Origin of the sequence: Stutzerimonas azotifigens DSM 17556, assembly GCF_000425625.1 — a bacterium.
Lineage (GTDB): Bacteria > Pseudomonadota > Gammaproteobacteria > Pseudomonadales > Pseudomonadaceae > Stutzerimonas > Stutzerimonas azotifigens.
This window is the reverse complement of sequence record NZ_KE384408.1, coordinates 54522-110688: the sequence shown is the minus strand read 5'-3', so window position 1 is coordinate 110688 and position 56167 is coordinate 54522. Positions and strand designations below refer to the sequence as shown.

Below are 56167 nucleotides of genomic sequence, written 5' to 3'. Positions count from 1 at the left end.
CCTGCAGTACGACATCTACCACATGCAGATCATGGAAGGTGACCTGGCGCGGACCATGGAGAGCCACCTGCCGCTGATCAACCACGTGCAGCTGGCCGACAACCCCGGCCGCAACGAGCCCGGCACCGGCGAGATCAACTACCGTTTCCTGTTCCAGCACCTCGACCGTATCGGCTACCAGGGCTGGGTCGGCTGCGAGTACAAGCCGGCGACCACCACCGCCGCCGGGCTCGGCTGGATGAAAGCCCACAACGCCGTCTGAACTGACCCCACGCACCGGATCGAAAGGAGAATTCCCATGGCAAAAATCGGATTCATCGGCACCGGCATCATGGGCAAGCCCATGGCCCTCAACCTGATCGCCGCCGGCCACGGCCTGTTCCTGTCCACGCACCACGACGCGGCGCCGGCCGAGCTGCTGGACAAGGGCGCGGTCGCCCTGGACAACCCGCGCGAAGTGGCGCAGGAAGCCGAATTCATCATCGTCATGGTCCCCGACACGCCGCAGGTCGAGGACGTGCTGTTCCGCGAGGACGGCATCGCCGCCGGCGTCGGCAGCGGCAAGGTGGTGATCGACATGAGCTCCATCTCGCCGACTGCGACCAAGCAGTTCGCCGAGAGGATCAAGGCCAGCGGCGCGCAGTACCTGGACGCCCCGGTGTCCGGCGGCGAGGTCGGCGCCAAGGCCGCGACCCTGTCGATCATGGTCGGCGGCGACGAAGCGACCTTCGCCCGCGCCCTGCCGCTGTTCCAGGCGATGGGCAAGAACATCACCCTGGTCGGCGACAGCGGCGCCGGCCAGACCGCCAAGGTGGCCAACCAGATCATCGTCGCGCTGAACATCCAGGCGGTGGCCGAGGCGCTGCTGTTCGCCGCGAAGAACGGCGCCGACCCGGCCCGCGTGCGCGAGGCGCTGATGGGCGGGTTCGCCGGTTCGAAGATTCTCGAGGTGCACGGCGAGCGCATGATCAAGGGCACCTTCGACCCGGGCTTCCGCATCGCCCTGCACCAGAAGGACCTCAACCTGGCGCTCTCCGGCGCCCGCGAACTGGGCCTGAACCTGCCCAACACCGCCAGCGCCCAGCAGGTGTTCAGCACCTGCGCCGCGCTGGGCGGCAGCGGCTGGGACCACTCGGCGCTGATCAAGGGCCTGGAGCACATGGCCAACTTCAATATCCGCGGCGAGTAGGCCGCGACAAGATGCGGGCGGCGGGCCCTGCCGGCTTCGACTTCTACCGTCGGCCGAACCGGCAGTACCCGTCACCCGCGGCTCGATGGGCGCGCCCTTCCCGCAACTTCCGGCAGACAGACGCGGGAAGGGCGGCGGCCCGCCAGCCACGAGTTCCCCTTTCCTTCATGGAGAGGACGGGGCGCGGAACCACGCAGAGCCGGCTTCGCCGCTGCGCCGCGCCCCACCCCCTTTCGACCGCCCGGCAGGAGGAGTCACGGCCCGACTGCCGGGTTGGTCGATCCAATACCCGGTGTCTGCGCGGAACGCGTGCGAGTTTCTGCCGCGCAGGTGCCTTAACGCTTGCATTGCCGAGCGTTGCCGTCTGCAATCGGCCTATCCCAGAGACCGTTCAGGAGCTTCACCATCATGTCCATCGATCCCAAGAGCCTGCTGCGCGAGCTGTTCGACACCGCCATCGCGGCGGCTCATCCGCGCCAGGTGCTGGCCGATCAGTTACCCGCCGACCGCAGCGGCCGGGCCATCGTCATCGGTGCCGGCAAGGCCGCCGCGGCCATGGCGCAGGCCATCGAGGAAGCCTGGGAGGGCGAGCTGTCGGGGCTGGTGGTGACCCGCTACGAGCACGGCGCCGACTGCGGGCGCATCGAGGTGGTCGAGGCCGCGCACCCGGTCCCGGACGACGCCGGCGAGCGCGTCGCCCGGCGCGTGCTGGAGCTGGTCAGCGACCTCGAGGAAAGCGACCGGGTGATCTTCCTGCTTTCCGGCGGCGGCTCCTCGCTGCTGGCGCTGCCGGCCGACGGCATCAGCCTGGCCGACAAGCAGGCGATCAACAAGGCGCTGCTCAGGTCCGGGGCGCACATCGGCGAGATGAACTGCGTGCGCAAGCACCTCTCGGCGATCAAGGGCGGGCGCCTGGCCAAGGCCTGCTGGCCGGCCACCGTCTACACCTACGCCATTTCCGACGTGCCGGGCGACCAGGCCACGGTGATTGCCTCCGGCCCCACGGTGGCCGACCCGACCACCTCGGCACAGGCGCTGGAGATCCTCACCCGCTACGGCATCGAGGTGCCGGAGAACGTCCGCGCCTGGCTCGACGACCCGCGCTCGGAAACCGTCAAGCCGGGCGACCCCTGCCTGTCGCGCAGCCACTTCCAGCTCATCGCCCGCCCGCAGCAGTCGCTCGACGCGGCGGCCGAGAAGGTCCGCGCCGCCGGGCTGACGCCGCTGATCCTCGGTGACCTGGAAGGCGAGGCGCGCGAGGTGGCCAAGGTGCACGCCGGCATTGCCCGGCAGATCGCCCTGCACGGCCAGCCGGTGGAGCCGCCCTGCGTGATCCTCTCCGGCGGCGAAACCACCGTCACCGTGCGCGGCAACGGCCGCGGCGGACGCAACGCCGAGTTCCTCCTCGGGCTGACCGCCGCGCTCGACGGCCTGCCGGGCGTCTACGCGCTGGCCGGCGACACCGACGGCATCGACGGCTCGGAAGACAACGCCGGCGCGCTCATGACCCCGTATTCCCTCGCCCGCGCTGCCGAGCAGGGCATCGACGCCGCCGAGCGCCTGGCTAACAACGACGGCTACGGCTTCTTCGCCGCCCTCGACGACCTGATCGTCACCGGGCCGACGCGCACCAACGTCAACGACTTCCGCGCCATTCTCGTTCTCGACAGGCATACCGATGACCAATGACAAGAAAGTCAAGATTCTCGCCACCCTCGGCCCGGCCATCACCGGTCCCGAGGACATCCGCCGGCTGGTGGACGCCGGGGCCGACCTGTTCCGCCTGAACTTCAGCCACGGCGATCACGCCGACCATGCCGAGCGCCACGGCTGGGTACGCCAGGTCGAAGCGGAACTCGGCCGCCCGATCGGCGTGCTGATGGACCTGCAGGGGCCGAAGCTGCGGGTCGGCCGCTTCGCCGAAGGCAGGGTACAGCTGGTTCGCGACCAGGCGCTGCGCCTGGACCTGGACCCGACGCCCGGCGATGCCCGCCGGGTCAACCTGCCGCATCCGGAGATCATCGCCGCGCTGCGTCCGGGCATGAGCCTGCTGCTCGACGACGGCAAGCTGCGCCTGGAAGTGGCGGCCAACCACGCCGAGGCCATCGACACCCGCGTGCTGGTCGGCGGCGAGCTGTCCGACCGCAAGGGCGTCAACGTGCCCGAGGCGGTGCTGGAACTCAGCCCGCTGACCGACAAGGATCGCCGCGACCTGTCCTTCGGCCTCGAACTCGGGGTCGACTGGGTGGCGCTGTCGTTCGTCCAGCGCCCGCAGGACATCGCCGAGGCGCGCGAACTGATCGGCGACCGCGCCAGCCTGATGGCGAAGATCGAGAAGCCCTCGGCGGTGCGCGAACTGGAAGCCATCGCGCGCCTCTGCGACGCCATCATGGTGGCGCGCGGCGACCTCGGCGTGGAGGTACCGGCCGAGAACGTGCCGCGCATCCAGAAGCAGATCGTGCGCGCCTGCCGCCAGCTCGGCCGGCCGGTGGTGGTGGCCACGCAGATGCTCGAGTCGATGCGCTTCTCGCCGTCGCCGACCCGCGCCGAGGTCACCGACGTGGCCAATGCGGTGGCCGAGGGTGCCGACGCGGTGATGCTTTCGGCCGAGACCGCCTCGGGCGAATACCCGTTCGAGGCGGTAAGTATCATGAGCAAGATAATCCGCCAGGTCGAAAGCGGCCCGGACTACCAGGCCCAGCTCGACGTCGCCCGCCCGCAGGCCGAAGCCACGGTGGCCGATGCGATCAGCTGCGCGGTGCGCCGGGTCAGCGGCATCCTGCCGGTGGCGGCGCTGGTCAACTACACCGAATCCGGCAGCTCCAGCCTGCGCGCCTCCCGCGAGCGGCCGAGCGCGCCGATCCTCAGCCTGACGCCGGACCTGGCCACGGCGCGCAGGCTGACCCTCGCCTGGGGCGTCTACTCGGTGGTCAACCCGCGCCTGCAGGACATGGAAGCCATCTGCCGCAACGCCTTGGAACTGGCCCGTGCGCAACGCATGGCGAGAACCGGCGACACCGTGGTCATCACCGCCGGCGTACCGCTCGGGCAACCCGGCACCACCAACAGCCTGCGCATCGAAACCCTCGACTGACCCACCCGCGTCCCTCATCCGGCCCTGCGGGCCCCCTTGTCCCTAGGGAGAAGGGAAAGGCTCCGGCGCCGGCCGGCGGCCCGGCAATAAACCGCAGGGGTCTCCGAGGTCTTGCTCCGAATGCGGCCGCACGATGTCGCGATCCAACGCCGGATAGCCCCCTCTCCCACCGGGAGAGGGCTGGGGTGAGGGAGCTGTGCCACCTGGCCTGACTGATCCAGTGCGCGACGGCGCCGACCAGCGGATCCTCAACCCTTGCTTGCCCGCGGGTCCTGGTCGCGCGGGTAGGTCCGCTCGTCCTGAATGGTGCCGTCGCGCCCGTGGATCTTCACCGAGCCGACCCGCAGCTTCATGTAGTCGCGGGTCTCGCGAACGATCTCGTCCTGGGTGTCGGCCTCGATCAGTGCGCGGTTGTCGCCCTCCTCCCTGAGTACCCAGCGATTGCCGTCGTGAACGATGTGATAGTTCTGCATGGCTGCCTCTCCACGGTGTGTCCCTTTCATTAGAGAGCGGCAGCCGGACGGCGTTCTCGCAGGCACGAAGGGTGCACTGCAAACATGCCCAAAGTTGCTCTTGACCGATACGGCAACCATTCGTCAGGCGTTTCGCCAACTGCCTGAACTCCAATGAAGACGTGGCGCTCTGTAATCATGAAGGCTGGCGATATATAGCCGGCCTCGACTCTCTATCAAACGAGGAGAACAGACATGGCTAACAACAACCCCGGCAACTTCGCCAACGATCGCGAGAAGGCCTCCGAAGCGGGTCGCAAGGGAGGCCACAACAGCGGAGGCAACTTCGCCAACGACCGCGAAAAAGCGTCTGAAGCCGGCCGCAAGGGCGGCCAACACAGCCATGGCGGCGGCCGCAAGAGCTGACGTCTGGCATAAAGAAAAGGCAGGGATAGGTAGTTCCCTGCCTTTTTTATTGCCTGTCATCCAGGCTAACTAAGCGAAGCGGCATAGTTAAACTTGCACGCACCCTCCGCTTGAATAGTTAATATTCGATCAACCTTTCTTCATATAACCGGCCGTTGCATATGAGCGATAACGATAGCAACGAAATGAATCCCGGCGACCAGGCGCCCGCAGGCACTCCTGGCACCGGCGAGAATATCTGCCCCGACTGCGCCGGCAGTGGCCGCGCCGAGGGCGGCCGGCCGTGCGCGACCTGCGGTGGCAGCGGCAAGGTGATCCAGGGCATCGGCGGTGCCTGAGCCCAGCCCATGAACGGAACGCCCATGCGCGGCAGCGCCTTCGGCGACGCCATCGTCGCCAGCCTGCTGGACACCGATTTCTACAAGCTGACGATGATGCAGGCGGTGCTGCATCACTACCCCAACGCGGAGGTCGAGTGGGCGTTCCGCAGCCGCACCGGCGAAGACCTCAGCACACACCTGGAGGCCATCCGCGAGCAGCTCGACGCTCTCGCCGGGCTGCGCCTGAGCGCCGAGGAACAGGCCTTCCTCGAGCGCATTCCCTACATGCAGCCAGACTTCATCCGCTTCCTCCGGCTGTTCCGCTTCGACCTGAGCTACCTGCACCTGGCGGTCGAGGACGGCGAACTGGCCATCCGCCTGAAGGGCCCCTGGCTGCACGTGATCCTGTTCGAGGTGCCGCTGCTGGCGATCATCAGCGAGGTGCGCAACCGCGCCCGTTACCCGCAGGCGCGGCTCGAGCAGGCCCGCGAGCGCTTCGACGAGAAATGCCGGTGGCTGCGCCAGCAGGCCACGGCGCAGGAACTGAAGACTTTCCGGCTCGCCGACTTCGGCACCCGCCGGCGCTTCTCCTCGGCCGTGCAGGCGGCGGTGGTGGACTGGCTGAAGCGCGACTTTCCCGGCTGCTTCATCGGCACCAGCAACGTGCACCTGGCGCGTACCCACGGGGTCAAGCCGATGGGCACCATGGCCCACGAGTGGCTGATGGCGCACCAGCAGCTGGGGCCGCGGCTGATCGACAGCCAGAGCGCCGCGCTGGACTGCTGGGTCCGCGAGTACCGGGGAGCGCTCGGCGTGGCGCTGACCGACTGCATCACCATGGATGCCTTCCTGCGCGACTTCGACCTGTTCTTCGCCAAGCTCTTCGACGGGCTGCGCCACGACTCCGGGGACCCGGTCGAATGGGCGGAAAAGGCCATCGCCCACTACCGCCGGCTGAACATCGACCCCGCCTCGCGGCGCCTGGTATTCTCCGACGCGCTGGATTTCGAGAAGGCGCTCGGCATCCACCGGGCGCTGGAAGGCCGTATCCAGACCAGCTTCGGCATCGGCACCTACCTGACCTGCGACCTGCCGGGCGTCGAGCCGACCAACATGGTGATCAAGATGACCGCCTGCAACGGCCAGCCGGTGGCGAAGATCTCCGACTCGCCGGGCAAGACCATGTGCCGCGACCCGGCCTTCGTCAGCTACCTCAAGCACGTATTCGGCGTGGTCTGATCAGGCCTCGTCCTCCAGGAGGAACTCGGTCGCCGGCGAGCCGTCGGCGTTGAGCTGGCGGATGCGCCTGGGCGCGCCTTCCTCGTCCAGCTCGAGCAGGCCGATGCCCGCGCCGTTCCACAGCCGCTCGCCGTGCTGGCGACGGTCCGGCACGCGCGGCACAACCTCCCAGCGACGCCGGGTGGTCAGCCAGTTGAGCGGCGACCAGGGCGCGTAGAGCCAGCGGTTGAGCCTGTCCAGCCAGTCCAGCAGGCGCTGCGGGAATTCGTTCTTCACCCCGCTGCTGGTCACCTGCCAGATCTGCGGGCCGCCGTCCCGGCCGCGGATGCTCACCTGGTAGACGAACGAGTAGTGCACGTCGCCGGACAGCACCACGTAGCGCCCGGGCGTGCGCGAATGGCGGAAGATGTTGAGCATCACCCGCGCCGCGCCGCGGTGCGCCATCCAGTTCTCCGCATCCACCAGCAAGGGGTGGCCGGCCCAGGTGAACACCCGCTGGATCGCTTCGATCAGCTTGACCCCGAACATCGGCGCCGGCGACACGATCAGCGCCGCCCGGCGGTCGAGCAGCGCCTGCTGCAGCTCGCTCAGCGCCTCCCAGTCCATCAGGCCGGACGGCCGACCGAGATTGCGCTCGCTGCGCCAGCGCCGCGTACGGGTGTCGAGCACCAGCAGCGGCGGCTGGGTGTCCAGCGTATAGCCCCAGCCGTCATGGGCCAGCACCCGGTCGATCAGGACGTCCTGGGCGGCGCAGTCCAGGTGGCCGGCGGCGTCCGGCCGGGCGGTGAGCGCCTGCACCTCGTCGAGCAGCGCCTCGAACCGCTCGGGCTCGTTGCCCCAGCCCTGGCACAGCAGGTAGGCCACCAGCGCGTTGCCGATGATGCGGCGGGAGAACGGATGGCCGTAGGCGGTCTGCTCCCAGCGCGCCGACAGGTTCCAGTCGTCGGTGATGTCGTGGTCGTCGAAGATCATCAGCGACGGCATCTGCGCCAGCGCCCGCGCCACCCGTGGCAGGCCCGTGCGGAACGCCGTCAGGCACTCGGTCTCGCGGGCGAAGCGGGCCTCCAGCTCCGGCTCCAGCGGCGGCATCGGCATCTCCACCAGCGCCCAGGGCGTCGGCGACCAGACCAGCAGGTACATGGCCATCACCTCGGCCAGGGTGACCAGGTGGTTCTGCCCGTGGGCGGTGGTGAACACCGGCTTTTCCACGCCGCCGAAGATCCGCTCGCGCACCAGCCCGCCGGTGCCGCTGGCCGGCAGCAGCTCCTCGCGCCGGTAATAGCAGGCCGGGTGGCGCAGCAGCGCTTCGCTGTCCTCCACCAGCGCTTCGCGCAGGCATTCGCCGAACAGCCCGAGGCGCCTCATCAGCACGTGGATGGCCACCAGCATCGGCCCGGCGACGTCGTCGGCGTAGACCTGGTCGCCACTCATCAGCAGCAGCGCCGGCCGCTCCTCGACCCGTTCGCCGAGCTCGCCCAGCAGGCGGTCGACGCACAGCAGGCCGTCGGCGGTCGGGTGGTGGGGCTTGCGGCAGGAGCCGTGCAGCACGCGGTCGAGCCGCGAGCGGATGGCGAAGGCCGGCAGGCGGCCGTCGTCATTCAGCAGGTGCGGGGCCCAGGCGGCGATCCCCTGACGCGCGCCGGGCTCGCCGAGCTGCAGGTCGTATTCGATCAGGCGGTCGGTGGGCAGCGGCTCGTCCAGCCGCAGGTCGACCAGCTGCAGCCAGCAATGCCGACCCAGCGCGATGGCTCGGCAGCTTCCGTCCAACGGCAGCTCGCGCACGGCTCCGTCCGGCCGCGACCGCAGCCGCAGGGTCAGCTCGAATTCGCCCGTGGTCGCCAGCCAGAACACCAGCCGCCCGGGCTCGACGCGGCGCAGCAGGGGGCCGGCGAGTACGGCGGGCAGCGCATCAGGGATGTCGGGCTGGGTGCAGGGCATGGCGCTCGGTCATCGGCTCGGCGGGGCGCAGGACGCCCCGCCGCGGGCAGGGACTGGGCGGACGTCGCCGTCCGCCACCGGACTCAACGTGCGTTGAGCTGTCCCTGGAGGTTGGCGATCTGGCTCTGCAGGGTGCTAATGTTGCGCGTCATCTGCGCGCGGAAGGCATCGAACTCGGCGGTGTTCACGCCGGGTGCCGACGCAGGCGCCGGCGTCGGTGCCGGGCGGTTGTCCACCTCGCTGCGCAGCACCAGCAGGTCCTGCTCCAGGCGCGCGATGGCCTGACTCGGGTTGCCCTGCTTCTGCAGCGCGGCGATGCGTTCCTCCAGCGTCTCGATGCGCGCCCCCAGCTTGGCCTGAGCCTGCAGCGAGGACTCCAACTGCGCCTGCTGGCTGCCCAGCGTCTTCACCGCTTCGGCGAGCTTGGCCAGCGCCGCCTGCTGCTCGCCGAGGTCGCCGGCGAACGCCTGCAGGCGCGCATCCTGGCCCTCGATCTGCTTGTCGTGGTTGCCCTGGCGGCCGGTCAGGCTTTCCTGCTGGGTGCTAACCGCGCGCTGCTGGCGGGTCAGTTCGGCCACCTGACCTTCGAGCTGCTTGATGCGCAGCTTCACCGCCTCGCTCTCGGTGGTCACGTTCGACTCGGCGGCCACCACCTTGCCGGAGATGTCCTGCAGACGCCCGTTGGCGTCCTCGCTGATGCGTGCGAAGGCATCCTGGGTGGCCACCAGTTGCATCTCCAGCAGGGAAATCTGCTGGAAGCTCCACCAGCCCAGCCCGCCGAGGGCCACCAGCAGGGCGATCACCATGGCCCACAGCGGGGCGGTGCCGAACGAGCGCCGGCCCTGGCCGCTGCGGCTCGACTGGCGATAGGCGCGGCTCACCTGCGGCTGCACCGTTTCCAGATTGGGAGCCGGATAGGGTTCGTCTCGATCGCGACCGGCGCTAAGGCTGGGCACGTTTTCCAGTTCGTCATCGGTGTCGTTGCGCATAGCGTTATCCCGGGCCAAATGGCAGGCAGTATACCGGTCCTCTCCGACCCGGCTACAGGCCCGCCGTTCCTGCACCTGGCCGAGGCGCCACAGCGGGCCGACGGACCGTTGCGGTGCATCTTGCCGGCGCCGGACCCGCCCCTGGCGATGAGCGCGCGGCAGCGAGGCCAGGGTTTGCGGGGGCCGCCGCCCGCGCGAGCCGGAAAAGTGTGAACTGGTATACGAATTGCTGCCAACTTCCCCGGATGGACACCTCGCGGCGGCAACGACCGCCGCATGGCCGCCTCGGGAGACACGACATGGAACTGAACAAGGCCGTTCTCGATTGCATGCAGCAATTGCGTCGCAGACTGCGTGACGAACAGCAGCTGGACATCCGCCTGAGCCAGCCGGACGCGGTCAGCGCCATGCTGGCCGCCTGCCTCGACTCCTCCGACGAGCACACCCGCAGCCTGGGGCGCCAACTCGCCGGATACAGCGACCTCCACAACGATTTCGCGCAGCCGGCCCGGGCCAGCGAACCGGAGTTCCCGCCGGGCGCCCCGGTGCTGATCTATCGCGGCCGCCGGGTCGTCGCCTGAACTCAGGGCGTCGTCACCAGCCACTGCGGTGCCTGCCGGATCAGGTGCTCGGTCAAGGCGCCGAGCAGCTGGCCGCCGTTGCGCCAGTGGTGCCAGTACAGCGGCACGTCCACCGCCCGTCCGGGTAGGACCTCGACCAGCTCGCCGCGCGCCAGCTCGCCGCTGACCTGCAGCTCCGGCACCATGCCCCAGCCGAGACCGCTGGCCAGCAGCCGCACGAAGCCCTCGGACGACGGGCACAGATGGTGGATGAAGCTGGCCGAGGCCCCTGCCGCCGCCATGAAGCGGTGCTGCAGCTGGTCGTCAGGCCCGTAGACCACCGCCGGTGCCCGTGCCAGCGAATCGATCGAGGGCCCCTCGGCGAAATGCCTGGCCATGAACGCCGGGCTGGCCAGCGCCCGGTAGCGCATGCTGCCCAGGTACTCGCTGCGCGCCCCGGCCAGCGGGCGCTCGGCGGCGCAGACGCAGGCTGCCACCTCGCCGGCGCGCATGCGCCTGAGCCCGACCTCCTGATCCTCCACCACGTGGTCGAGCAGCAGCCCGTGCCGGGCGCAGAACGGCGCCAGCACCCGCGCCCACCAGGTCGCCAGGCTGTCGGCATTGAGCGCGATGCGCAGGCGCTCCGGCAGGTGGCGGTCGTCCAGCTCCGGCACCTGGTGCTGCAGGTCGCGCTCGAGCAGGCGCACCTGTTGCACGTGGTTGAGCAGCCGCCGGCCGAGCTCGGTCGGCTGTGGCGGCGCCTGGCGCAGCAGCACCGGCTGGCCGACCCGCGCCTCGAGCAGCTTGATCCGCTGCGACACCGCCGATTGCGACAACCCCAGGCTGTGCGCGGCCCGCTCGAAGCCGCCCTGCTCCACCACCGCGGCGAGCGCCGCCAGCAGCTTGTAGTCGAACATCGCTTTTCCTAATGAGGGATGAATAATATTCGTTTCTCTTATAAACCGGCAGGCCCGAGACTCGCCAGCATCATTCACAGGAGATGCGCCCATGGCCGCCGAAACCGCTCTCGACCGCCTGCTCGCCGGGATGTCGCCCTGCCTGCAGCCGGGTACCTACGTGTTCTGCACGGTCCCCGAATCCCAGCCGTTCGAGCCGCGCGCGATCGTCGCCTCGATCCGCGAGCGGGAAGGCCTCAGCCTTGTCCTCGGCCAGGCGGATGCCGATCGCCTGGGCCTGGACTACGACTACCTGGCCTGCTGGATCACCCTGCAGGTGCACTCCTCGCTCGCCGCGGTGGGGCTGACCGCGGCGGTCTCGGGCGCCCTGGCCGAGGCCGGGATCAGCTGCAACCTGGTCGCCGGCTACCATCACGACCACCTGTTCGTGCCGCAGGCCGAGGGCGAGCGCGCGCTCGCCGTCCTGCGCCAGCTGGCGGGCACGCCATGAACGGCCTCTGGCAGAGCTACCTCAACGGCCTGGTGGTGACCGGCGGGCTGATCGTCGCGATCGGCGCGCAGAACGCCTTCGTCCTCGCCCAGAGCCTGCGCCGCGAACACCACCTCGCGGTGGCCGCGCTGTGCATCCTCTGCGACATCCTGCTGGTCTGCGCCGGGGTATTCGGCCTCGCCTCACTGCTCACCCAGAGCCCGGCATTGCTCGCGGTGGCGCGCTGGGGCGGGGCCGGCTTCCTCGTCTGGTACGGGGTGCTGGCGCTGCGCCGGGCGGCACGCCCGCAGGCGCTGGTGCAGGCCGGCAACGAGAGGCCGCGGCCGCGCCGGGCGGTGCTCGCCGCGACCCTGGCGGTGACCCTGCTCAATCCGCACGTCTACCTGGACACCGTGCTGCTGATCGGCTCGCTCGGCGCCCAGCAGCCGACGCCCGAGGCCTACGCGGCGGGCGCGGCCAGCGCCTCCACGCTCTGGTTCCTGATCCTGGCCCTCGGCGGCAGCTGGCTCGCCCCCTGGCTGGCGCGGCCGCTGACCTGGCGGCTGCTCGACCTCGGCGTGGCGGCCATGATGTTCGCGGTCGCCGCACAACTGATGCGCGGGCTCTGACGGGAACCCCGGTGGGCCACCGCGGTCCACGCTGGACGCGGTTTCCCGGACTCGCAGAGCAGTCGTGGCCACACCGTGGCAGCGTCTTTCCCACACGCTTGCCGCGTGTTAATGCCGCAGGTCGGATGCTATGATCGGGAGCTCGCGAGCATGGGACCTAGAGCCCCAGCCCGCCTGTTGGGCCGACCGTGAACGGCCAAGACTGCGCAAGCAGGTAGCACGCTAAGGATGAACGCGAAACGGGCGCAAGCGACGTACTCCCGCCCGATCGTCCGGTCCCCCGGCCTTGGCATGCCAGCCGCTAATCCTCGACACCTGAGCAGGAGATACACCATGGCTTTCGAATTGCCGCCGCTGCCTTACGAAAAGAACGCACTGGAACCGCACATCTCGGCAGAGACCCTGGAATTCCACCACGGCAAGCACCACCAGACCTACGTCACCAACCTGAACAACTTGGTTCCCGGCACCGAGTTCGAAGGCAAGGACCTGGAAACCATCATCAAGACCTCCACCGGCGGCATCTTCAACAATGCGGCCCAGGTCTGGAACCACACCTTCTTCTGGAACTGCATGGCGCCGAACGCCGGCGGCCAGCCCACCGGTGAACTGGCTTCGGCCATCGACAGCGCCTTCGGCTCCTTCGACAAGTTCAAGGAAGAATTCAGCAAGACCGCCATCACCACCTTCGGTTCGGGCTGGGCCTGGCTGGTCAAGAAGTCCGACGGCAGCCTCGGCATCGTCAGCACCGGCAACGCCGGCAACCCCATGACCGACGGCGCCAAGCCGCTGCTGACCTGCGACGTCTGGGAACATGCCTACTACATCGACTACCGCAATGCCCGTCCGAAGTTCGTCGAGGCCTTCTGGAACGTCGTGAACTGGGACTTCGTGGCGAAGAACTTCGCAGCCTGATCCTATCGATCGGTGCGTCCCCCAAAGCCCGGCTTCTTGCCGGGCTTTGTCGTTTTATGGCATGACCTGTGCTATCGGTCATTCGTCGGGTCGATCAAAAGAAGCCCAAGGTCCTGTCGATAAAGGAAAAGCACCCATCGACGCCTGCAGCGAGCGCCATGATATTGACGGCAGCATCATGGCGCTTTGATGTTAACCTTACGTAGCCCGTGGCCGCGGACCCGCGCCACAGTCCAGGTGCGAGCAATAAGAAGGACGTCCTCTTGAAGCTTGAACTGCGCAACAGCCTGTCGCGAAAGCTCCTGCGCGCCGTACTGCTCTCGGCAGTCGCGGTGGGGCTCGTACTCAGCTGCGCGCAGATCGTCTATGACGCGTTCAAGACCAAGCAGCTCATTTCGTCCGATGCCCAGCGCATCCTGCGCATGGCTCGCGACCCTTCGACCCAGGCCATCTACAGCCTCGACCGCGAGATGGGCGCGCAGGTGATGGAGGGCCTGTTCCAGCACGAGTCGATCAGCCGCGCCTCCATCGGCCATCCGGACGACGGCATGCTGGCCTCCAAGAACCGCCCGAAGATAGCCCTGCCGACACGCTGGATCACCGACCCCATCCTCGGCGCCGAGCAGACCTTCTCCGTGCCGCTCATCGGCCGCGAGCCCTACAGCGAATACTACGGCGACCTCAGCATCACCCTGGACACCGGGCAGTACGGACAGGAATTCGTGGTCGACTCGATCATCATCTTCGTCGTCGGCATCCTGCGCGCGCTGGCGATGGGCTTCGTGCTCTTCGCGCTCTACCAGTGGCTGCTGACCCGGCCGCTGATGAACCTCGTCCAGCACCTGGTGAGGATCAACCCCGACCGCCCCGGCGAGCACAAGCTGCCGATGCCCGACGGGCACGAAAAGAACGAGCTCGGCCTCTGGGTCGAGACCGCCAACGGCCTGCTCGCCTCAATCGAACGCAACATGCACCTGCGCCACGAGGCGGAGAACAGCCTGCAGCGCATGACCCAGTACGATTTCCTCACCGGCCTGCCGAACCGCCAGCAACTGCAGCTGCAGCTCGGGCAGATCCTCGAGGACGCCGAGCGGCAGCAGCGCCGCGTGGCGGTCCTGTGCCTCGGCCTGGACGACTTCAAGAGCGTCAACGAGCAGTTCAGCTACCAGACCGGCGACCGCCTGCTGATCGCCCTGGCCGAGCGCCTGCGCGGCCTGCCGGGCGTGCGCGCGCGGCTGGGCGGCGACCAGTTCGCCATCATCCAGCCCGACATCGACGAGCCCTACGAGGCCGCCGAACTGGCCCAGCACGTGCTCGACGCCCTGGAAGCGCCGATCCTGCTCGACGAGCAACCGGTCCGGCTGAAGGCCACCATCGGCATCACCCTGTTCCCAGAAGACGGCGACAGCACGGAAAAGCTGCTGCAGAAAGCCGAACAGACCATGACCCTGGCCAAGTCGCGCTCGCGCAGCCGCTACCAGTTCTACGTCGCCAGCATCGACAGCGAGATGCGTCAGCGACGCGAGCTGGAGAAGGACCTCGCCCAGGCCCTGGAGATGGAGCAGTTCCACCTGGTCTACCAGCCCCAGTTCGACTACCACCAGCGCCGCGTCACCGGCGTCGAGGCGCTGATCCGCTGGCACCATCCGGTCCGCGGCATCGTGCCCCCGGACCGCTTCATCCCGCTGGCCGAACAGAACGGCAGCATCATCGGCATCGGCGACTGGGTCCTGCAGCGCGCCTGCCAGCAACTGCGCGAATGGCACGACCAGGGCCTCACCGACCTGCGCATGGCGGTCAATCTGTCCACCGTGCAGCTGCACCACAACGAGCTGCCGCGGGTGATCAGCAACCTGATCCAGATCTACCGGCTGCCGCCGGAGAGCCTCGAAGTGGAGGTGACCGAGACCGGCCTGATGGAGGACATCGCCAAGGCCACCCAGAACCTGCATAGCATCCGCCGTTCCGGCGCGCTGATCGCGATCGACGACTTCGGCACCGGCTATTCGTCGCTGAGCTACCTCAAGAGCCTGCCGCTGGACAAGATCAAGATCGACAAGAGCTTCGTGCAGGACGTGCGCCAGGACGACGGCGACGCCACCATCGTTCGCGCCATCATCCAGATGGGCAAGAGCCTCGGCATGCAGGTGATCGCCGAGGGCGTGGAGACCGCCGAACAGGAGTCCTACCTGATCGCCCAGGGTTGCCACGAGGGCCAGGGCTACTATTACAGCCGCCCGTTGCCGGCCCGCGAGCTGATCGCCCTGCTGCGCCGCGACGGCCTGCTGGAAACCACCCGCTCCATGGTCCTCTGAGCGCAGGGCGCTCGCCTTCCCCTCTCCACGGGCGCGCTCGCCGCCTCGAACTGCACCTTCCGCCTGCCCGTCGCCGGCCAAACGGGCGCGCCCGCAACTGGCCCTTTGCAAAAATGAAAATCTTTCGCATTATGTTCCGCCACCGGAGCGGGGCCGCCGCTCCTCGAGACCTGCATGCCAGGCGCCACGCAAACGAACGCAAGGAACACGTCATGCTACGCACCCCTTCCTGGGCCACCGCCAGCCTGCTGGCCGTTGCAATCTCCCTCGCTGGCTGCGGTGAAGACAAGGAGTCGACCGCGCCCCAGCAAGCCGCCGCACCGCAGACCGCGACCCAGCCCGAGTCGGCGCCCGCACAGCCGGCCGGCATCAACGAAGAAGCCGCCGCGGCGGTGGTCAACCACTACGCCGACCTGGCCCTGGCCGTGTTCAGCGATGCCCACGCGGCCGGCGTGAAACTCCAGGAGGCGGTCGATGCCCTGCTCGCCAACCCGACCGAGGAAACCCTCGTGGCCGCCCGCGAAGCCTGGCTGGCCTCCCGCGTGCCTTACATGCAGACCGAAGTGTTCCGTTTCGGCAACCCGGTGGTCGACGACTGGGAAGGCCAGCTCAACGCCTGGCCGCTGGACGAGGGCCTGATCGACTACGTCGCCGAGGACTACCAGCACGGCCTGGGCAACCCGGGTGCGACCGCCAACATCATCGCCAACGAGAAGATCCAGGTCGGCGAGGACGTCATCGACGTCACCGAGATCACCGGCGAGAAGCTCGCCAGCCTGAACGAACTGGCCGGATCCGAGGCCAACGTCGCCACCGGCTACCACGCCATCGAATTCCTGCTCTGGGGCCAGGACCTGAACGGTACCGGCCCCGGCGCCGGCGAACGCCCGGCGACCGACTACGTCGAGGGCGACGGCTGCACCGGCGGCCACTGCGACCGTCGTCGCGCCTACCTCAAGGCGGTCACCGACCTGCTGGTCAGCGACCTGCACGAAATGGTCGGGCAGTGGCAGCCCGACCAGCCCGAGAACTACCGCGCCAGCCTGGTGGCCGAATCCGCCGAGAACGGCCTGCGCAAGATGCTCTTCGGCATGGGCAGCCTGTCGCTCGGCGAACTGGCCGGCGAGCGCATGAAGGTCGCGCTGGAGGCCAACTCCACCGAAGACGAGCACGACTGCTTCAGTGACAACACCCACAACTCGCACTTCTACAATGCCAAGGGCATCCGCAATGTCTATCTGGGCGAGTACCAGCGCATCGACGGCACCACTCTGACCGGCCCGAGCCTTTCCTCGCTGGTGCAGGAGCAGAAGCCGGACGTGGACACCGTCCTGCGCGAGCGCCTGCAGGCCACCGAGGCGAGCATGCAGGTGCTGGTCGACAGCGCCAACAACGGCCAGGCGTTCGACCAACTGATCGCCGCCGACAATGCCGAAGGCCAGGAGAAGGTCCGTGCCGCCATCGGCGCGCTGGTGGAACAGACCGCGGCGATCGAGCAGGCCGCCGCCGCCCTGGGCATCGCCAACCTCAACCCCGACACCGCCGACCACGAATTCTGATCGGCATGCGGGTGCGGCCTCAGGCCGCGCCCGCTCGGGCAGAACCCCGTTCCGCTTGGGCCCGACGCCAGCGAGGCCGTTCCGGGCCGAATGCGCGAATGCAAATCCCTCTTATTAAGCTCCGACAACGCTGCTAAGCTGCACGCCTTTCTCGTTCAGGTCAGCCGATGCACCCGCCGCTCCGCCTTCTCTCCCCCGCCCTGCTGGCCCTCGTCCTGAGCGCCTGCGGCCCGGCGCCGTTGCCCTCGGCGGCGGTCGAACCCGGCGAGACCCTGTCCGGCGGCGGCACCACCGTGATGCAGAGCGACCACAACGCCTTTTCGCTGCCTTCGGCCAACCTCAGCCCCCTGCGCCGGCTGGATTTCAGCGTCGGCAACAGCTTCTTCCGCAACCCCTGGGTGATCGCCCCGACCACCACCACCGCCCGCGACGGCCTAGGGCCGCTGATGAACACCAACGCCTGCCAGAACTGCCATATAAAGGACGGCCGCGGGCACCCGCCGGGACCGGACGCGACCTCGTCCGTCTCCATGCTGGTACGGCTGTCGCAGCCGGCAGGCGCGCAACAGGCCGCGCTCATCGAGCGCCTCGGCAGCCTTCCCGATCCGGTGTACGGCGCGCAGCTTCAGGACATGGCGATTCCCGGCGTCCAGCCGGAAGCGCGCATTCGTGTGCACTACAGTCCGCGCCTGGTCACCCTGGCCGACGGCACCGAGATCGAGTTGCGCGCGCCGCGGCTGCAGATCGACCGCCTCGGCTACGGAGCGCTGGCCGACAGCACGCAGTTCTCCGCCCGGGTGGCTCCGCCGATGATCGGCCTGGGCCTGCTCGAAGCCATCCCCGAGGAGGCCATCCTCGCCAACGCCGATCCGGACGATGCCGACGGCGACGGCATTTCCGGGCGGCCCAATCTGGTCTGGGACCACGAGCGCCAGGCGACCGTGCTCGGCCGCTTCGGCTGGAAGGCCGGCCTGCCGAGCCTGCGCCAGCAGAACGCGCAGGCCTTCGCCATCGACATGGGTTTGACCAATGTCCTGTTCGAGCGGGACGACTGCACCGAACACCAGACCGCCTGCCTCGCCGCGGTCAACGGCGGCGAGCCGGAGGTCAGCGACAAACTGCTCGACGCCGTGACCTTCTATTCCCGCCACCTCGGCGTGCCGGCCCGGCGCCAGGTCGACGACCCGCAGGTGCTGCAGGGCAAGGCGCTGTTCCACCAGGCCGGCTGTGCCGGCTGCCATACGCCGAGCTTCACCACCGCCGCCGATGCGGTGGATCCGGAGCTGGCCAACCAGGTCATCCGCCCCTACAGCGACCTGCTGCTGCACGACATGGGCGAGGGCCTGGCCGACAATCGACCCGAGTTCCAGGCCAGCGGCCGCGAATGGCGCACCCCGCCGCTGTGGGGCATCGGCCTGACCCAGGTCGTCAGCGGCCACACCCAGTTCCTGCATGACGGCCGCGCCCGCAACCTGCTCGAGGCCATCCTCTGGCATGGCGGCGAAGCCGAGCGCGCGCGCCAGCAGGTCGTCGGCTTCGACGCCGAGCAGCGCGCTGCCCTGCTCGCCTTCCTGGAATCGCTCTAGCCATGCTGCCGCGCAGCCCTGCTCAAGGAGTCACACGCATGCCCCGCTCCCGTCTGGCGCACACCGCCTGGATCCCCCTGCTGACCGCCCTGGCCCTGGCCGGCTGTGGCGACGACAGCGATCCGTTCCAGCAGGCCAGCAGCGCCCTGGCCGACCACGTGCTGCTGCCGAGCTACCAGAGCTGGGCCGAGACCGACCGGCGCCTGGCCGACAGCGCGCGGGCCTACTGCGCCGGCGAACAGAACCTGGAGCAGGCGCGCGAGGTCCTGCTCGACGCGCAGACGGCCTGGGCCGCCCTGCAGCCGATGCTGGTCGGCCCGATGGGCGAAGGCAATCGCGCCTGGCAGGTGCAGTTCTGGCCGGACAAGAAGAACCTGGTCGGGCGCCAGGTCACCAACCTGCTCAAGGCCCATCCGCAGCTGACGCGTGCCGACATCGAGAACGGCAGCGTGGTGGTGCAGGGACTGACCGCCTACGAATACGTGCTCTACGACGAGGCCGTCGATCTCGCCGCCCCGCAGGTCAAGGCCAGCTACTGCCCTCTGCTGGTCGCCATCGGCGAGCACCAGCAGGCGCTGGCGGCCGACATCGTCGCCCAATGGCAGGCCAAGGACGGCATGGTCGCGCAGCTGCGCGACTTTCCCAACGACCGCTACGCCGAGCCCAGCGAGGCGATCGCCGACATCCTGCGGCTGCAGGTCACGGCGCTGGACGGCCTGAAGAAGAAGCTCGGCACGCCGCTCGGCCGGCAGAGCAAGGGTCATCCCCAGCCCTACCAGGCCGAGGCCTGGCGCAGCGAGGCCTCGCTGGCAATGCTCGGCGCGGCGCTGGAAGGGGCCGAACGACTCTGGAACGGCGGCGGCCAGCCGGGCCTGCGCAGCCTGCTCGGCGACGACCAGCAGGCGCTGGCCAAGCGCATCGACGAGGCCTATGCCCGGGCACGCGAGGCGCTGGTCGCGCTCGACAGCCCGCTCGGCACGCTACTTGCCGACGAAGCGGGACGTGCCCGTGTGAACGAGTTCTACCAGCGCCTGGATGACGTGCACCGGTTGCACCAGGGCGAGCTGGCCAAGACGCTCGGCATCCAGATCGGTTTCAACGCCCACGACGGAGATTGAGAGATGAAACGCCGTGCTTTCCTCGGCCTGGGAACGGCGCTGGTCGCCGCCAGCGCCGTCGGTGGCTGGACCCTGACCCACCATGCACCACAACCGCTGCTGCTCTCCGCCCGCGACGACGGCGACGGCCAGCACTACGCCGTGGGTTACCGCCTCGACGGCAGCCAGGCCTTCGCCACCCCGGTGCGCGAGCGCTGCCACGACGTCTATGCCCACCCGCACCTGCCGCTGGCGGTGTTCGTCGGCCGCCGGCCAAGCCGCGAGAGCTACGTGCTGGACACGCGCGACGGGCGCCTGCTGCAGGTACTGGCGTCGCCGCCGGACCGGCATTTCTACGGCCACGGCATCTTCGACGCGGCAGGCGAATGGTTCTACAGCACCGAGAACGACACCCGCGATCCGGGCCGCGGCGTGCTCGGCGTCTACCGCCTGGAAGGCGAGCGCCTGGTGCGCCATGGCGAGCATTCCACCCACGGCATCGGCCCGCACCAGCTGCTGTGGATGCCCGACGGCGAAACCCTGGTGATCGCCAACGGCGGCATCCGCACCGAGGCCGACAGCCGCGAGAAGATGAACCTCGACGCCATGGAGCCGAGCCTGGTGCTGCTGCACCGCGACGGCCGGCTGCTCAGCAAGGAGCAGTTGCCCGAGCAGATGAACAGCGTCCGCCACCTGGCCGTGGCCCGCGACGGGACCGTGGTATCGGGCCAGCAGTACGAGGGCGACCCGCTGGAAAAGGTGCCGCTGCTGGCGATCAAGCGGCCGGGCGAGGCCTTCCAGCCCTTCCCGCTCGGCGAGGCCCAGCGCCAGGTGATGAACCAGTACACCGCCAGCGTGGCGATCCACGACGACCTGCGCCTGCTGGCCGTTACCGCACCGCGCGGCAACCGCGTGTTCATCTGGGACCTGGACAGCGCCGAACTGCGCCTGGATGCCCACCTGCCGGACTGCGCCGGGGTCGGCGCCGTGAAGGAGGGTTTCCTGGTCAGTTCCGGGCAGAGCCGCTGCCGCCTCTACGACTGCCGCCGCAGCGAGATCGCCATGCAGCCGCTGACGTTGCCGGCCGGCCTGTGGGACAACCACCTGCGCCTGGCCTGATCCGGCCCGCCGTTATCCACCTCGGCGGCCGGACACCGGCCGCTCAGCGCTCCCGCCCCATCCCTTGGGACAGGCTGTACATGAACAGCAGGAGATCCTCGTCGGGCCGTACCTGCGCCTGCTGCTGCAGGCGCGCCTTCGGCGGCAGCGGGCAGTAGCCGAGCCCGTTGGCGCTCCTGACGATGCCGGCGTCCGGCTGGTGCCAGGCGGCCGCGCACAGCGATGCGACACCGAGCAGGGCGATGAAAAACAAACCTCTGGCAATGTCGAGCTTCATGGCGCAACCCTTTGATTTGGCGGGGCGGTCAGCTAACCCTAGAGCAGCTTGATGGACTTTGCGTCGACAGCTGATGAACGGTACGTGAACTTTTCGGTCCTGGCTGCGCCGATCGTCGCGAAAAGGGCACGACCTTGGTCACGCAAATGGCCTTCACCGCGCTGAAGCAGACTTGTAACGAGCTCGTTCCCCAGGCTTTCAGGTGCGCATGGCACCCTCTTACGGGTGATCCATCAACAGGGGAAGTGAGCCCCTACAAGGCGCGAAGCCTGTAGCCTGGCCAAGAAAGCGGCATGGGCTCCCTCGCCAGCGCCCGTGGGTGCGCCGTGCGCAGCGCTGACGGACGCGGCATCAGAGTCTTCACCAATTTCTACGCAAAAAAAGACCCCGCCGATTGGCGGGGTCCTTTACTGACGCGGGGAGCCGGTCGGCTTACATCATGCCACCCATGCCACCCATGCCGCCCATGTCCGGCATGGCCGGGGCCGGCTTGTCTTCCACGATCTCGGCGACCATGGCTTCGGTGGTGATCATCAGACCGCCGATCGAGGCCGCGGCCTGCAGAGCGGAACGGGTCACCTTGGCCGGATCGAGGATACCCATCTCGATCATGTCGCCGTACTCGTCGGTCGCCGCGTTGAAGCCGAAGTTGCCCGAACCCTGCTTGACCTTGTCGACCACCACGCTCGGCTCGCCGCCGGCGTTGGCGACGATCTGGCGCAGCGGGGACTCGACCGCACGACGCAGCAGCGCGATGCCGACGTCCTGGTCTTCGTTGGCGCCCTTGAGGTCGGCGATGGCCTGCAGCGCACGCACCAGGGCCACACCGCCGCCGGGCACCACGCCTTCTTCGACGGCTGCACGGGTGGCGTGCAGGGCGTCTTCGACGCGGGCCTTCTTCTCTTTCATCTCGACTTCGGTGCCGGCACCGACCTTGATCACCGCAACACCTCCAGCCAGCTTGGCCAGGCGCTCCTGCAGCTTCTCCTTGTCGTAGTCCGAGGTGGTTTCCTCGATCTGCTTGCGGATCTGCGCCACGCGAGCCTCGATGTCACCCTGCTGGCCGGCACCGTCGATGATGGTGGTGTTTTCCTTGTTCAGCACCACGCGCTTGGCGTTGCCCAGGTGCTCCAGGGTGGTGGTTTCCAGGCTCAGGCCGACTTCCTCGGAAATCACGGTACCGCCGGTGAGGATGGCGATGTCCTGCAGCATGGCCTTGCGACGGTCGCCGAAGCCCGGCGCCTTCACGGCGGCGACCTTGACGATGCCGCGCATGTTGTTGACCACCAGGGTGGCCAGCGCTTCGCCTTCGACGTCCTCGGCCACGATCAGCAGCGGACGGCCGGCCTTGGCGACGGACTCCAGCACCGGCAGCATTTCACGGATGTTGGAAATCTTCTTGTCGACCAGCAGCAGCAGCGGGTTGTCCAGCTCGGCCGCCATGGTGTCCGGCTTGTTGATGAAGTAGGGCGACAGGTAGCCGCGGTCGAACTGCATGCCTTCGACGACCGACAGTTCGTTCTCCAGGCCCGAGCCTTCCTCGACGGTGATCACGCCTTCCTTGCCGACCTTCTCCATCGCCTCGGCGATGATCTGGCCGATGGAATCGTCGGCGTTGGCCGAGATGGTGCCGACCTGGGCGATCGCCTTGTAGTCAGCGCAGGGCTTGGACAGGCTCTTCAGCTCGGCGACGATGGCGGTGGTGGCCTTGTCGATGCCGCGCTTGAGGTCCATCGGGTTCATGCCCGCGGCGACGGCTTTCAGGCCTTCGTTGACGATCGCCTGGGCCAGCACGGTGGCGGTGGTGGTGCCGTCACCGGCGGCGTCGTTGGCCTTGGACGCGACGTCCTTGACCAGCTGCGCGCCCATGTTCTCGAAGCGGTCCTTCAGCTCGATTTCCTTGGCGACGGAAACGCCGTCCTTGGTGATGGTCGGCGCGCCGAAGCTCTTTTCCAGCACCACGTTGCGGCCTTTCGGGCCGAGGGTGGCCTTCACCGCGTCGGCCAGCACGTTCACACCAACCAGCATCTTCTTGCGAGCGGAGTCGCCAAACTTGACTTCTTTAGCAGCCATTTCGATCGTTCCTCAATCGTGAATTATTGAATGCAGATGCGTCGGGCTCAGGCCTCGACGACCGCCAGAATCTCGTTCTCGCCCATCACCAGCAGTTCTTCGCCGTCGACCTTCACGGTGTTGCTGCCCGAGTAGGGCCCGAACACCACCTGGTCACCGACCTTGACGGCCAGCGGACGCACTTCGCCGTTGTCGAGCACACGACCGGTGCCGACGGCAACGATTTCACCGCGATTCGGCTTTTCGGCAGCGGAGCCCGGCAGCACGATGCCGCCAGCGGTCTTGGTTTCTTCTTCGCTGCGACGGATGACGACGCGGTCATGCAGAGGACGAAGCTTCATTGTCGATCTCTCCCAATTGAGTGGTTCCAGTCCGATGCATCGTGCATCGGCAGGTTGGCAAAGCCGGCGGGTGCCGGGTGCGGCCCGCACGAGCGAACCGCAGAAATGACGGACTGCCCGGAGGCAGCGACCTTTCGGTGTCCGCTACATGCGGGCTGCCAGAGCCATTTCAAGGGGCCGGGCAAAAAAATTTTGCCGAAAAACGAAAACGGCAGGCCCTAAGCCTGCCGTTTCGCTCGAAGCGCCGCTCAACGATCGCGACGCTCCCACTCGCCCTCTATGACGTTCGGCCGCTGGCCGTCCGGTGACCGCCCTGGGGCCGGACCGACACCAGGACCGGGGCCGAACGGCCCCGTACGGGTCATGTGCAGCTCGATGCGCCGCTGCAGCTGCCCCAGCAGCAGCTTGCGGCTCGGCGGGAACAGCAGCACCAGCGCCAGCACGTCGCTGATGAACCCGGGCAGGATCAGCAGGCCGCCGGCGACCGCCAGCAGCAGGCCCTGGAGCATCTCGCGCTCGGGAAGCTCGCCGCGGGCCAGGCGCTCGCGGGCGCGCCAGGCGGTGGCGAAGCCCGCCAGGCGCATCAGCAGCACGCCGCCCAGCCCGCCCAGCACGAGCAGGAACAGCGTCGCCAGGACCCCGATGGCACTGCCGACCTTGATCAGCACCACCAGCTCGAGGACCGGAAAAAGCAAAAACAGGAAGAGGAAAATTCGCATTCGGGACCTTTGGCGGAAGAACGGCTTCCGGAACTTGCAAGTTGAAGGCGCCCCCGCCCGTTTTCAACTGCGGGCGACGACAAAGCTGTAACGGAATGGTTCCCAGGTCAGCCCGCCGGCCAGGCCTCGGCGCGCGCCAGCCCGACCAGCGCCTGGCGCACCGCGCCGGGGTTGGTGCAGGGTTCGCCGAACGGCAGCCAGTACAGCCGCGCGCCGATGCGCAGGTGGAAGCCTTCGCCGTCGATGCCGACCATGCGCGCGGCCGGTTCCTCGGGCAGCCCGGCGAGCCGCACGTAGTGCGCGATCGCATTGGCGTGATCGGCGTTCATATGCTCGATCATGCCCGCCTCCGCCGCCCCGGCGAAGGGATTGGCCAGCGCAACCCGATCGAGCCAGCGGATCTGCCCGAAGCCGCCGATGTAGCGCCAGCGCACCGGCTCGAGCGTCCAGAAGTCGAAGTCGTGCACGCGGTGATAGTCCTGCGACTCGGGGAAGTAGCGGTAGTAGCGCGCTGCCGCCTGCTCGATGGCGTCGGGCTCGTCCAGCCGCCGCGCCTCGGCCAGCAGCGTCAGGCGCCCGGCCGCCTGCACGTCGTCCGCGTCGCGCTCGCCCACCAGCAGCGAGCAGCGGGCGTCGGCCTGCAGGTTGTGGGTGTGCTGGGCGATCCGGCTGATAAGCAGCAGCGGCACGCCATCGGCGTTCAGGCAATAGGGCACCACCGAACCGAACGGGAAGCCCGGCATGGCCTTGGACTGGGTGGACAGCACCGCGCGGTATTCCTTGAGCAGCAATACTCGGGCATGCTTGGCGGCCTCTTCGCTCACCTGTGGCTCCTCGTGGTTGGTGGATGTTGCACGGCCCCGCGGGTCGCGGGTGCCCATTCGCTTCGACATGAGGACACGAGATGCAATTACAAGACAAGGTCATCATCATCACCGGCGGCGGCCAGGGCCTGGGACGAGCCATGGCCGAGCACCTGGCGGCCAGGGGGGCCCGCCTCGCGCTGGTCGATCTGAACCAGGAGCGTCTGGACGAAGCCGTGGCCGCCTGCATGGCCGCCGGCAGCGAGGTGCGGGCCTACCTGTGCAACGTGGCCCAGGAAGACCAGGTGGTCGACATGGTGACCCGCGTCGCCGACGACTTCGGCGCCATCCACGGGCTGGTGAACAACGCCGGCATCCTGCGTGACGGCCTGCTGCTGAAGGTGCGCGACGGCGAGATCAGCAAGCTCAGCCTGGCACAGTGGCAGTCGGTGATCGACGTCAACCTGACCGGCGTCTTCCTCTGCACCCGCGAGGTCGCCGCGAAGATGGTCGAGCGCAAGAACGAGGGCGTGATCGTCAACATCTCTTCGATCTCCCGCGCCGGCAACATCGGCCAGACCAATTATTCCGCCGCCAAGGCCGGCGTCGCCGCGGCCACCGTGGTATGGGCCAGGGAGCTGGCGCGCTACGGCATCCGCGTGGCCGGCGTCGCGCCGGGCTTCATCGAAACCGAAATGACCGCCAGCATGAAACCCGAAGCGCTGGAAAAGATGACCGCCGGCATCCCGCTCAAGCGCATGGGCCGCCCGCAGGAGATCGCCCACTCGGTGGCCTACCTGTTCGAGAACGACTACTACACCGGACGCATCCTCGAGCTCGACGGCGGCCTGAGGGTCTAAAGGTAGCGGCAAGCCTCGAGCTGCAAGAAAAGGCGGATTGGCGCCCCTTGCAGCTTCAGGCTCTTACCAGCCCACTCCGAAGCCGAGGGTATAGCGCGTCTCGTCCAGGTCGCTGTCCGAGCCGCTGATCAGGTCCTTCTCGGCCTTCATGTTGAGCGAAGCCCAGTCGGTGACGCGATAGCGCAGCCCGACCGCCGCATCGAGGGAATAGTCGGCGACGTCTTCCAGCGGCTTGCCGATCTCGCCGTTGCTGAACAGCTCGAAGGTCTTGCCGACCAGATAGCGCTTGTAGTCCCACTTCATGGCCAGGGCGTAGAAGTTGTCCTTGCTGCCGTCGGCATACTCGTAGTCCCGGCGGTTGATCAGCGAGGCCAGCGAGAAGGCGCCGAGCTCGTTGTCCCAGAACTGGTAGCCGGGGCCGGTACCGATGGTGCGCTGGCGACGGACATCCTCGACCTGGTCGCGCTTGTAGTCCAGACGCCCCTGCCAGAACCACTGCTCGTCGATGAAGCGATCCAGCGCGTACTCGGTCTCCCAGTTGTCGGTGACGGTCAGGCCGTCGCGGTACTCGCGGTGGTATTCGGCGCTCGCATTGTGCCGCCAGAGCCCATGCTTGGCCTTGGTGTCGAAGGAGACGTGGTAGTCATCGGTGTCGGTCTCGGCGCGCTTGTAGTCGAGCGCCACGTCGACGTCGCCTTCCCAGTGGAAGTCCTGCACCAGCGGCTTTGGATGGATGATCTGGGAGATGCTCGCCAGCGGCACGGAGCGTGGCCCGGTGCCGTTGTTGAGGATGACCTGGCCCTCGTCGCCGGCTTCGAGCTTGCGCGCCAGCTCGTCCTCGCTGCCGTGCATCTCCACCAGCAGCAGCTGGTCGGCCTCGAGCGTCCTGACCTTGTTCCAGTCGACCGGGATGGAGCCGCCGTAGTCGGTTTCGACGAGCAGCTTGCCGCCGTCGAGCACCGAGATCTTGCCGGTCAGGCGGTCGCCGTTCTTCAACCAGACGGTGTCGGCGAGGGTTGGAAGCGCGAGCGAGGTAAGCGTCAACAGGAGCAGGTTTCTGGCATGCATGCGTGGCGGGTCCGATGAAAAGGGCGGCATTATCCGTATGCTCATGGGTACGGCAAGCACTGACCGCCGGATGGAGGTCAAGTTCGCCACTACAAGGTTTCCGGGAGCAACCGATGGCAAGACAGCAACCGCCCGAGGATGAGGCGCAGGCCCGTCGCGCGGCCCTGTACGCGGTACTGGCGCAGGTCCCCGAAGGCAAGGTGATCAGCTACGGCGAACTCGCCCGCCAGGCCGGCCTCGGTCGCGCGGCACGCTGGGTCGGCCGCGTGCTGTCGCAGTTGCCGGACGACACCCGCCTGCCCTGGCACCGGGTGATCGCCGCCGGCGGACGCCTCAGCCTGCCCGCCGGCAGCGTCTCCGGGGAGGAGCAGCGCATGCGCCTGCGCACCGAGGGCGTGACGGTGACCGACGGCCGGGTGGACATGCGTCGGCACGGCTGGCAATGCATGGAGCACAGCGGTTAGAGTGCGGCCTTTGCAATTCACCATTCGCAGATCCGAGCCGTATGTCCCGTGAAACCTGGCGCGACGCTCTCGCGGCCTATGCCAGCCCTGCCTCGCTGGCCCTGCTCCTGCTCGGATTCGCCGCGGGCCTGCCCGCCGTCCTGGTGTTCTCGACCCTCTCGGTCTGGCTTCGCGAGGCCGGGGTCTCGCGCGAGACCATCGGTTTCGCCAGCTGGATCAGCCTGGCCTACGCCTTCAAGTGGGTGTGGTCGCCGATGCTCGACCAGTGGCGCCTGCCATGGATCGGCTCGCTCGGGCGCCGGCGCTCCTGGCTGGTGCTCTCGCAGGCGCTGATCGCCATCGGCCTGGTGGGCATGGCGCTGTGCAACCCGCAGTACAACCTGACGATGCTCATTGCCCTGGCGGTGGTGGTGGCCTTCTCCTCGGCCACGCAGGACATCGCCATCGACGCCTATCGCCTGGAGATCGCCGAGGACCGCCTGCAGGCGACCCTCGCCGCCAGCTACATGACCGGCTACCGCGTGGCCATGCTGCTGGCCAGTGCCGGCGCGCTGTTCCTCGCCGAATGGGCGGGCTCGAGCGACCTCGAGTACGACCAGAGCGCCTGGGCCCTGACCTACCTGACCTTCGCCCTGCTGATCTTGCCCGGGCTGATCACCAGCCTGGTGATCCGCGAGCCGGAAGTCGCCGCGCCGCTGCCCAACGCGCCCTCGGCCTTCACCTTCAACCACCAGTTGGCGGCGGTCGGGCTGCTGCTGGTGCTGCTGGTCTCGGTGCCGGCGATGATCAACGCGCTGATCGCCCAGGCCTGGCCGCGGGCGACGCTCTACGCGCTGTTCATCGCCGGCTCGCTGTCCTCGGCCGGCCGCGCCCTGCTGATCCCGGTGCGCACCATCTTCCGCCAGGCGCGCGAGCGCCGGCGTCCGGCGCACTTCGACTTCGCCCACCAGGCGGTGTCGGTGATCGTGCTGATCATCCTGATGGTCTCGACCACCGGCATGTTCCAGTCCTACTGGGGCGGCTACTGGCCGCGCGGCACCATGTACCTGCTGATCATGGCCGGCTGCCTGTCCGGGCCGGGGCGCATCCTGATCGGGCCGGTGCTGACGCCGATCACCGACTTCATCCTGCGCTACCGCTGGCAAGCGCTGCTGCTGCTCGGGCTGATCGCCACCTACCGGATGTCGGACACGGTGATGGGCGTGATGGCCAACGTCTTCTACATCGACCAGGGCTTTTCCAAGGACGAGATCGCCAGCGTCAGCAAGCTGTTCGGGCTGGTCATGACGCTGCTCGGCGCCGCGTTCGGCGGCCTGCTGATCGTGCGCTTCAGCATCCTGCCGATCCTGTTCATCGGCGGTCTGGCGTCGGCGGCCACCAACCTGATGTTCATGCTGCTGGTGGAAATGGGCGCGAACCTGCAGATGCTGGTGGTCACCATTTCCTGCGACAACTTCAGCGCCGGGCTCGCCTCGACGGCCTTCGTCGCCTACCTTTCGAGCCTGACCAACCTGAAGTTCTCGGCGACCCAGTACGCCATGCTCAGCTCGCTGATGATGCTGCTGCCGCGCCTGCTCGGCGGCTACTCCGGCGTCGCGGTGGAGAAGCTCGGCTACAGCCAGTTCTTCCTTCTCACCGCCCTGCTCGGCGTGCCGACCCTAATCCTCATCGCCTGGCAGTGGGGCCGAGGGCTCAAGCCAGCCGGGGCGCCCGACGAGGAGCCCCGCGCAGGCACCGGCGACGCGGCGCCCAAGCCGGAAAAGAGCTGAAAAAAACCGCCGGTACCGGCGGTTTTTTCGTTCAGGCCTGCGGCTGCACCAGATGCACGACCCGCTGCGGGAAGGGAATCTGCACGCCGGCGGCGGTCAGGCGCTCCTTGGCTTCCTCGATGAAGTGGAAGGTCACCGGCCAGAGGTCGGCATTGGCCACCCACACCCGCAGGGCCAGGTTGACCGAGCTATCGGCGAGCGAGGTCACCACCACCACCGGCTCCGGATCGCTTCGCACGCGCGGGTCCTGCGCCAGTTCCAGCAGCACGCGCCGCGCCAGCTTGATGTCGCTGTCGTAGCTGATGCCCACCAGGACCTCCGCGCGACGGAACGGCTCGCGCGAGAAGTTGACGATGTTGCCGTTGGACAGGCTGCCATTGGGCATCACCACGCTCTTGCCGTCGCCCGTCTTCAGCGTGGTATGGAAGATCTGGATACCGGTGACCGTGCCGCTGATGCCCTGCGCCTCGATGAACTCGCCCACCCGGTAGGGGCGGAAGGTGAGGATCAGCACGCCGCCGGCGAAGTTCGCCAGGCTGCCCTGCAAGGCCAGGCCGATCGCCAGGCCCGCGGCGCCGATCATGGCGATGAACGAGGTGGTCTCCACGCCGATCATGGAGGCCACGCTGATCAGCAGCAGCACCTTTAGCACGACGCCGGCGACGCTGCCGAGGAAGCCGTGCAGGCTGGGATCGACCTGCCGGCGGGTCAGCAGCGCGCCGACCCTGTCGATCAGCATGTTGATCAGCCACCAGCCCAGCGCCAGGGTCAGCAGCGCCAGCAGCAGCTGGGCGCCGTATTGCATCACGATCGGCAGCCAGGTGTTGGAGAGGCTGACCAGGTAGTTGATATCCAAGTCCATGTAGAAAGCGTCCTAGGTGACGAAAACGCCATCCGGGTTGCGCCGTTGGCCCCGGATGGGACGGAAGCGACCGAGCGGGGCTCAGTCGCGGAAGTTGTTGAACTGCAGCGGCATGCCGAACTCGTGCGCACGCAGTGCGGCGATGGCCTCCTGCAGGTCGTCGCGCTTCTTGCCGGTCACGCGCACCTGCTCGCCCTGGATCGCCGCCTGCACCTTGAGCTTGGTGTCCTTGATGTGGGCGACGATCTTCTTCGCCAGCTCCTTGTCGATGCCTTCGCGCAGCACCACTTCCTGCTTGACGGTCTTGCCGGAAGCATAGGGCTCCTTGATCTCCAGGCACTGGATGTCGATCTTGCGCTTGACCATCGCGAGCTTGAGAATCTCGAGCATCTGCTCGAGCTGGAAATCCGCCTCCGCGGTCATCAGGACGGTGAGCTCCTTGAGTTCGAAGCTGCCCTTTCCGCGCAGGTCGTAGCGGCGGTCGAGCTCCTTGACGGCATTGTCGACGGCATTGGTGACTTCGTGCTTGTCCAGTTCGGACACCACGTCGAACGAGGGCATGCATACCTCCTGAGTGAGGGCGCGACCGGCAGCACAGCTGGGCAGCGCCTGGCTTGACGTTTGAAATGCGCGGTCATTATAACTGGCCGACATGACAGCGCCCGGCTACACAGCGCGGCCGCGTCGATCTCCCTTCTTCCGAGCGCCCCCATGCCGAACCCCCAACTGAGCATCCTGGTGGTCGACGACGCCAAATTCTCCAGCGCCATCATCGGCCGAGCCCTGACCCAGGCCGGGTATCTCGACATCCGCTTCGCCAGCAGCGCCGCCGAAGCGCTGGCCCAGCTCGAGCAGCGGCCCGCCAGCGTGCTGCTGGCCGACTGGCTGATGCCGGAAATGGACGGCCTGCAGCTGACCACCCGCGTGCGCCAGCTGGACGAGATGACCGACCACTACACCTACATCGTGCTGCTCACCGGTCGCGAGGGCGACAACATCCTCGGCGAGGCCTTCGACCATGGCGTCGACGATTTCATCAGCAAGTCGGTGATGAACGAACAGCTGGTGCCGCGCGTGTACGCCGGCGATCGCCTGTGCGGCACCCTGCAGCGCCTGCTGCAGGAGAAGCGAATGCTCACCGAGAGCATCGCCAGCCTCGAACAGCGCAACCTGGTCGACCCGGTCACCGGGCTCGGCAACGCCCGCTACCTGGTGCGCAAGCTGTCGGACAGCCTGCGCCAGATCGAATTCCGCGGCAGCGCGGTGTGCTACCTGCAGATCGGCCTGCCCGACGCCGCGGCGCTGCGCAAGCGCCATGGCGACGCCTGCTACGAGGAGCTGCTGCACGGTATCGCCCGGCGCCTGCAGCAGCTGGTGCGACCGCTCGACGTGGTGGCCCGGCTCGACGACAACCATTTCGGCCTGCTGACGTTGCTCGACGACCTGCAGGAGTGCGCGCCGAGCAGCTTCAAGCGCCTGCACGAGGGGCTCAACCTCAAGGCCTTCAAGACCAGCGAAGGCTTCATCACGCTGAAGGCCGGCATCAGCATGATCGGCCTGGACGCCAAGGCCCTGCCGATCACCCCGGAGGACATCATGCAACGGGCCGCGGCCCTGCTGCCGGACGCCTACGTGACCGGACGGATCGTCCCGCAGCGTCTGCTGCAGCCGGCCTGATGAGCTGGCACATCCTCGGCGCCGGCGCGCTGGGCTGCCTCTGGGCGGCGCGGCTGGCCGGCGCCGGCGAGCCGGTCGGGCTGATCCTGCGTGACCAGGCACGCCTGGCCGCCTACCGCACGCGCGGCCAGGTCGCCCTGCGGCAGGGCGACCAGCAGCGCCACTTCGCCCTGCCGGCGCAGTTGCCGGACGCCCGCGAACCCATCGAGCGCCTGCTGGTCGCCTGCAAGGCCTACGACGCGCAAGCCGCGGTCGCCGGAGTGGCGCACCGCCTGGCGCCGGGCGCCACGCTGCTGCTGCTGCAGAACGGCCTGGGCAGCCAGCAGGCGGTCGCCGCCCGCTGCCCAGGCGCCCGCTGCCTGTTCGTTTCCAGCACCGAGGGCGCCTACCTGTCCGGCGACTACCAGGTGGTGCACGCCGGCCAGGGCGGCAACTGGATCGGCGATCCGCAGGGTGGCCCGCCGCCGGCCTGGCTCGCCGTCCTCGCCGTCGCCGGCATACCGCATGCATGGAGCGACGACATCCTCATGCGCCTGTGGCGCAAGCTGGCGCTGAACTGCGCGATCAATCCGCTGACCGTGCTGCACGACTGCCGCAACGGCGGCCTGCTGGCGCAGGCGCAGGACGTCGAGACGCTGTGCCGCGAGCTCGGCACCCTGCTGCGCGCCTGCGGCCAGCCGGACGCCGCGCAGGGCCTGCAGGACGAGGTCTGGCGCGTGATCCAGGCCACCGCGCACAACTACTCATCCATGCACCAGGACGCCGCCCGCGGGCGGCGCACCGAGATCGCCTACCTGCTCGGCTACGCCCTCGCCCGCGCAGCTGAAACCGGCCTCGAGCTGCCGGCCCTGCGCGACCTGCAGCAACGCCTCGCCGACCTGCTGCGGGCACGCGGATTGCCGAGCGACTGAGCAGCCCGCTACCCTGCCCGAACCGGCGCGACGGCATCACCGCCGCCGGCTGCTGTCGAACCTGTGCCATCTCCGTGAAGAGCCCGTCGATGCCCCTGCGCAAGCGCCTGGAAAACCTGTCGGTCGGCCACAAGCTGCTGGTCGCCCTGCTCGTGCTGCTGGCGGCGGTGCTGCTGGTCGCCAACCTGGCCTTCATCAGCGCCGCCTACTGGATTTCACGCCAGAGCGTCGCCCCGCAGGCGCTGCACACGCTGGGCGAACTGTTTGCCACGCCGGAACTGAGCCACACCGCGCTCGACTCGCCGGAAACGGCCAATGCCCTGCTGCAGCGCCTTGACGGCTATGCCCCGCTGCGGGCGGCGCGCATCTACGACGCCCAGGGCCTGCCGCTGGCGGAACTGCAGCACGGCGAGCCGCTGAAGCTGCCCGCACGCATCGGCGACTACCGGCGCTGGCAGCTCGGCGAGCTGCGCGCCAATGCGCTGGTGGCGCTGCCGCAGCCCGAGGGCCCGCCCGGGCACCTGCTGCTGGTGGCCACCAGCGAACTGCCCGGCGCCTTCTATACCGGCACCCTGACCGCCAGCGCGGCGATTCTGGTGGTCAGCCTGCTACTCTGGCTGGCGGTCGCGCGGCAGATCCGCAACTTCATCACCAAGCCGATTCGCGACCTGGAAGCGCTGTCGCGCCAGGTCACCCGCGACGAGGATTACTCGCTGCGGGCCAGGCCGAAGAACCACGACGAGATCGGCCGCCTGGCCGACGCCTTCAACACCATGCTGTCGCGCATGCAGGCCCGCGAGAGCCAGCTCAAGCGCGCCCGCGACGATGCCCAGGCGGCCTTCGACCACGCCCGCGGCCTGGCCGAGGAAACCCGCGACTCCAACCGCAAGCTGGAACTGGAAGTGCAGGTGCGCAGCAAGATCGAGAAGAAGCTCACCGGCTTCCAGAACTACTTAAACAGCATCATCGACTCGATGCCCTCGGCGCTGATCGCGCTCGACGACCAGCTCTACGTCACCCAGTGGAACCAGGAAGCCAGCGTGCTTTCCGGCACGCGCCTGGACGAAGCGCTGAACCAGCCGGTGTTCCTCGCCTTCGAACCGCTCAAGCCGTTCCTCACGCAGATCCGCCGCACCGCCGAGCGGCACACGGTGGAGAAGATCGAACGGGTCACCTGGATGCGCGACGAGGAGCCGCACCACTACGCCCTGACCTTCTACCCGCTGACCGGCAGCGCTGGCCGCGGGGTGGTGATCCGCATCGACGACGTGACCGAGCGCATCCGCCTGGAAGAGATCATGGTGCAGTCGGAGAAGATGCTGTCGGTCGGCAGCCTTGCCGCCGGCATGGCCCACGAGATCAACAACCCGCTGGGCGCCATCCTGCACAACGCGCAGAACATCCGCCGGCGGCTGTCGCCGGACCTGCAGCGCAACCGGCAGACCGCCGAGGAGACCGGCGTGCGCCTGGATGCGGTCAACGAATACCTGCAGCAACGTCAGGTGCCGCAGCTGCTAGACGGCATCCAGCAGGCCGGTGCGCGGGCCGCCAAGATCGTCAGCCACATGCTCAGCTTCAGCCGCCTGAGCAACCGCCAGCTCGCCGAGTGCCAGCTGACCTCGATCATCGACCAGGCGGTGGAAATCGCCGGCAACGACTTCGACCTGGCCGAGGGCTTCGACTTCCGCGCCATCGCCATCGAACGGCAGTTCTCTCCCGACGTGGGGCGCGTGCCCTGCATCGGCAACGAACTGGAACAGGTGCTGCTCAACCTGCTGAAGAACGCCGCCCAGGCCATCCACCACCGCCCGGACAAGGCCGCCGGGCGCATCCTGCTGCGCACCCGGCTGGCACCGCCCTGGGCGGAGATCGAGGTCGAGGACAACGGTGGCGGCATGCCCGAGCACGTGCGCAAGCGCATCTTCGAGCCCTTCTACACCACCAAGGAGGTCGGCCAGGGAACCGGCCTGGGGCTTTCCGTCTCGTATTTCATCATCACCAACAACCACAAGGGGCAGATGGAGGTGCAGTCGCGCCCGGGCCAGGGAACGACCTTCACCATCCGGCTGCCGCTGCACTCGCCGGCCGAAGAAGAGCCGGCGGACACCACGGGGCACTGACATGGGCTATCGACTCTCGAAGATCTACACGCGCACCGGCGATCAGGGCCAGACCGGCCTGGCCGACGGCCGGCGGGTCCCCAAGGACCATCCCCGAGTCGAGGCCATGGGCGAGGTCGACAGCCTCAACAGCCAGCTCGGCCTGCTGCTCGCCGAGCTCAGCGAGGCCCAGGCACGCTGGCCCTCGCTGGCCGAGGTGATCGAGGTGCTCGGCCCCTGCCAGCATCGCCTGTTCGACCTCGGCGGCGAACTGGCGATGCCCGATTACCAGGCCCTGGATGCCGCCGAGATCGCACGCCTGGAGCGGGCCATCGATCACTGGAACCTGGAACTCGGGCCACTGGAGGACTTCATCCTGCCCGGCGGCTCGCGGCTGATCGCGCTGACCCACCTGTGCCGCAGCGCGACGCGCACGGCCGAGCGCCGCTGCCAGCAGCTCAATGCCGTCGAACCGCTGCGCGAGGCCCTGCCGGCCTACCTCAACCGGCTGTCCGACCTGCTGTTCGTCGCCGCCCGGCTGATCGCCCGCCGCCAGGGCCAGCCGGAGATTCTCTGGCGCGCCGCGGACAAGGCCGATGCCTGAGCAGCCGGCCGGCGTGCGTCGCCAAGAGGGCCTGCATGCCGCCTGGGAAGGCTTCATCGTCGCCGTGGTGCTCGTCAACCTGTGGCTGATCCTGTTCGACAGCCTGTTCGGCGTCGGCCCGTTGAACGACCTGCTGGCCCGCGGGCTGCCGGCCTTCCATGGCTGGTACGGGCGCACCGTGCATGCGCACTTCGCATTGATCGATCTCGGCTTCGTCGCTTTCTTCTTCTTCGACGTGCTGCTCGGCTGGGCCATCGCCCTGTTCGAGCGGCGCTACGCCCGCTGGTACTACTACCCCTTCGCACACTGGTACGACGTGCTCGGCTGCATCCCGCTGGCCGTCCTGCGCTGGCTTCGGGTGCTGCGCGTGGGAGTGCTGGCGCTGCGCCTGCAGCGGCTCGGGCTGATCGACATGCGCCAGTGGGCGCTGTACGGCTTCGTCAACCGCTACTACCAGCTGCTGCTCGAGGAGCTGTCCGACCGGGTGATGGTCAAGCTGTTCACCCGTGCGCAGCAGGAGATCGGCGCCAGCGACGCCCTCGCCCGGCGCCTGATCGAGGAGGTGGCGCGGCCACGCAAGGCGCGCGTGATCAAGGACGTCTCGCGGCGCCTGCAGGCGATGATCGAGGGCGGTTACCGCGACAACCGCGGCGCCATCGAAGGCTACGTCAGCGGGCTGGTCCAGCAGGCGCTGCGGGAAAACCGGGAGCTCGGCAACCTCAGGCGCCTGCCGCTCGGCGACCGGGTCGCGCACAGCCTGGAAGACGCCCTGAGCGACGTCGCCCGACGCCTGATCCAGGCGTCCGTCGAGGGCCTGCAGGGCCCCCAGTTCCAGGCCCTGGCCGAGCGCCTGGCGGACCGCTTCTTCGACGCCTGGCTGACCAGCGACGCCGATACCGACCTGGCCCTGGAAGAGCTGCTGATCGACGTCATCGAAGTGCTCAAGCAGCAGATCGTCGACCGCCGCTGGAGCCGTTTCGTCGGGCCGAACCCGCCGGCCGAACCGCCGTTCTGAATCAGCGCAGCCGGCCGAGGCGCGAGCCGATGATCATCTCGGACGCCCAGTTCACCAGCAACTGGGTATAGGCCTTCTGGTGGCAGGCGTCGCTCAGCGCGTGGTCGGCGCCGTCGATGATCCGGTGCGTCAGCGAATGCGACTGCACGAAGGCCGCGCGGTAGCTCATGATGGTCGGGTGCGGCACGAAGGTGTCGAATTCCGACTCGACGATCAGCACGTCGCCATGAAACTGGCTGCAGGCGCTCAACGCACGGTTTTCCGCGGCCGGCACCCTGCCGTTGCGGTAACGCATCAGCACCTCCCGGTCGAGGTCGCGCTTGGCCAGCGTCCAGTCCTCGTCGCGGTACAGCGCCGGCACCCGCAGCGCCAGCCAGCGCACCGGGCGCAACGCGGTGAGGATGGTCGACAGGTAGCCGCCGTAGCTCGTGCCGACCACGCCGATGGCGCTCGGGTCGATGTCCGGATGGTTGGCCAGCAGGTCGTAGGCGGCGATCAGGTCGCGCAGGTTGTGCTCGCGGTTGACCGTCTTCTGCTGGGCCAGGGTCTCGCCGTGCCCGCGCAGGTCGAACGACAGGCAGACGCAGCCGAGGCCCGCGAGCCCCTGGGCGCGATCCAGGTCACGTGCCTGGCTACCGCCCCAGCCGTGCACGAAAAGCACGCCCGGCAGCTTGGTCTCGGGGGTCAGGAAGGTCCCGGCGATGCGCTCGTCATCGACCAGTATCTCCACCTTCTTGCTATGGGTTGCCATAGTCCTCTATTACCACGTACTTGGTTATGTAGCCGACTTCGGCGTCCTCGCCCTGGAACAGCACCGTCGCCCCGCCCGGCAGCTGCGGCGAAGGGCCGTAGACCTCCACCGAGGAAGCCTTCAGCGCCCGGCCATGACCGCCGCCGGCGAAGACCTCCAGCGCGGCGATCTCGGCACTGCTGGCCCCGCCGATGCGCCAGGACTGCTCGAGCACGCCGGAGCGCGGCTCGCCGCGTCCGTCGATCCCCTGGGCGATGTCGTAGTTGCGCCGGGACGCCAGCAGGCCTGGATAGCAGGCGCTCGCCGCCTCGTCGTAGACCTGCGCCTGCGACACCGCCAGGCGAGTACGCTCGGGCAGGTCGAGGGCCAGCAACGCCTCGAAGCCACCCTCCACCACCGTCAGGTCGGACCCGCCGTAGACCTCCTGGCCGGCATTGTCGGGAGTCAGCCGCTGGGTGCCGTAATAGGTCACCACCTGGCCGCCGACCCGCACCTGGCCGACGCTGAAGGTGGTGACGTGCTCCAGGTGCGCCTCCACCACCAGGCCGCAGCTTTCCACGTCGCCGACATCGAGGGTCGCCAGCGCCTGTTCCAGCGTCTGTTCGTCGTGGAAGGTCTCCTGCCCGCGTCCGCCGGTGGCGTGCACCGGCTTGATCCGCGCCGGCCCCAGCGCCAGCAGCCGTCGACCGGCCTCGCGTGCATCCTCCAGGCAGAAGGCGGTGAAGCCCGGCAGCACGCTGTCGGCCACCCGCTCGCCGAACGCCGTCGACCAGCCTTGCGGAGCCTTGGCATCGGTGGAAACCAGCGGATGGCTGATGGCCTTGGTCTCGATGAAGGCCTGCGGCACGCGGCCGCCGAACAGGTCGGCTTCGTCCGCGAGCGTCAGCCCGTCCGGATGTTCGCCTATCAGCGTGCCGGACGGCACCAGGTAGAGCGGCAGGCCCCGATGCCGGTGCGGGTCGTATTCGCCGTCGAAGCGGACACCGAGCAGCCGCGCCAGGCGTTCGGCCAGCGCACGGTGCACGGCCTTTTCGTGCTCCGGCTCCCGCGGGCGGTTGGGAAAGGTGACGACGACGCGCCCACCGGCAGGCGCATGATCCGGTTTCGGCATACAGAGCGGCTCCTGGACAGCTATCGGGGCCGGTCATCCCGGGCGAGACAACACCGGCGAGTAATACGATAGACAGCCGAGGCCGCCGGATGATCCGGAGGCGCGACAGTCACCCTCATCCGGCCCTGCGGGCCACCTTCTCCCGGCAGGAGAAGGGAAAGGCTGTCGCGGCCGGGACTGCGACGAACGGCCCGTAGGAGCAGACTCTGCCTGCGACCGGGACCGGCGCGGAGCCTGGCCCTCATCCGGCCCTGCGGGCCACCTCCTCCCGGCGGGAGAAGGGAAAGGCTGTCGCAGCCGGGACTGCGACGAACGCCCGTAGGAGCAGGCGCTGCCTGCTACCGGGAGCGGCGCGGAGCCTGGCCCTCAGCCGGCCCTGCGGGCCACCTCCTCCCGGAGGGAGAAGGGAAAGGCTGTCGCGGCCGGGACCGCGACGAACGCCCGTAGGAGCAGGCTCTGCCTGCGACCGGGACCGGCGCGGAGCTTGCCCTCATCCGGCCCTGCGGGCCACCTCCTCCCGGCGGGAGAAGGGAAAGGCTGTCGCGGCCGGGACTGCGACGAACGGCCCGTAAGAGCAGGCTCTGCCTGCGACCGGGAGCGGCGCGGAGCTTGCCCTCATCCGGCCCTGCGGGCCACCTCCTCCCGGCGGGAGAAGGGAAGGCTGTCGCGGCCGGGACTGCGACGAACGCCCGTAGGAGCAGGCTCTGCCTGCGACCGGGGGCCGGCGCGGAGCCTGGCCCTCATCCGGCCCCGGGGCACCGGCAGGAGAAGGAAAAGCGCCATGCGCAGACGAAGCCGGTCGGTGCACCGCAAAAAAAAAACAGCGAGCCGAAGCTCGCTGTCTGAGGGGCCGATCCGCGGAAGCGATCAGGCGCTGGTACGGATCAGGTGATCGAAGGCACTCAGGGAGGCCTTGGCGCCCTCGCCCACCGCGATCACGATCTGCTTGTAAGGCACAGTGGTCACGTCGCCGGCGGCGAACACGCCCGGCAGCGAGGTCTGGCCGCGCGCGTCGACCATGATCTCGCCGCGCGGCGAGAGTTCGACGGTGCCCTTGAGCCAGTCGGTGTTCGGCACCAGGCCGATCTGCACGAAGATGCCTTCCAGCTCGAGCGAGTGGAACTCGCTGGAGTTGCGGTCCTTGTAGGTCAGGCCGGTGACCTTCTGGCCGTCGCCCTTGACCTCGCTGGTCAGCGCGCTGGTGATCACGTCCACGTTCGGCAGGCTGTAGAGCTTCTTCTGCAGCACGGCGTCGGCACGCAGCTGGCTGTCGAATTCGATCAGCGTGACGTGGGCGACGATGCCGGCCAGGTCGATGGCTGCCTCGACACCGGAGTTGCCGCCACCGATCACCGCAACGCGCTTGCCCTTGAACAGCGGGCCGTCGCAGTGCGGGCAGTAGGCCACGCCGCGGCCACGGTATTCCTGCTCGCCGGGCACGTTCATCTCGCGCCAGCGGGCGCCGGTGGCGAGGATGACGGTCTTGGCCTTCAGCTCGCCGCCGCCGGCGAACCTGACGGTGCTCAGACCGCCTTCCTCGGTGCAGGGCACCAGGCTCTCGGCGCGCTGCAGGTTCATGATGTCGACCTCGTACTGACGCACGTGCTCTTCGAGGGCGCGGGCCAGTTTCGGGCCTTCGGTCTCCTGGATGGAGATGAAGTTCTCGATCGCCATGGTGTCCAGCACCTGGCCGCCGAAGCGCTCGGCGGCCACGCCGGTACGGATGCCCTTGCGCGCGGCGTAGATCGCCGCCGAGGCGCCGGCCGGGCCACCGCCGACGACCAGCACGTCGAAGGGCTCCTTGGCGTTGAGCTTCTCGGCGTCACGTGCGGCGGCGCCGGTGTCGATCTTGGCGAGGATCTCCTCGACGCCCATGCGCCCCTGGCCGAACGGCTCGCCGTTGAGGTAGATGCTCGGCACCGACATGATCTGGCGCTCGTTGACCTCGTCCTGGAACAGCGCGCCGTCGATGGCGACATGCCGGAAGTTCGGGTTCAGCACCGCCATCAGGTTCAGCGCCTGCACCACGTCCGGGCAGTTCTGGCAGGACAGCGAGAAATAGGTTTCGAAGTTGAATTCGCCTTCGATGGACTTGATCTGCTCGATCATGTCCGCCTCGAGCTTCGACGGATGCCCGCCGACCTGCAGCAGTGCCAGCACCAGCGAGGTGAATTCATGGCCCATGGGGATGCCGGCGAAGCGCAGGCCGATGTTTTCCCCGGGGCGGTTCAGCGAGAACGACGGACGACGGGCGTCGTTGCCATCGGTCTTCAGGGTGATCTTGTCGGTCAGGCCGACGATGTCTTGCAGCAGACCGTTGAGTTCGCGGGATTTGTCGCTGTCATCGAGGGACGCGACGATCTCGAACGGCTTGGTGACCTTTTCCAGATAGGCCTTCAACTGGGCTTTCAGGTTGGCGTCCAACATGAGCGCTAACTCCCGTGATTCGAATTTCAGAGACAACGACGCCCGGCCGGGTTGCGACCGGGCGTCTCTTACACCAGAGACCGGGGTTCGGCCTCGGGGTGCGAAACAACAGCCTGGGTGGTAGCCGGCGCACCAGGGCACGCCGGCTCCTGGCAGTCGTTAGATCTTGCCGACCAGATCCAGGGACGGAGCCAGAGTGGCTTCGCCTTCCTTCCACTTGGCCGGGCAGACTTCGCCCGGGTGGGAGGCGACGTACTGGGCGGCCTTGACCTTGCGCAGCAGGTCGGACGCGTCGCGGCCGATGCCTTCGGCGGTGATTTCCACAGCCTGGATGACACCTTCGGCGTCGACGATGAAGGTACCGCGGTTGGCCAGGCCCTGGTCTTCGCGCAGCACTTCGAAGTTGCGGCTGATCTGCATGGTCGGGTCGCCAAGCATGGTGTACTTGATCTTGCCGATGGTCTCGGAGCTGTCGTGCCAGGCCTTGTGGGTGAAGTGGGTGTCAGTGGAAACGGAATAGATTTCCACGCCCAGCTTCTGGAATTCTTCGTAGTGGTCGGCCACGTCGCCCAGCTCGGTCGGGCAGACGAAGGTGAAGTCAGCCGGATAGAAGAAGAAAACGGCCCACTTGCCTTTCAGGTCGGCTTCGGTCACTTCGATGAACTTGCCGTCCTTGAACGCCTGAGCTTTGAAAGGTTTGATTTGGGTGTTGATGACAGACATCACTTCACTCCTTTGCTGTTAAGAATCGCGGTTAAGAATTCAACACGGCATACCTTACCGGAAGGCGGCGCACCGTGTGATTGATTAGGGGCATGACATCGATTGGATGACTCTATCCCCGGCACTGGACCGGCAGGCCTGTCGACCCGAAATCACCGGCTTGGTTCAGCGGGCCAGAGTCCCCGGATCGCGGCGATTCCCTGGGCCCCGATACGCCAGGCCATGGGCAGCTCGGACGCGCCGAGGCCACCGAGCAGGTAGGCCGGCCGGTCGAAGCGCGACAGTAACTCGGCAGCCCGGTCCCAGCCAAGCGCAGCGGCCAGCGGGTGGCTGGCGGTCGGCAGCAGCGGCGACAGGGTGACGAAGTCGACCTCCAGTGCCGCCGCCCACGCCAGTTCCTGCTCGTCGTGGCAGGACGCCGCCAGCCAGCGCTGCTCCGGCAGCGGACGCACCTGGCCGGCCATCTCGCGCAACTGGTTCGAGGTCAGGTGCCAGCCCGCCGCGGGGAAGTCGTCGAGCCAGTCCAGCGGCCCCTTGAGCATGACGCCCGCACGCTCGGCGCAGAGCGCCAGCACGTCCTGCGCCAGCGCACGGTAATCGGCCGCGTCCATGCCCGGCTGGCGCAGCTGGATCAGCCGCACGCCTTCCCCGATCGCCCGTTCCAGGCCGCGCATCAGTTGCAGCGGCGACAGCCCTTCGGGTGTGATCAGGTAACGGTCGGGCAGGCGCGCGGCGGCAACGATCGGCCGGTTGGCGGCGGGAAAGCGGTAGTCGGCCAGCGCCTCCGGCCAGACCCAGGCCAGCGGTTGGCCTTCGGCGCCGTGCGCGGTGCCGGTGAAGCGCTCGACCAGCCAGACGTCCAGCAGCACCTGCTTGTCCGGGTAGTCGTGGCGAATGAGGATCAAGGGTCGGGCCTGTTCGACGACGATGCCGAGCTCTTCCAGCAGCTCGCGGCGCAGGGCGTCGGCCACCGCCTCACCGGCCTCGACCTTGCCGCCCGGGAATTCCCACAGACCGCCCTGGTGTTTGTCCAGCGGCCGCCGGGCGATCAGGATCTGGCCCTGCGGATCGCGGATCACCGCGGCCGCCACGTGCATGCGGGCGCTCACAGGGTCTCCTTTTCCTGCAAGGCCGCCTGATACCAGCGCTGGAAGGCCGGCCAGCGGTAGATGGTCTCGACGTAGGCCTCGGCAGCCGAGGGAAGCGCCGTGCGGTAGCTGCGAAAGCGTGCCGCCACCGGCGCGTAGAAGGCATCGGCAATGCTGACGTGGCCGAACAGGTAGGGGCCATCGGCACCGAAACGGGTCCGGCAATCGGCCCAGAGCGCACAGACACGGGCGATATCGCTTTCGACGTCGTCGGGCATGCCTGACGGTGGCTGATCGCGCCCGAGGTCCATGGGCAGGTGGCTGCGCAGGGCACCGAAGCCGCTGTGCATCTCGGCGCAGATCGAGCGCGCCAGCGCCCGGGCGTAGAGCCCGCGCGGCCACAGATGGGCCTCGGGGAAGCGCTCGGCGAGGTATTCGGCGATCGCCAGCGAATCCCACACCGGGCCCTCTTCGGTCAGCAGCACCGGAACCTTGCCGGTGGGCGCATGCTGCAGCAGCCGCGCCCGGCTGTCCGGACGGTAGAGCGGAATGCGCACTTCTTCGTAGGGCGCCTCGGCCAGCTCCAGCGCCAGGGCGGCGCGCAGCGACCAGGACGAGTATCGCTTGTTGCCGATGACCAGTTTCATCGCTTCGGTCCTCGTTAGAAGGGCAAGCTGCAAGCGAATCAGCGTGGGGCCTGGCTAGCCGCTGCCGTAACTGCCGCCCCACTTGCCGCTTGCGGCGCCTCGATCAGGTTCGGTATTCGGCGTTGATCCGCACGTATTCGTGCGACAGGTCGGTGGTCCAGATCGTCTCGCTGCAGGTGCCACGGCCAAGCTCGATGCGGATGCCGATCTCCTCCCGAGCCATCACCGCCGCGCCCTGCTCCTCGGTGTAGCCCGGCGAGCGGCCGCCCTTGCTGGCGATGCAGACGTCGCCGAGGAACACGTCGATCAGCCCCACGTCCAATTGCGGCACGCCGGCCCGGCCGACCGCCGCCAGGATGCGTCCCCAGTTCGGGTCGGAGGCGAACAGCGCGGTCTTGATCAGCGGCGAATGCGCCACCGCATAGCCGACGTCCAGGCATTCCTGATGCGTGGCGCCACCGTTGACCTGCACCGTGACGAACTTTGTCGCGCCCTCACCGTCGCGCACGATGGCCTGTGCCAGCTCCATGGCGACGTCCAGCACCGCCTGCTTCAGCGCGGCGAACAGCGCGCCGGAGGCATCGGTGATTTCCGGCAGCGGTGCGCGGCCGGTGGCGACCAGCATGCAGCAGTCGTTGGTCGAGGTGTCGCCATCGATGGTGATACGGTTGAACGAGCGGTTGGCGGCATCGCGCAGCAGGTCGTGCAGCAGCGCTGGCGCGACCCTGGCGTCGGTGGCGATGTAGCCGAGCATGGTGGCCATGTTCGGGCGGATCATTCCGGCGCCCTTGGAGATGCCGGTGACGGTGACGGTCACGCCGTCGTGCTGGAACTGCCGGCTGGCGCCCTTGGGCAGGGTGTCGGTGGTCATGATTCCGGCCGCCGCCTGCGCCCAGTTGCCTTCCGACAGATCCGCCAGCGCCGCGGGCAGCGCCGCCTCGATCTTCTCCACCGGCAGCGGCTCGCCGATCACACCGGTGGAGAACGGCAGGATCGCCGCCTCGTCGACGCCGGCCAGTTCGGCCAGGCGCGCACAGGTCCGCTGGGCCGCCGCGAGCCCCGGCTCCCCGGTGCCGGCGTTGGCATTGCCGGTGTTGGTCAGCAGGTAGCGCACCGAACCGGTGACCCGCTTGCGCGCCAGGATCACCGGCGCCGCGCAGAACGCATTGAGCGTGAACACCCCGGCGACGCTCGAACCTTCCGCACAGCGCATGACCACCACGTCCTTGCGCCCGGGTCGCTTGATACCGGCCGAAGCGATGCCCAGTTCGAAACCGGGGACGGGATGCAAAGTGGGAAGAGGCCCAAGACCGACAGCCATGCGCATGCTCCTGATTAGGCGGAGGGAAGGAGGACCCGGCCAGGCTGGCCAGGTCGTAAAACGCCGCGAGCGGCAAGCCGCTCACGGCGTGGTTTCAAAGGTCAATCGACCCCACAGGCGGGGGTCCGTTCGGCAGCTCGGCGGGTGATGACCGCGAAGCCGCCGGACGGCGCCGACGTCAGTTGATCTGCCCGTGGCAGTGCTTGTACTTCTTGCCGGACCCGCACGGGCAAGGCTCGTTGCGGCCGATCTTCGGCTCGGTACGCACCGGGTTCGGCGCCACCGCCACGCCCGTTTCCGCGTCGCTCTGCTGGTCGACTTCGCCGAGCGCCGACACCTCGGCATGCTGGAAGCTCATCCGCTGGGCCAGCGCCTCGGCTTCGCGACGCAGGCGCGCCTCTTCCTCGGCCGGATCCTCGCGACGCACCTGGACGTGCGACAGGACGCGGATGCTGTCGCGCTTGATCGATTCCAGCAGCTCCTGGAACAGGTTGAAGGACTCGCGCTTGTATTCCTGCTTCGGGTTCTTCTGCGCGTAGCCGCGCAGGTGAATGCCGTGGCGCAGGTGGTCCATGGTCGACAGGTGGTCCTTCCACAGGTCGTCCAGCACGCGCAGCACGATCTGCTTCTCGAAGGTGCGCAGCGCCTCGGCGCCGGCCAGCTCCTCCTTCTCGTGATAGGCCGCGACCAGCGACTCGCTGATACGCTCGCGCAGGGTTTCCTCGTACAGCGCGTCGTCCTCGTCGAGCCACTGCTGGATCGGCAGGCGCAGGCCGAAGTCGCTGTACAGCGCGGCCTCGAGACCGGGGATGTCCCACTGCTCGGGCAGCGACTGCGGCGGGATGTGTTCGCTGATGGCGGCGCTGATCGCGTCCTGGCGGAACTCGGCGATGGTCGCGCCGATATCCTCGGCCGCCAGCAGGCTGTTGCGCATGTGGTAGATGACCTTGCGCTGCTCGTTGGCGACGTCGTCGTATTCCAGCAGCTGCTTGCGCATGTCGAAGTTGCGTCCTTCGACCTTGCGCTGCGCCTTCTCGATGGCGTTGGTGACCATGCGGTGCTCGATGGCCTCGCCCGATTCCATGCCCAGCGCCTTCATGAAGTTCTTCACCCGGTCGGAGGCGAAGATGCGCATCAGGCTGTCTTCCAGCGACAGGTAGAAGCGGCTGGAGCCCGGGTCGCCCTGGCGACCGGCGCGGCCGCGCAGCTGGTTGTCGATCCGCCGCGATTCGTGCCGCTCGGACGCGATCACGTGCAGGCCGCCGGCCTCGATCACCTGCTGGTGGCGCTTCTGCCAGTCGGCCTTGATCTGCGCGACTTGCTCTTCGGTGGGATTCTCCAGCGCCGCGACTTCCACTTCCCAGTTGCCGCCCAGGAGGATGTCGGTACCGCGGCCGGCCATGTTGGTGGCGATGGTCACGGCGCCCGGGCGGCCGGCCTGGGCGATGATCTCCGCTTCCTTGTCGTGGTACTTGGCGTTGAGCACCTTGTGCTCGATGCCTTCCTGCTGCAGCAGCTGCGAGACGTACTCGGAGCTTTCGATCGAGGCGGTACCGACCAGCACCGGGCGGCCCTGGGTCTGGCAGTCCTTGATGTCGGTGATGATCGCGGCGAACTTCTCGGCCTGGGTGAGGTAGACCAGGTCGTTGTAGTCCTTGCGCGCGATCGGCTTGTTGGTCGGAATCACCACCACCGACAGGCCGTAGATCTGCTGGAATTCGAAGGCTTCGGTGTCGGCGGTGCCGGTCATGCCGGACAGCTTCTTGTACAGGCGGAAGTAGTTCTGGAAGGTGGTCGAGGCCAGCGTCTGGCTCTCGGCCTGGATCGGCAGCCCCTCCTTCGCCTCGATGGCCTGGTGCAGGCCTTCGGACAGGCGCCGGCCCGGCATGGTGCGCCCGGTGTGCTCGTCGATCAGCAGCACCTGGTTGTTCTGCACGATGTATTCGACGTTGCGGTGGAACAGCTTGTGCGCGCGCAGGGCGGCGTAGACGTGGGTCAGCAGGCCGAGGTTGTGCGCCGAGTAGAGGCTCTCGCCCTCGGCGAGCAGCCCGGCCTGGGTGAGCAGGGTCTCGACGAACTGGTGGCCCTGTTCGGTCAGCTCGACCTGGCGGGTCTTCTCGTCGATGGTGTAGTGGCCTTCGTGCGTCGGCTCGCCTTCCTCGCCCTCGACGTGCTGCTGCAGCTGCGGAATCAGCAGGTTGATCTGCTGGTACAGCTTGGAGCTGTCCTCGGCCTGGCCGGAAATGATCAGCGGCGTGCGCGCCTCGTCGATGAGGATGGAGTCGACCTCGTCGATCACCGCGAAGTTGAGTTCGCGCTGGAACTTGTCCTCCAGGCTGAAGGCCATGTTGTCGCGCAGGTAATCGAAGCCGAATTCGTTGTTGGTGCCGTAGGTGATGTCGGCGGCGTAGGCGGCGCGCTTCTCTTCCGGCGGCTGGAAGGGCGTGACGATGCCGACCGAGAGGCCGAGAAATTCGTACAGCGGGCGCATCCAGTTGGCGTCGCGGCGGGCCAGGTAGTCGTTGACCGTCACCACGTGCACGCCCTTGCCGGCCAGCGCGTTGAGGTAGACCGCGAGGGTCGCGACCAGGGTCTTGCCCTCACCGGTACGCATTTCGGCGATCCGGCCTTCGTGCAGGGTCATGCCGCCGATCAGCTGGACGTCGAAGTGGCGCATGCCCATCACCCGCTTGCCGGCCTCGCGGCAGACGGCGAACGCCTCGGGCAGCAGCTGATCGAGACTCTCGCCCTTGCTGTAGCGCTCCTTGAAGGCGGCGGTCCGAGCACGCAGCTCGTCGTCGGAAAGCGCGAGCATCTGCTCTTCGAGCGCATTGACGGCCTGGACCGCCTTGAGCATGCGCTTGACTTCGCGCTCGTTCTTGCTTCCAAAGAGTTTCTTCAACAAGGGGGAGAACATGGGTGCGAAAACTTCCATTCTGCGGATGGAGAGCACGACCGTGAGCCGCACGGATCGTGCAAAGGGGGCATTCTACTCGGAAACGAGGGGGAGGAAAGTCAGCGTTATTTCTCGCTCTCGGCACGCGCCAGGAAGGCCGCAGGGTTGACAGGACGGCCATCCTTGCGCACCTCGAAGTGCAGGTGCGGCCCCGTCGATCGGCCGGTGCTGCCGAGCTTGGCGATCACCTGGCCGGGCTGCACGAGGTCGCCCACCTGCACCAGGTTGCTCTGGTTGTGCCCGTAGACGGTGGCGTAACCCTCGGCATGACGGATCTCGACCACGTTGCCATAGCCCGGCGCCCGCTCGGAGCGGCTGACCACCCCGGCCGCGACCGCGAGCACGTCGCTGCCCGGCTCGCCGGCGAAATCCATCCCCTTGTGCATGCTCACGCGCCCGCTGATGGGGTCGGTGCGCGGACCGAAGGGGGAGGAAATGAAGCCATTCTGCACCGGGCTGCGCGACAGGCTTTCCGCTTCCAGCACGCGGCGGTGCGCCAGCACCTGTTCGAGCACGGCGAGCTGCTGTTCGCGGCTGTCGAGCTGCAGGGTGAGTTCGTCCAGGGTTTCCGCGAAGGAGGGCACGCGGTATTCGTCACCCTCGAGCGGCTCCTCCGGCCCGCCGCGTCCGGCGGCCAGCGAGAAGTCGAATTCGCTGGCGTCGACGTCGGCCAGTTCGGTCAGGCGTGCGCCGAGCACGTCGAGGCGGGTCAGGCGGACCTGCAGGTCGGCGACGTGCGCGCTGAAGGCGTCGAGCTGCCGCTGGGCATCCTGGCGGCTGGCGGTCAGTTGCGCCAGCTTTTCGCTGAGTACGCGCGCGGCACCGTCCGGCTCCGGCGAGCGAACGGTCGGCGTCAGCCAGGAGCCCAGCGCCACGCCGCCGACCAGCGTGCCGACCAGCAGCAGGACGGCGACCGCGACGATCAGGCGCAGATCCAGATTCAACGAACGCGCGGCACCGTGGCCGCGGCTAAGCAAAATGATGTGCATGGTGGTGGTCCCTCGCCGGCGACAGGGTTCGCCCCTGCCGATCTGCTACCATCCCGGCATCGCATTTCAGGCTTGCTGTCATGACCCGTCGTCCCTTGCCGGCCCGTGCGCCTGCCACGCTCCTGCGCGAGGCGCCTCTCCTGAAGGCCCTGTTCGGTGAAGCCCAACGCCTGGACAGGCTCCAGCGATTGCTCGAAGCCCAGTTGCAGCCTGCCGCGCGCGAACACTGCCGGGTCGCCTCCTGGCGCGATGGCAGCCTGCTGCTGATCGTCACCGACGGCCACTGGGCTACGCGCCTGCGCTATCAGCAAAGACGGTTGTTGCGGCAATTGCAAAGCCACGAAGAATTCGGGAACTTAACGAAAATCGTTTTCCGCGTGCAACCGCCAATGTCGCCCGCACGTGCAGCCGGTCGCATTCCTACCCATTCCGAGCGAGCGGCGGAAAGTCTCGAACAGACCGCCGCCGGGATCCAGGATCCACGCCTGCGCGCCGCTCTCGAGCGCCTGGCACGGCACGTCCGCCCCACCGAGTAGCAGGGCCGCCCACGCACATGCGATCGACCGCCACACAGCCTGCATTGGAAGGATGCCCGCCATGCTGATCGGGGCGCTGCTGGTGCTGGTCTGGGTCATGCTGCTGGTGCGCTATCCGCAGCGTGCTGTGCCGGTATCGCTGCTGGCCCTGCTGGGACTCGGCCTGGTGGCCGCCTGGACGGCCTGGGACGAGCACCGTCTGCGGCAATCGCTGGGACGGCTGAACCTGGACATGAACTACCGACCCGAGCGCTGCCCGGCCGGACAGCCGCTGCTCGTCCAGCTGCGCAACGACGCGGGACGCCCCCTGAGCGAGCTGCACTGGCAGATCGCCGCCTATGCCGAGGGCGGCGACACCAACCTGGTGCAGCCGGGCTATGATCGACCGCGCTACCACGACGAGGGACCGCTGGCCTCGGGCGAGACCTGGCAGGCCTGCATTGCCCTCCCTCCCTTGCGCCCGGGCTATCGGCCGAACACCCTCGCCTTTCGCGCCGACCGCCTGGAAGGCCGCTTCGACGATTGAGCCGCGGCGAGGCCGCCACCCGACAAGAACAAATAAAAGGAAGCCCGCATGACGAAACCCGTCGCCCTGATCACCGGCTGCTCCAGCGGCATCGGCCGCGCCCTGGCCGAGGCACTGCTCGCCAGCGGCCATCGCGTCTGGGCGAGCGCCCGCCAGACGCAGGACCTCGAGCGGCTGGCGAACGCCGGGTTCGAGGCCTGCCGCCTGGACGTCACCGACCATGCGGCCGTTCAGCGCCTGGCGGATGAACTGCAGCGGCGCGAAGGCCGGCTGGATCTGTTGATCAACAACGCCGGCTTCGGCGCCATGGGCCCGCTGCTCGACGGAGGTGCAGCGGCGCTGGAACGGCAGTTCGCCACGAACGTGAACGCGCCGGTAGAACTGGCGCGGGCCTGCTTTCCTCTGCTGCGCGCCAGCCGCGGACTGATCGTCAACATCGGCAGCGTGTCCGGTGTGCTGGTCACCCCTTACGCCGGCGCCTACTGCGCCTCGAAGGCGGCCCTGCACGCGCTCAGCGACGCCCTCAGGCTGGAACTCGCCCCCTTCGGCATCCGCGTGATGGAAGTGCAGCCGGGGGCGATCGCCTCGCGGTTCGGGGAAAGCGCCGGGCGCGAGGCCCGGCGCATCGTCGACGAGCGCTCGCCCTGGTGGCCGTTGCGGGCCGGCATCGAGGCCCGGGCACGGGCCTCGCAGGACCACCCGACGTCCGCCGAGACTCTGGCGGCCGCGGTCGTCCGAGCGGTACGCCAGCCGCGACCGCCGCGGCTGCTGAGGGTCGGGCGCGGAAGTCGCGCCCTGCCGCTGCTCGGCCGCTGGATTCCGACCGCCTGCTGGCGCGCCGCTTCGGGCTGGACCGCCCGGTGGCCTGACCGGCGAGCCGGCGCTTGGCAAACCGCGCCGCAGCCCATAAGCTGTATGGATATACAGCCAATCAACACACAGGAGCCGAGGTGGCAGATGGCCGTCGAAGTGGTTTATCGCAGCAGCCGGGACCCGGAGCGTTTGTTCATGGATAAAGCCGAAGCCGATCGTCATGACAAGATGCTCGAACTGGCCGAGGTACTGGCCTCGACCCTGCAGCGGGCGGTCCCCTCGCTGAGCGAGCAGCAGGCCGAGGACGTCGGCATCTTCATGGCCCGGCACCGCGATCAGTTCGCCAAGGCCTTCAAGCAGAACCTCGAAGCCCTCGCCGAATTGCCGGCTGGCGAGGGCGACTGAGCCCCCGCCCGGCCCCCGGCCGGAGCAAGCCTGCCCGGCCGGAAAGCTTGTCCCGAGGCCGGCCTCCCGCGCATCCGCCCCGCCGTCGCCGCGAGGGCGCGCAATCCACAGGTGGTGAATGCCGCAAGCCCGTCGGGAACGGGCGCGGCCTCCCACAGGATTCGGTAGGCACCCTGTGCTTTCGTGGGAGGCCGCCCTGGGGGCGAGGCTCTTGGGGGGAGCGGCCTTGACCGCGACCTGGTGGGCTGAAGCCCACCCTACGGACCGCGTCCAGGCAACGCCTGCAGGGCTCCCCGGCTTTCGTGGGAGGCCCGCCCTCGGGGCGATGCTCTTGGGGGCTCGACCGCGAAAGGCGCCCGACGCAGCGCCCCCGTTTCGCCTCGGAAACGACCTGGCGCACGCGCCGCTCCCACCCTCGCCATGCTGTCGGTCGGCTCGCTGACCAGCGGAGCGCCGCCGGCGAACTTGCCTTTCTTTCTTCGGTCCACTGCTGGCAGCCATTGCCACAGGATCGTGAACATGAATAGCCCGTTCCAGATGATCAGCGACGTGTTCCAGCCCCGATACCGAGTGAATTTCAGTATCGAGAAGCCGGACGGCAGCATTCTCCTGACCCTTTCCGACGAGGATGGCGTGGCGGTCAAGCGCTATATCGGCACCGACCAGTGGCGCGACAGCCAGAAGCTCGAGCGGCTCATCGCCAGCCTGAGCCTGACGCTGGCCATCGAACGCGGCGAGGACGACCGTGCCGTTGCCAATGTACTGCGCCGGGCGCAACGCCCGGAATCGGTTCTGGTCTGACACGCCCACCTGACGCCTGACTGCCTGCAGGCCCCCTTCCCGCACAACAAAAACAAGACAACCCCTCCCCTTGCCTTGCGTGCCCACCTCCGGCGGTTCGCGCCGCACACGGCTGGCCGGGCAAAACTGGACGAATGCACGTCGACGGGCTATTTCAGATGGCAACGCCCTGCCGAGCATGCGCCGTGACACCACAACGCCTCTCCTGCGCCGATCAGTTGCCGGACCTGCTGGCCTGCGCGCTGACCATCAGCGCCGAGCATGCCCCCGAGGCCGACCTTGCCGCCGCGCGCCAGGCGTTCGAATCCATGCTGGCCACCACCCGCGCCGCCCTGCCCGCGTTGCCGGCGCGCGAACTCGCCCAGCCGCTGCTGCGCCAGATGGCGGCGATGGGGTTCGCCGAGGACGACGAAACGCCGCGACGGCCCCAGGCTGCCCTGCTCGACCGAGTGCTCGCACGTCGGCGCGGCGTGCCGTCGATGCTCGCCGTCCTTGCCCTGGAGTTCGCCCGGCGCCTGGACATTCCGCTGGTGGCGATCGACTTCCCTGGGCGCATTCTGGTCAGGAGCCCCGCTGGCGACCATCTGCTGGACCCGGTCGGCGGCCGCCGGCTGTATCCGCAGGACTGTCGGGAGCTGCTCGAACGCCAGCTGGGCGCCGGCATCCGGATGCAGGCCGAGCACATGCGTCCGTGCGACGGACGGCGCCTGCTGCAATGTCTATCGCGGGAATTGCGCGAGCTGCACCGGCACGCCGGCGACGCCCTGGCCGCGCTGAAGGACGCCGAGCGCGTGCTCAGCCTCGGGCAGGCCACCCTGCAGGACCACCTGGCCCGCGCCGACCTCTACCGCCTGCTGGAATGCCCCGGTGGGGAGCGCTATGCCCTCGAGCACGCCCTGCTGTTCGCCGAGGACGCCATCGAGACGGCGCTGATCACCCGCCGGCTCCGGCAGGTAAAGCCGCAACCGGCGCTGCATTGAAAGCTTCGGGCTAGAGAAGCGCCAGGGCCTTGGCCCGCGCCACCGCCTGCGTCCGGCGGGCGACCCCCAGTTTGGTGTTGATCCGCCGCGCATGCGTCTTGACGGTGTGCAGCGAGATGAACAGCTGCTCGGCGATCTCCTGGTTCGAGCAGCCCTGGGCGATCAGCTTGAGGACGGTGAGCTCGCGGTTGCTCAGCACCAGCTCCTCGGCGGCCAGGCCGGGATCTTCCAGCTCGCGGCCGAACTGTTGCAGCCGCTCGTGCAGGCTGCTGCCGGGCGAGCCGGGCAGCACGCGGGCAAGCCACTGCGGCTGGCGATGCTGCAGCTCGTACAGCGGCTTCACCAGCTTGCGCCGGGCGGCCTCGGCCAGGGCGCGGCGCAGTTCCTCCTCCGCCTCCACCGGTAGACGCCCGAGCAGCAGCGCCTCGGCCAGGGTGAAGCGGCACTCGCAGGCCAGGCACAACCGCTGCGCCGCCGTGCTGTCCTCGATGAGCGCCCGCAGGCGTTCGATCGCCTGCTCCGGGCGGCCTTCGAGCATGTCCAGCACCGCCAGGTAACGGCGCAGGCGTGGCAGCAGTTCGTAGAAGCCCGATGGCGCCAGGTACGCCTGTCCCTCGTAGGAGGCAGCGACCAGCTCGAAGGCTCCGCGGGCCTTCTTCAGTTCGCCCTGGTGCAGCCAGGCGACGCCGGTCACCAGTTGCAGGATGCCGCGAAAGCGCGCTTCCGGGACGTGACGCCACTGCATCAGCCGCTCGGCTTCGCGCAGCCAGTGGTAGGCGGTGGCGTAGTCCTGCGACCGTGCCGCCAGTTCGGCCAGCCCGAGATAGCCGTAGAAGGCGTAGGAATCACCGCAGGCCTCGGTCTCGATGCGGCCGCGCTGATAGGCCGCACGGGCCTGCTCGTCCAGGCCCTGGTAGGCCAGCAGCTGCCCCTGTACCAACTGCAGGCGGCCGAGCACCGGGCTGTGGCGGACCTTGTCGCGCAGCGACAGCAGGGCCTGGTCGAGCACGCCGACCGCGCGTTCGAACTCGCCGGTGATTTCCAGCAGCTGAACCCGGTCCACCGCCAGCATGGTCTCGTAGAGCACGCTGCCCTTCAGGCGTGCGAGCTTCATGCCCTCGCCGTTATGCAGCAGCGCAAGGTCGAGATCGCCTTCGGCCATGGCCTGCTGGGTCAGGGTCTGGTGACAGAGCACGCGCTGCGCCCAGGCGTGGTCGGTCAGCACCTCGAGCGCCTGCAGGCAATGCTCGCGCGCCTCCGGCTCGCCGCGCAGGCGCGCCAGGAAGCCCCGCAACGCCTGCCAGTGGGCAAGCAGCTGGGTCTGCCGGCGGGCGTCGGGGCGCGGGAAGAACTTGGCCAGGTCGGCCAGGCAGTCGTCGACCTCGTCCAGACGCGCGCAGATGATCAGCGCCCAGCCGTGCAGCACGATGAGACGGGTGGTGCTGGCGAACAGCGACTGCGGCAGCTCGCTGCGCCAGTGCAGGAAGTGCGAAACGTTTTCGCCGATCAGCAGCTGCTCCTGGCCGAAGCGCTGCAGGTAGTTCGCGGCGACTTCCGGCTGGCCGGCCCAGAGCGCGTGCTCGACGGCCTCACGCATCTCCCCGCGGGTCGCGAACCACTGGCAGGCGCGCAGGTGGACCTGGGTCGGCAGCACCGCATCCGGCAGGCGCTGCAGCAGTTGCGCGAAGGGGCGCCAGAGGCGAAACCACTCGCCGCAGCTGTCGATCTGGTAGATGAACAGCTGCTGGGTCTTGAGCTGCGGCAGGATCTCGTTGCCAGTGCCGTCGAGCACGTAGTCGCACAGCTCGCCGGAGAAACGCGGCATGCGTGCCAGCACGAAGAGCGCATGCCGCAGCTCCTCGCCGAGCCCCTCGAGGACTTCCCGGCTCACGTAGTCGCGCAGCAGCGGCGTACCGGCGACCAGCCGCTCGCGCAGCGCCTGTTCGTCCGCATTGAGCAGCAGCAGGCAGACGCCGGCCAGCCAGCCCTCGGTGCTCGCCTGCAGGTCGCCGAGCGTGTCCTCCGACAGCGCCAGGCGGTGGGCCTGCAGCAGGCCGCGCAGTTCCTCCCCGGTCAGCGCCAGCGCCTCGGCCTCGACCTCCAGCAGATCGCCCTGCAGCAGCAGCCGCGGCAGCTTCCAGGCCGGTTGCCGGCGGCTGCTCACCCACCAGCCGACACTGTCGGGTCCCTGCGCCAGCAGGCCGTCGAGGCAGGCATCGAGTTCGGCGCAGAATTCGCGCGGGTAGTCGTCGAGCATGATCCAGCACGGCTGTACGGTGTCGCCGAGTACCTCCAGCAGCGCCGCCTGGCTGTCCCCGCCGGGCAAGACCGGCCGCCCGAGCGCCTGGCACAGGCGGGCGAGCAGCTGTTCCGGCGAACACGGTCGCCCCGCCAGGTCGAGCCAGACCACCCGCGTGCCGGCCGGCGCGAGCCGGGCGCACTCTTTCATCAGCACGGTCTTGCCGAAACCGGCCGGGGCGCAGAGCAGGCGCAGGCGATACTCGGCCGCCAGCAGTTCGCCGGCCAGGCGCGGGCGGGGCAGATGGAAAGGCGGCAGGCGTGGGATGCTGCTGGCGACCTGCGTGATGGAGGTGACGTCGAAAGTGCCCAGGCGAATACCGACGGACATGGCAACGATCTCTCTTGTTGTTCTGGCCCTGACGAACGGGCGGGCGCCGATGAGCGCGTGCGACCCGTACTGTACAGCCTCCCGGGTCATCCCTCCGGGCTAATGGCCGAAAAGTATCACCTATCCGAACGGCCAACAAAAAAAGGCGGCCGGGTGGCCGCCTTATCTAGCAGGGGAATACCGCCCGATCAACGGACCCCGGCGTTACGCAGGGCTGCCGGCGTGAAGTCGCGCGCCGAAGCCTTGTAGCCATACTCGAAGGGCTTCTCCTCGTTGCTCATGCCGATGGCGATGTAGCGACCGGAGATGATGTCGTACAGGGCCTCGAAGGCGTAGCCCGGTACCTGTTGCTCGTATTCCTGCAGCAGGTGAGCTTCGCCGACGCGCCACAGCTGGCCGCGGCCGTCGTACAGCTCGGAATGGGCGATGATCCAGCTGTCCTCGTCGACGTAGAAGCGGCGCTTGGCGTAGATGTTGCGCTCGCCCGACTTCAGGGTCGCCTCGACGACCCAGACCCGGTGCAACTCGTAGCGGGCCAGGTCCTGGTTCACGTGGCCGGCCTTGAGGATGTCCGAGTACTTGATGTCGTTCGAGTTGATCTCGTAGCTATTGTAGGGGATGTACATCTCCTTCTTGCCGATCAGCTTCCAGTCGTAGCGGTCAGGCGCGCCGCTGAACATGTCGAAGTTGTCGGTGGTACGCATGCCGTCGGCGGCGGTACCCGGGCCGTCGTAGGCCACCTGCGGTGCGCGACGCACGCGGCGCTGGCCGGCGTTGTAGATCCAGGCCTGGCGCGGCTCCTTCACCTGGTCGAGCGAGTCGTGCACCAGCAGCACATTGCCGGCCAGCCGGGACGGGGCGGTGACCCGCTGCTTGAAGAACAGCAGCGCGTTCTCGGCCTTCTGCGGGTCCAGGTCGGACATGTCGCTCGGGAAGGCCACCTCGTCCTCGAAGTGCACGAGCGTGTAGGCGCCGTTGGTCTGCGGCGTGGCCTGGACGATGTTGCGGCGCAGGTTGCCGCCGCGGTAGCGGGTGATGTGGTTCCAGATCACCTCGATGCCGCTTTTCGGGATGGGGAACGCGTAGTAGCGGCTATCCGAGAAGTTCTT

At 68.2% G+C, this 56167-nt stretch carries 52 protein-coding genes and 1 pseudogene (2 of these 53 only partly in view); 30 read left to right on the top strand and 23 right to left on the bottom strand.

All coding sequences use genetic code 11. The features are described from left to right. The 4 genes from hyi to pyk form a co-directional block, all read left to right on the top strand. A protein-coding gene (hyi, locus tag H610_RS0111095; RefSeq protein ID WP_028239732.1) for a hydroxypyruvate isomerase crosses the window boundary here: on the top strand, window positions 1-262 show its 3' portion. Its footprint begins 521 nt before the window's first position; the window shows 262 of its 783 coding nt (coding positions 522-783); the start codon falls outside the window, past its left edge; it ends in the stop codon at window positions 260-262. Between the two features lie 36 nt (window positions 263-298). Further along, the gene (locus H610_RS0111090) at window positions 299-1189 is read left to right on the top strand and encodes a 2-hydroxy-3-oxopropionate reductase (RefSeq protein ID WP_028239731.1); all 891 of its coding nucleotides are present in this window, start codon (window positions 299-301) and stop codon (window positions 1187-1189) included. Window positions 1190-1597: 408 nt separating this feature from the next. Beyond that, window positions 1598-2878, top strand: coding sequence for a glycerate kinase type-2 family protein (locus H610_RS0111085; protein ID WP_028239730.1), 1281 nt, complete (start codon window positions 1598-1600; stop codon window positions 2876-2878). Then, window positions 2868-4283, top strand: coding sequence for a pyruvate kinase (pyk, locus tag H610_RS0111080; protein ID WP_028239729.1), 1416 nt, complete (start codon window positions 2868-2870; stop codon window positions 4281-4283). Before H610_RS0111085 ends, pyk begins: the two co-directional genes overlap by 11 nt. A 248-nt stretch (window positions 4284-4531) precedes the next feature. On the opposite strand, the gene H610_RS0111075 is transcribed toward pyk, so the two are convergent. Further along, window positions 4532-4756, bottom strand: a complete 225-nt coding sequence (locus tag H610_RS0111075; protein WP_028239728.1) for a DUF2188 domain-containing protein — start codon at window positions 4754-4756, stop codon at window positions 4532-4534. A gap of 234 nt (window positions 4757-4990) precedes the next feature. Between H610_RS0111075 and H610_RS0111070 the strand changes: the two genes are divergently transcribed. The 3 genes from H610_RS0111070 (at window position 4991) to pncB (ending at window position 6720) form a co-directional block, all read left to right on the top strand. Further along, window positions 4991-5161 carry a con-10 family general stress protein gene (locus tag H610_RS0111070; protein WP_028239727.1) on the top strand — a complete coding sequence of 57 codons (171 nt, stop codon included), beginning with the start codon at window positions 4991-4993 and terminating at the stop codon, window positions 5159-5161. Between the two features lie 161 nt (window positions 5162-5322). After that, window positions 5323-5499 carry a hypothetical protein gene (locus H610_RS25800; protein ID WP_169338857.1) on the top strand — a complete coding sequence of 59 codons (177 nt, stop codon included), beginning with the start codon at window positions 5323-5325 and terminating at the stop codon, window positions 5497-5499. A gap of 24 nt (window positions 5500-5523) precedes the next feature. Next, window positions 5524-6720, top strand: coding sequence for a nicotinate phosphoribosyltransferase (gene pncB, locus H610_RS0111060; protein WP_028239726.1), 1197 nt, complete (start codon window positions 5524-5526; stop codon window positions 6718-6720). Here pncB and H610_RS0111055 read toward each other — a convergent pair whose 3' ends face one another. After that, a complete protein-coding gene (locus H610_RS0111055; RefSeq protein ID WP_028239725.1) occupies window positions 6721-8658 on the bottom strand; it encodes an alkaline phosphatase D family protein in 1938 nt (645 codons plus the stop codon). A gap of 83 nt (window positions 8659-8741) precedes the next feature. Then, window positions 8742-9647, bottom strand: a complete 906-nt coding sequence (locus H610_RS0111050) for a hypothetical protein (RefSeq protein ID WP_028239724.1) — start codon at window positions 9645-9647, stop codon at window positions 8742-8744. A 299-nt stretch (window positions 9648-9946) separates the two neighbouring features. Between H610_RS0111050 and H610_RS0111045 the strand changes: the two genes are divergently transcribed. Beyond that, on the top strand, window positions 9947-10228 hold the full coding sequence (locus H610_RS0111045) for a hypothetical protein (protein WP_028239723.1): 282 nt from the start codon (window positions 9947-9949) through the stop codon (window positions 10226-10228). Between the two features lie 2 nt (window positions 10229-10230). Here H610_RS0111045 and H610_RS0111040 read toward each other — a convergent pair whose 3' ends face one another. Further along, window positions 10231-11124 carry a LysR family transcriptional regulator ArgP gene (locus tag H610_RS0111040; protein ID WP_028239722.1) on the bottom strand — a complete coding sequence of 298 codons (894 nt, stop codon included), beginning with the start codon at window positions 11122-11124 and terminating at the stop codon, window positions 10231-10233. A gap of 91 nt (window positions 11125-11215) precedes the next feature. Between H610_RS0111040 and H610_RS0111035 the strand changes: the two genes are divergently transcribed. The 8 genes from H610_RS0111035 to H610_RS0111000 all read left to right on the top strand — a co-directional run bounded on the left by H610_RS0111035 (window position 11216) and on the right by H610_RS0111000 (window position 20813). Continuing rightward, window positions 11216-11614, top strand: coding sequence for an ACT domain-containing protein (locus H610_RS0111035; protein ID WP_028239721.1), 399 nt, complete (start codon window positions 11216-11218; stop codon window positions 11612-11614). After that, the gene (locus tag H610_RS0111030; RefSeq protein ID WP_028239720.1) at window positions 11611-12222 is read left to right on the top strand and encodes a LysE/ArgO family amino acid transporter; all 612 of its coding nucleotides are present in this window, start codon (window positions 11611-11613) and stop codon (window positions 12220-12222) included. The genes H610_RS0111035 and H610_RS0111030 overlap by 4 nt, the downstream gene beginning before the upstream one ends. Window positions 12223-12555: 333 nt before the next feature. Next, on the top strand, window positions 12556-13137 hold the full coding sequence (gene sodB / locus H610_RS0111025; RefSeq protein WP_028239719.1) for a superoxide dismutase [Fe]: 582 nt from the start codon (window positions 12556-12558) through the stop codon (window positions 13135-13137). Window positions 13138-13400: 263 nt separating this feature from the next. Beyond that, on the top strand, window positions 13401-15452 hold the full coding sequence (locus tag H610_RS0111020; RefSeq protein WP_028239718.1) for a putative bifunctional diguanylate cyclase/phosphodiesterase: 2052 nt from the start codon (window positions 13401-13403) through the stop codon (window positions 15450-15452). Between the two features lie 212 nt (window positions 15453-15664). Next, window positions 15665-17011, top strand: a complete 1347-nt coding sequence (locus tag H610_RS0111015; protein WP_028239717.1) for an imelysin family protein — start codon at window positions 15665-15667, stop codon at window positions 17009-17011. A 167-nt stretch (window positions 17012-17178) separates the two neighbouring features. Then, on the top strand, window positions 17179-18597 hold the full coding sequence (locus H610_RS0111010; protein ID WP_028239716.1) for a di-heme oxidoreductase family protein: 1419 nt from the start codon (window positions 17179-17181) through the stop codon (window positions 18595-18597). Between the two features lie 38 nt (window positions 18598-18635). Then, a complete protein-coding gene (locus H610_RS0111005; RefSeq protein ID WP_051231671.1) occupies window positions 18636-19715 on the top strand; it encodes an imelysin family protein in 1080 nt (359 codons plus the stop codon). Window positions 19716-19718: 3 nt separating this feature from the next. Beyond that, on the top strand, window positions 19719-20813 hold the full coding sequence (locus H610_RS0111000) for a DUF1513 domain-containing protein (RefSeq protein WP_028239714.1): 1095 nt from the start codon (window positions 19719-19721) through the stop codon (window positions 20811-20813). A 43-nt stretch (window positions 20814-20856) separates the two neighbouring features. Here the strand turns inward: H610_RS0111000 and H610_RS0110995 are convergent, their stop codons facing one another. The 5 genes from H610_RS0110995 to H610_RS0110975 all read right to left on the bottom strand — a co-directional run bounded on the left by H610_RS0110995 (window position 20857) and on the right by H610_RS0110975 (window position 25047). Further along, a complete protein-coding gene (locus tag H610_RS0110995) occupies window positions 20857-21090 on the bottom strand; it encodes a hypothetical protein (RefSeq protein ID WP_028239713.1) in 234 nt (77 codons plus the stop codon). 432 nt (window positions 21091-21522) lie between these two features. Further along, window positions 21523-23163 (bottom strand): chaperonin GroEL, encoded by a 1641-nt coding sequence (groL, locus tag H610_RS0110990; RefSeq protein WP_028239712.1) that lies wholly within the window; start codon window positions 23161-23163, stop codon window positions 21523-21525. Between the two features lie 47 nt (window positions 23164-23210). After that, on the bottom strand, window positions 23211-23504 hold the full coding sequence (locus H610_RS0110985; protein WP_028239711.1) for a co-chaperone GroES: 294 nt from the start codon (window positions 23502-23504) through the stop codon (window positions 23211-23213). A gap of 248 nt (window positions 23505-23752) precedes the next feature. Then, window positions 23753-24223 (bottom strand): FxsA family protein, encoded by a 471-nt coding sequence (locus H610_RS0110980; protein ID WP_028239710.1) that lies wholly within the window; start codon window positions 24221-24223, stop codon window positions 23753-23755. A gap of 107 nt (window positions 24224-24330) precedes the next feature. Further along, window positions 24331-25047 carry a HugZ family pyridoxamine 5'-phosphate oxidase gene (locus H610_RS0110975; RefSeq protein WP_028239709.1) on the bottom strand — a complete coding sequence of 239 codons (717 nt, stop codon included), beginning with the start codon at window positions 25045-25047 and terminating at the stop codon, window positions 24331-24333. A gap of 80 nt (window positions 25048-25127) precedes the next feature. Here H610_RS0110975 and H610_RS0110970 point away from each other — a divergent pair, with 80 nt between their 5' ends. Next, on the top strand, window positions 25128-25886 hold the full coding sequence (locus tag H610_RS0110970) for an SDR family oxidoreductase (protein WP_028239708.1): 759 nt from the start codon (window positions 25128-25130) through the stop codon (window positions 25884-25886). A gap of 63 nt (window positions 25887-25949) precedes the next feature. On the opposite strand, the gene H610_RS0110965 is transcribed toward H610_RS0110970, so the two are convergent. Then, window positions 25950-26954: a DUF481 domain-containing protein gene (locus H610_RS0110965; protein ID WP_028239707.1), complete on the bottom strand. Its 1005-nt coding sequence runs from the start codon at window positions 26952-26954 to the stop codon at window positions 25950-25952. Window positions 26955-27067: 113 nt separating this feature from the next. Between H610_RS0110965 and H610_RS0110960 the strand changes: the two genes are divergently transcribed. Further along, complete coding sequence (locus H610_RS0110960; RefSeq protein WP_028239706.1) at window positions 27068-27418, top strand: MGMT family protein; 351 nt, start codon at window positions 27068-27070, stop codon at window positions 27416-27418. A 41-nt stretch (window positions 27419-27459) separates the two neighbouring features. After that, on the top strand, window positions 27460-29187 hold the full coding sequence (locus H610_RS0110955) for an AmpG family muropeptide MFS transporter (RefSeq protein WP_028239705.1): 1728 nt from the start codon (window positions 27460-27462) through the stop codon (window positions 29185-29187). A 31-nt stretch (window positions 29188-29218) separates the two neighbouring features. Here H610_RS0110955 and H610_RS0110950 read toward each other — a convergent pair whose 3' ends face one another. Together H610_RS0110950 and H610_RS0110945 are read right to left on the bottom strand one after the other, a co-directional pair. Next, window positions 29219-30049 carry a mechanosensitive ion channel family protein gene (locus H610_RS0110950; RefSeq protein WP_028239704.1) on the bottom strand — a complete coding sequence of 277 codons (831 nt, stop codon included), beginning with the start codon at window positions 30047-30049 and terminating at the stop codon, window positions 29219-29221. An 81-nt stretch (window positions 30050-30130) separates the two neighbouring features. Beyond that, window positions 30131-30610, bottom strand: coding sequence for a YajQ family cyclic di-GMP-binding protein (locus H610_RS0110945; protein ID WP_028239703.1), 480 nt, complete (start codon window positions 30608-30610; stop codon window positions 30131-30133). Between the two features lie 150 nt (window positions 30611-30760). Here H610_RS0110945 and H610_RS0110940 point away from each other — a divergent pair, with 150 nt between their 5' ends. From H610_RS0110940 to H610_RS0110920, 5 genes are all read left to right on the top strand, one after another. Next, a complete protein-coding gene (locus H610_RS0110940; protein WP_028239702.1) occupies window positions 30761-31726 on the top strand; it encodes a GGDEF domain-containing response regulator in 966 nt (321 codons plus the stop codon). Continuing rightward, window positions 31726-32637 carry a putative 2-dehydropantoate 2-reductase gene (locus H610_RS0110935; RefSeq protein WP_028239701.1) on the top strand — a complete coding sequence of 304 codons (912 nt, stop codon included), beginning with the start codon at window positions 31726-31728 and terminating at the stop codon, window positions 32635-32637. The genes H610_RS0110940 and H610_RS0110935 overlap by 1 nt, the downstream gene beginning before the upstream one ends. A gap of 89 nt (window positions 32638-32726) precedes the next feature. Next, entirely contained in the window at window positions 32727-34757 is a 2031-nt protein-coding gene (locus tag H610_RS0110930) for a sensor histidine kinase (RefSeq protein ID WP_028239700.1), read from the top strand. Between the two features lies 1 nt (window position 34758). Then, window positions 34759-35340 (top strand): cob(I)yrinic acid a,c-diamide adenosyltransferase, encoded by a 582-nt coding sequence (locus tag H610_RS0110925; RefSeq protein ID WP_028239699.1) that lies wholly within the window; start codon window positions 34759-34761, stop codon window positions 35338-35340. Further along, window positions 35333-36355 (top strand): ion transporter, encoded by a 1023-nt coding sequence (locus H610_RS0110920; RefSeq protein ID WP_028239698.1) that lies wholly within the window; start codon window positions 35333-35335, stop codon window positions 36353-36355. Before H610_RS0110925 ends, H610_RS0110920 begins: the two co-directional genes overlap by 8 nt. Window position 36356: 1 nt before the next feature. On the opposite strand, the gene H610_RS0110915 is transcribed toward H610_RS0110920, so the two are convergent. From H610_RS0110915 to H610_RS0110875, 9 genes are all read right to left on the bottom strand, one after another. Further along, complete coding sequence (locus tag H610_RS0110915) at window positions 36357-37106, bottom strand: alpha/beta hydrolase family protein (protein ID WP_028239697.1); 750 nt, start codon at window positions 37104-37106, stop codon at window positions 36357-36359. Further along, window positions 37093-38217, bottom strand: a complete 1125-nt coding sequence (locus H610_RS0110910; protein WP_028239696.1) for a DUF3182 family protein — start codon at window positions 38215-38217, stop codon at window positions 37093-37095. Before H610_RS0110910 ends, H610_RS0110915 begins: the two co-directional genes overlap by 14 nt. Before the next feature lie 867 nt (window positions 38218-39084). Then, window positions 39085-40644 carry an alkyl hydroperoxide reductase subunit F gene (ahpF, locus tag H610_RS0110905; protein ID WP_028239695.1) on the bottom strand — a complete coding sequence of 520 codons (1560 nt, stop codon included), beginning with the start codon at window positions 40642-40644 and terminating at the stop codon, window positions 39085-39087. Window positions 40645-40803: 159 nt separating this feature from the next. Next, entirely contained in the window at window positions 40804-41367 is a 564-nt protein-coding gene (gene ahpC, locus H610_RS0110900; protein WP_028239694.1) for an alkyl hydroperoxide reductase subunit C, read from the bottom strand. Between the two features lie 152 nt (window positions 41368-41519). Continuing rightward, window positions 41520-42464: a Nudix family hydrolase gene (locus tag H610_RS0110895; protein WP_043238415.1), complete on the bottom strand. Its 945-nt coding sequence runs from the start codon at window positions 42462-42464 to the stop codon at window positions 41520-41522. A gap of 8 nt (window positions 42465-42472) precedes the next feature. Next, window positions 42473-43102: a glutathione S-transferase family protein gene (locus tag H610_RS0110890; protein WP_028239692.1), complete on the bottom strand. Its 630-nt coding sequence runs from the start codon at window positions 43100-43102 to the stop codon at window positions 42473-42475. Window positions 43103-43205: 103 nt separating this feature from the next. Next, entirely contained in the window at window positions 43206-44423 is a 1218-nt protein-coding gene (gene argJ, locus H610_RS0110885) for a bifunctional glutamate N-acetyltransferase/amino-acid acetyltransferase ArgJ (RefSeq protein ID WP_028239691.1), read from the bottom strand. A 178-nt stretch (window positions 44424-44601) separates the two neighbouring features. Continuing rightward, window positions 44602-47340: a preprotein translocase subunit SecA gene (gene secA / locus H610_RS0110880; RefSeq protein ID WP_028239690.1), complete on the bottom strand. Its 2739-nt coding sequence runs from the start codon at window positions 47338-47340 to the stop codon at window positions 44602-44604. A 104-nt stretch (window positions 47341-47444) separates the two neighbouring features. Then, window positions 47445-48368, bottom strand: coding sequence for a M23 family metallopeptidase (locus tag H610_RS0110875; RefSeq protein ID WP_028239689.1), 924 nt, complete (start codon window positions 48366-48368; stop codon window positions 47445-47447). An 80-nt stretch (window positions 48369-48448) separates the two neighbouring features. On the opposite strand from H610_RS0110875, the gene H610_RS0110870 reads away from it, so the two are divergent. From H610_RS0110870 to H610_RS0110845, 6 genes and pseudogenes are all read left to right on the top strand, one after another. Beyond that, on the top strand, window positions 48449-48904 hold the full coding sequence (locus H610_RS0110870) for a DUF721 domain-containing protein (protein WP_028239688.1): 456 nt from the start codon (window positions 48449-48451) through the stop codon (window positions 48902-48904). A 61-nt stretch (window positions 48905-48965) separates the two neighbouring features. Next, window positions 48966-49430 carry a hypothetical protein gene (locus tag H610_RS0110865; protein ID WP_028239687.1) on the top strand — a complete coding sequence of 155 codons (465 nt, stop codon included), beginning with the start codon at window positions 48966-48968 and terminating at the stop codon, window positions 49428-49430. A gap of 48 nt (window positions 49431-49478) precedes the next feature. After that, window positions 49479-50299, top strand: a pseudogene (locus tag H610_RS25710) (SDR family oxidoreductase). Between the two features lie 46 nt (window positions 50300-50345). Further along, entirely contained in the window at window positions 50346-50648 is a 303-nt protein-coding gene (locus H610_RS25705; RefSeq protein ID WP_084166437.1) for a YebG family protein, read from the top strand. Between the two features lie 519 nt (window positions 50649-51167). After that, window positions 51168-51449 (top strand): DUF3509 domain-containing protein, encoded by a 282-nt coding sequence (locus tag H610_RS0110850; protein WP_028239685.1) that lies wholly within the window; start codon window positions 51168-51170, stop codon window positions 51447-51449. A gap of 185 nt (window positions 51450-51634) precedes the next feature. Continuing rightward, the gene (locus H610_RS0110845; RefSeq protein ID WP_028239684.1) at window positions 51635-52429 is read left to right on the top strand and encodes a transglutaminase family protein; all 795 of its coding nucleotides are present in this window, start codon (window positions 51635-51637) and stop codon (window positions 52427-52429) included. A gap of 10 nt (window positions 52430-52439) precedes the next feature. Here H610_RS0110845 and H610_RS0110840 read toward each other — a convergent pair whose 3' ends face one another. Together H610_RS0110840 and H610_RS0110835 are read right to left on the bottom strand one after the other, a co-directional pair. Next, entirely contained in the window at window positions 52440-55058 is a 2619-nt protein-coding gene (locus tag H610_RS0110840; RefSeq protein ID WP_028239683.1) for a LuxR C-terminal-related transcriptional regulator, read from the bottom strand. A gap of 188 nt (window positions 55059-55246) precedes the next feature. Continuing rightward, window positions 55247-56167 carry the 3' portion of a DUF1329 domain-containing protein gene (locus tag H610_RS0110835; RefSeq protein ID WP_028239682.1) on the bottom strand. The gene runs 441 nt beyond the window's last position, so 921 of the gene's 1362 nt are visible here — the last part of the coding sequence; the start codon falls outside the window, past its right edge — the gene reads right to left on this strand; the stop codon is at window positions 55247-55249.

Coding starts and splice junctions, on each gene's coding strand:
- H610_RS0111090 (WP_028239731.1), top strand. CDS start 299: ATGGCAAAAATCGGATTCATCGGCACCGGCATCATGGGCAAGCCCATG.
- H610_RS0111085 (WP_028239730.1), top strand. CDS start 1,598: ATGTCCATCGATCCCAAGAGCCTGCTGCGCGAGCTGTTCGACACCGCC.
- pyk (WP_028239729.1), top strand. CDS start 2,868: ATGACCAATGACAAGAAAGTCAAGATTCTCGCCACCCTCGGCCCGGCC.
- H610_RS0111075 (WP_028239728.1), bottom strand. CDS start 4,756: ATGCAGAACTATCACATCGTTCACGACGGCAATCGCTGGGTACTCAGG.
- H610_RS0111070 (WP_028239727.1), top strand. CDS start 4,991: ATGGCTAACAACAACCCCGGCAACTTCGCCAACGATCGCGAGAAGGCC.
- H610_RS25800 (WP_169338857.1), top strand. CDS start 5,323: ATGAGCGATAACGATAGCAACGAAATGAATCCCGGCGACCAGGCGCCC.
- pncB (WP_028239726.1), top strand. CDS start 5,524: ATGCGCGGCAGCGCCTTCGGCGACGCCATCGTCGCCAGCCTGCTGGAC.
- H610_RS0111055 (WP_028239725.1), bottom strand. CDS start 8,658: ATGCCCTGCACCCAGCCCGACATCCCTGATGCGCTGCCCGCCGTACTC.
- H610_RS0111050 (WP_028239724.1), bottom strand. CDS start 9,647: ATGCGCAACGACACCGATGACGAACTGGAAAACGTGCCCAGCCTTAGC.
- H610_RS0111045 (WP_028239723.1), top strand. CDS start 9,947: ATGGAACTGAACAAGGCCGTTCTCGATTGCATGCAGCAATTGCGTCGC.
- H610_RS0111040 (WP_028239722.1), bottom strand. CDS start 11,124: ATGTTCGACTACAAGCTGCTGGCGGCGCTCGCCGCGGTGGTGGAGCAG.
- H610_RS0111035 (WP_028239721.1), top strand. CDS start 11,216: ATGGCCGCCGAAACCGCTCTCGACCGCCTGCTCGCCGGGATGTCGCCC.
- H610_RS0111030 (WP_028239720.1), top strand. CDS start 11,611: ATGAACGGCCTCTGGCAGAGCTACCTCAACGGCCTGGTGGTGACCGGC.
- sodB (WP_028239719.1), top strand. CDS start 12,556: ATGGCTTTCGAATTGCCGCCGCTGCCTTACGAAAAGAACGCACTGGAA.
- H610_RS0111015 (WP_028239717.1), top strand. CDS start 15,665: ATGCTACGCACCCCTTCCTGGGCCACCGCCAGCCTGCTGGCCGTTGCA.
- H610_RS0111010 (WP_028239716.1), top strand. CDS start 17,179: ATGCACCCGCCGCTCCGCCTTCTCTCCCCCGCCCTGCTGGCCCTCGTC.
- H610_RS0111005 (WP_051231671.1), top strand. CDS start 18,636: ATGCCCCGCTCCCGTCTGGCGCACACCGCCTGGATCCCCCTGCTGACC.
- H610_RS0111000 (WP_028239714.1), top strand. CDS start 19,719: ATGAAACGCCGTGCTTTCCTCGGCCTGGGAACGGCGCTGGTCGCCGCC.
- H610_RS0110995 (WP_028239713.1), bottom strand. CDS start 21,090: ATGAAGCTCGACATTGCCAGAGGTTTGTTTTTCATCGCCCTGCTCGGT.
- groL (WP_028239712.1), bottom strand. CDS start 23,163: ATGGCTGCTAAAGAAGTCAAGTTTGGCGACTCCGCTCGCAAGAAGATG.
- H610_RS0110985 (WP_028239711.1), bottom strand. CDS start 23,504: ATGAAGCTTCGTCCTCTGCATGACCGCGTCGTCATCCGTCGCAGCGAA.
- H610_RS0110980 (WP_028239710.1), bottom strand. CDS start 24,223: ATGCGAATTTTCCTCTTCCTGTTTTTGCTTTTTCCGGTCCTCGAGCTG.
- H610_RS0110970 (WP_028239708.1), top strand. CDS start 25,128: ATGCAATTACAAGACAAGGTCATCATCATCACCGGCGGCGGCCAGGGC.
- H610_RS0110965 (WP_028239707.1), bottom strand. CDS start 26,954: ATGCATGCCAGAAACCTGCTCCTGTTGACGCTTACCTCGCTCGCGCTT.
- H610_RS0110960 (WP_028239706.1), top strand. CDS start 27,068: ATGGCAAGACAGCAACCGCCCGAGGATGAGGCGCAGGCCCGTCGCGCG.
- H610_RS0110955 (WP_028239705.1), top strand. CDS start 27,460: ATGTCCCGTGAAACCTGGCGCGACGCTCTCGCGGCCTATGCCAGCCCT.
- H610_RS0110950 (WP_028239704.1), bottom strand. CDS start 30,049: ATGGACTTGGATATCAACTACCTGGTCAGCCTCTCCAACACCTGGCTG.
- H610_RS0110945 (WP_028239703.1), bottom strand. CDS start 30,610: ATGCCCTCGTTCGACGTGGTGTCCGAACTGGACAAGCACGAAGTCACC.
- H610_RS0110940 (WP_028239702.1), top strand. CDS start 30,761: ATGCCGAACCCCCAACTGAGCATCCTGGTGGTCGACGACGCCAAATTC.
- H610_RS0110935 (WP_028239701.1), top strand. CDS start 31,726: ATGAGCTGGCACATCCTCGGCGCCGGCGCGCTGGGCTGCCTCTGGGCG.
- H610_RS0110930 (WP_028239700.1), top strand. CDS start 32,727: ATGCCCCTGCGCAAGCGCCTGGAAAACCTGTCGGTCGGCCACAAGCTG.
- H610_RS0110925 (WP_028239699.1), top strand. CDS start 34,759: ATGGGCTATCGACTCTCGAAGATCTACACGCGCACCGGCGATCAGGGC.
- H610_RS0110920 (WP_028239698.1), top strand. CDS start 35,333: ATGCCTGAGCAGCCGGCCGGCGTGCGTCGCCAAGAGGGCCTGCATGCC.
- H610_RS0110915 (WP_028239697.1), bottom strand. CDS start 37,106: ATGGCAACCCATAGCAAGAAGGTGGAGATACTGGTCGATGACGAGCGC.
- H610_RS0110910 (WP_028239696.1), bottom strand. CDS start 38,217: ATGCCGAAACCGGATCATGCGCCTGCCGGTGGGCGCGTCGTCGTCACC.
- ahpF (WP_028239695.1), bottom strand. CDS start 40,644: ATGTTGGACGCCAACCTGAAAGCCCAGTTGAAGGCCTATCTGGAAAAG.
- ahpC (WP_028239694.1), bottom strand. CDS start 41,367: ATGTCTGTCATCAACACCCAAATCAAACCTTTCAAAGCTCAGGCGTTC.
- H610_RS0110895 (WP_043238415.1), bottom strand. CDS start 42,464: ATGCACGTGGCGGCCGCGGTGATCCGCGATCCGCAGGGCCAGATCCTG.
- H610_RS0110890 (WP_028239692.1), bottom strand. CDS start 43,102: ATGAAACTGGTCATCGGCAACAAGCGATACTCGTCCTGGTCGCTGCGC.
- argJ (WP_028239691.1), bottom strand. CDS start 44,423: ATGGCTGTCGGTCTTGGGCCTCTTCCCACTTTGCATCCCGTCCCCGGT.
- secA (WP_028239690.1), bottom strand. CDS start 47,340: ATGTTCTCCCCCTTGTTGAAGAAACTCTTTGGAAGCAAGAACGAGCGC.
- H610_RS0110875 (WP_028239689.1), bottom strand. CDS start 48,368: ATGCACATCATTTTGCTTAGCCGCGGCCACGGTGCCGCGCGTTCGTTG.
- H610_RS0110870 (WP_028239688.1), top strand. CDS start 48,449: ATGACCCGTCGTCCCTTGCCGGCCCGTGCGCCTGCCACGCTCCTGCGC.
- H610_RS0110865 (WP_028239687.1), top strand. CDS start 48,966: ATGCTGATCGGGGCGCTGCTGGTGCTGGTCTGGGTCATGCTGCTGGTG.
- H610_RS25705 (WP_084166437.1), top strand. CDS start 50,346: ATGGATATACAGCCAATCAACACACAGGAGCCGAGGTGGCAGATGGCC.
- H610_RS0110850 (WP_028239685.1), top strand. CDS start 51,168: ATGAATAGCCCGTTCCAGATGATCAGCGACGTGTTCCAGCCCCGATAC.
- H610_RS0110840 (WP_028239683.1), bottom strand. CDS start 55,058: ATGTCCGTCGGTATTCGCCTGGGCACTTTCGACGTCACCTCCATCACG.